Below are 55945 nucleotides of genomic sequence, written 5' to 3' on the forward strand. Positions count from 1 at the left end.
ATCAACATCCGGGGGCTCCACCGCGTTCCCGCCCGGCCCACGCCCGCCCAGCAACTCCGTTACAGCACAACCACAACCAGCCCCGTCAACCCCACCTAACCAGCACCAACAAGATGAAAAATCCCCAATGCGGCATTGGGTGCATGTGACGCACCGAATGCCACATTGGGTGCATGTGACGCACCCAATGTGGCATTGGGGCGATCAGGCTCGGGTCAGCGGTTGGCCCGGTTGACCGCGCTGACCACGGCCCGCAGCGAGGCAGTGACGATCGACGGGTCGACGCCGATGCCCCAGAACACGCGGTCGGAGATCGCGCATTCGATGTAGGACGCGGCGCGCGAGTCGTCGCCAGGGCTCAGCGTGTGCTCGCTGTAGTCCAGGAGCCGCAGGTCGTAGCCCACAGTGGACAGTGCGTCGAAGAACGCGGCGATCGGCCCGTTGCCGCGACCGGTGATCTCGTGCTCGTCGCCCTCGACCTTCACCGTGGCCTCGAGGTCGTACTCGCCGCCGCCGTTGTCGGTGACCCGCTGCTTGATCAGCTCCAGCGGGGTCTTCGACTCCAGGTACTCGGCCGAGAACGCGCGCCACATGGTGGCCGGGTCGACCTCGCCGCCCTCGGTGTCGGTGTAGGCCTGGATGACCTTCGAGAACTCCATCTGCAGCCGGCGCGGCAGGTCCAGCTGGTGCTCGGCCTTCATGATGTAGGCGACGCCACCCTTGCCGGACTGCGAGTTCACCCGGATCACGGCCTCGTAGGTGCGGCCGACGTCCTTCGGGTCGATCGGCAGGTACGGGACCTCCCACGGGTGCTCGTCGACCGGGACGCCCTTCTTGTCGGCGGCGTCCTTCATCGCGTCGAGGCCCTTGTTGATCGCGTCCTGGTGGCTGCCGGAGAAGGCGGTGAACACCAGGTCGCCGCCCCACGGGGAGCGTTCCGGGACCGGCAGCTGGTTGCAGTACTCGACGGTCCGCTTGATCTCGTCCATGTCGGAGAAGTCGATCTGCGGGTCGATGCCCTGGCTGTAGAGGTTCATGCCCAGCGCGACCAGGTCGACGTTGCCGGTGCGCTCGCCGTTGCCGAACAGGCAGCCCTCGATCCGGTCCGCGCCCGCCTGGTAGCCCAGTTCGGCGGCGGCGATGCCGGTGCCGCGGTCGTTGTGCGGGTGCAGCGACAGGATCACCGAATCGCGGCGTTCCAGGTTGCGGCTCATCCACTCGATCGAGTCGGCGTAGACGTTCGGCGTCGCCATCTCGACGGTCGCCGGCAGGTTCAGGATCACCGGCTTCTCCGGCGTCGGCTGCCAGATTTCGGTGACCGCGTTGCACACCTCGAGCGCGTAGGACAGCTCGGTGCCGGTGTAGGACTCGGGCGAGTACTGGAAGCGGAAGTCGGTGTCCGGCTGCTTCGCCGCCAGCTCGACGACCATTTCGGCGGCCTGCGTCGCGATCTTCTTGATGCCCTCGCGCTCCTCGCGGAACACGACGCGGCGCTGCAGGATCGACGTCGAGTTGTAAATGTGGACGATCGCCCTCGGCGCGCCCTCGAGCGCCTGGAAGGTGCGCTCGATCAGCTCGGGGCGGCACTGGGTCAGCACCTGGATGTGCACGTCGTCCGGGATCGCGCCCTCTTCGATGATCTCGCGGACGAAGTCGAAGTCGGTCTGCGACGCGGCCGGGAAGCCGACCTCGATCTCCTTGTAGCCCATGCGGACCAGCAGGTCGAAGAACTTGCGCTTGCGCGCGGGCGACATCGGGTCGATCAGCGCCTGGTTGCCGTCGCGCAGGTCGACCGCACACCACAGCGGCGCGCGGTCGATGCGCTTGTCCGGCCAGGTGCGGTCGGGTACGTCGATGTTCTCGACGACGTCGTACCAGGGGCGGTAACGGTGGACCGGCATGGACGTGCCGCGCTGCGGGTTCCACGAGGGCTGTCCGGCGGGCGCGGGACGAGAGGGCGTGCGCAGACGGGAGTTAGTGGTGCGGGGGTCGGTGCTCATCGCGGGAAAATCTCCTGAAGGGATCGGTGCGGACGACCGGCACCACAAAGCCCCGCGACGAGGAGCCGGTCAGATCAGGCCCCGTCGCGGCAGCGAAGCAGGAGTTCACGCGCCACGGGGTCACTGTAACCACCCGACGCCGCGAAAGGAAAGCCGCCCGTCGCGATCGAACTGTTACGTCGGGTGGCTGATACCTGTTACTAGCGGGTAGCGGGCCGCGAAACGACGTGCCAGACTGCCCGGCATGGGCGAGCACGCGGAAGAAGCGCAGGAAACCGAGGCGAAGGCGCGGCCCCAGCGCACCCCGGTGGACTGGCGGCGCACTCGTGAGCGCGGGGTGTCCTTCCTCGCGTCGCTGGTGCGCTGGGTCGGACTGCTGTTCGCCGCGGTCTTGGTGCTGCACGTGATTTTCGTCATCGGCGAGGCAAACCAGGGCAACGGCATCGTCTCGTTCGTCCGCGGCTGGGCAGACGGACTGTCGCTCGGCTTCAAGGACCTGTTCACGCCGAGCGACGCGAAACTGCGCGTTCTGGTGAACTACGGCATCGCGGCGGTGTTCTGGCTGATCGTGTCGGGAATCCTGGCGAAGATCATCCGGCGCGTCGGGGGCGCGGGCGCCTGACTGGTCAGTTTTCGGCCAGTTCGTCGAACACTCGGTCGCAGATGTACTGGCGTCCGTAGTTCCCGCCGGTGATCTCGCGCAGGAAGCCAGCTTCCTCGAGTTTTTTGATCGCGTTGCTCGCGGTCGGGTAGGACACGCCGAGGTTGTTCTGCACCTCGGGAATCGTCATCATCGGGTACCCGATGATGGTCACCGCGAGATCCTGGACGGCGCCTCGTGCGCCGAGGCCGCGCATCGTGTCGCTCACTTCCTGGGAGAACGCGGTGAGCCTGCCGATCGTGTTTCCCGCGGCCAATGCGCGGGCTTTGACAGCTTCGGCGAAGAACCGCACCCAGGGATCGAAGTCACCTGTCTTGCTGACGTTCAGGAGGTGGTCGATGTAATCCTCCCTGCGCGGTTCCAGCCAGGACGACAAGTTCAGCACCGGGTACTTGAGGATCTTCTCCTCGATCAGCTGCAAGGTGATGATCAGCCGTCCGATCCGGCCGTTTCCGTCGCTGAACGGGTGCAGGGTTTCGAACTGGTAGTGGCCGAGTGCCAGCTTCACTAGTGCTGGCAGCTCCTGCTCGGCGTTGATCCACTTTTCCCATGCGCTCACCCCGTCTCGGAGCATGTCGCCGTTCGGCGGCGGGACGAAACGAGACTGTTCGATTCCGCGGCCGCGGTCGCCGATGCAGACCAGTCGTTCGCGCAGCCGGCCCGCGTCGTAGGAGTCGCCACGCGTGCCGGCGACGAGGATCTGCTGGAGTTTCGAGACCACCTTCAGGCAGATGGGCAGTTTGCTGATGAGGTCCAGACCCTCGAACGCGGCCTTGACGTAGTTCTGGATCTCTCGGATCTCCGCGGTGGCCGGCTCCCTGCTGGTTTGCTGCGCCTGGAGCACATCGGCGTAGGGGGCGAAGGTGCCTTCCAGTGCCGAAGTACTGATCGCTTCCCGGGTAAGCGAGGGGCGGACCAGGAGTCCGGGGTTGGGCAGCTGATCGGTCAGGGCATCCAGCGCGCCAAGCGCCCGGTCGGCTTCGCTGAGCAGCTTGTAGGTTCCGGCGGTGAGCGCGACCTCGGTGGGAAGCGGGTCAGGAACAAACGCGAAGTGGCGGTACGGTTGCTTGGTGCGCCCGTCGGTGCCGGTTATGGGTACGAGGTGCCCGATCGGCGACTGACGGAAGGTCTCTAGCTCCACTTTTAAAGGTTATCAGCAAAGGCTTTAATTCTGCTCGCGACATCTCAAGTTCCTTGAATTTTTTCAAGGAACTTGCAAGGAACCGCCCGATGCCTTGAATTCACCGCGTCGGGGCGCTGGTGCGTCGACCAGCGCCCCGCCTATGGTTCAGGACTGCCAGGTCACGGCGTCCTTGCCGTAGTCAGTGTTCGGCGCCAGGTCCCGGTACGTGCTCGCGGTGTAGCTAGCCCCCTTGACCTCCGCGCCAGCGGGGGCCAGTGCCAGCACGCAGCTGTCGTACGAAGCGCCCTTCGTGGTGAACGCCTTGCCGGAGTTGCCGCGGTCGCACTTCTCGAACTTGCCGATCACCGTCACGTGCGGGCCGTCGGTGCCGTCCGCGAGCAGGCCGTTCATCAGGCCCAGCGAGCTGTACGAGAAGTCCGAGCCGGTCTCGTTCGTGACCTTGACCTGGATGTAGTACGGCGTCATCCCCTTGGCCCGGTCGCCGAGCTTCAGCGGGGCCAGGTCGGCCTCCACGCCCTTGTCGATGCCGGTCACCGTCACGCCGATCGCGCCGGTGATCTTCTGCGACTTGAACGGCACCACGGCCTTCTCGCCGATTTTCAGCTTCGTGCCCTGCTTGGTGTAGTCGGCGGAGGCGGAGTCGCCGGCGGGAGCGGCGGCCGAGGAGGACGGTGCGGCCGCGGAGGACGAAGCGGGCGGAGTGGCGATCGGCGGGGCGGGGGTGTCCTCGGAGGAGCACCCGGACAGCGCGAACGCCATCGCCGTCGCGGAAACCGCCAGTGCAACCGGCATCGCTGTACGCATTTCGTCACTCCTTGAGAAGAATCCCACCGAATCAGCGGCCTGACCGGTTTGGCGTCCATCTGACCTCAACGGCGGGACTCCGGTTCCCCAGATTGCTCACGAAACGGTCACAGTGCCGGAGACCCCCATCGGTCACCGAAGACGAACTCCGCGAGCGGCAGCCGGCGCCGAGGGGCCAGTTCCCGTTCGATCCGGCGCGGGTCGTCCAGTACGGACGGGTCGGCGGGAGATCCGACGGCGATCGCGACCCGGGCCACCGCCTCGTCCGGGAGGCCGAACTCCGCGCGGACCGCGTCCGCCGAGAAGCCCGCCATCTGGTGGGCGATCAGGCCGAGTTCGACCGCTTGCAGGACGAGGTTCTCGGTCGCCAAACCCAGTCCGTAGTCGGCGTAGGGCACCTCGCCCTTCTCATTCGTGGTGACCGTCACGCCGATCAGCAACGCGCTCGCCCGGAACGCCCACGCCTGGTTCCCGGAGTTGAGTGTCGCGAGGATGCGGGGGAACACCGGATCGCCCCGGCGGCCGACGAGGTAGCGGGCCGGCTGGGTGTTGCCGAAAGACGGCGCCCACCTGGCGGCTTCGAGCAATGCGGTCAGCTGGGCGCCGGTGATTTCGGCGGTCTCGTCGTAGGCCCGCGGGCTCCACCGCTCGGCGATGGCCGGCGCGACGGGGACGCTCGTCTCGGCTGGTTTGCGCATGCGGCGAAGGTAGTACGGCCGGGGAGTGCTCTCCGTCACTCCGGAGGAAGGGCTTCGAGCTTTCCCCTGGCGTTAAGGAAAATTTACTTCCAAACCCTCCTGACGGGCCGTGGCGGACCACTCGATGGGGTGGCGAGCGCCGTTCGCGCCGGTAGGCTCTTCTCCAAATGAAGGGCCGTGGGCGCTCCTCGGTGCCCTCCAAGGAGTACGCCCCGGCCCGTCAAGGAGGTTCGGGCGTGGCCCTCGTGGTCCAGAAGTACGGCGGATCGTCGCTGGAAAGTGCCGACCGGATCAAGCGCGTGGCAGAACGGATCGTCGCGACCAAGAAGGCGGGCAACGACGTGGTCGTCGTGTGCTCGGCGATGGGCGACACCACTGATGAGCTGCTCGATCTGGCGCAGCAAGTGAACCCGGCTCCGCCGGAGCGGGAAATGGACATGCTGCTCACCGCCGGTGAGCGCATCTCGAATTCGCTGGTCGCGATGGCCATTTCCGCGCAGGGCGCGCAAGCCTGGTCGTTCACCGGTTCCCAAGCGGGCGTGGTCACCACCTCGGTGCACGGCAACGCGCGCATCATCGACGTCACTCCGAGCCGCGTCACCGAGGCGCTCGAGCAGGGTTACGTCGCGCTGGTGGCCGGTTTCCAAGGCGTGGCACAGGACACCAAGGACATCACGACGCTCGGCCGCGGCGGTTCCGACACCACCGCGGTGGCGCTCGCCGCCGCGCTGAACGCGGACGTGTGCGAGATCTATTCCGATGTGGACGGTGTGTATTCGGCCGACCCGCGGATCGTGCCGGACGCCAAAAAGCTCGACACCATCCCGTACGAGGAGATGCTGGAGCTCGCGGCGAGCGGATCGAAGATCCTGCACCTGCGTTCGGTCGAGTACGCGCGCCGTTACGGCGTGCCGATCCGAGTCCGTTCTTCTTACAGCGACAAGCCGGGCACCACGGTGGCCGGATCGATCGAGGAGATCCCCGTGGAACAAGCGCTGATCACCGGTGTGGCACACGACCGCTCGGAAGCGAAGATCACCGTGACCGGCGTGCCGGACCACGCCGGAGCCGCGGGCAAGATCTTCCGGGTCGTGGCCGACGCCGAGATCGACATCGACATGGTGCTGCAGAACGTGTCCAGCACGTCCTCGGGCCGCACCGACATCACCTTCACGCTGTCGAAGGCCAACGGGGCCAAGGCGGTCAAGGAACTCGAGAAGATCAAGGCGGAGATCGGCTTCGAGTCCGTGCTGTACGACGACCACGTCGGCAAGGTGTCGCTCGTCGGCGCCGGGATGCGTTCGCACCCGGGCGTCACCGCGACGTTCTGCGAGGCGCTGGCCAACGCGGGCGTGAACATCGAAATCATCAACACCTCGGAGATCCGCATTTCGGTGCTGATCCGCGACGCGCAGCTGGACGAGGCCGTGCGCGCGATCCACGAGGCGTTCGAACTGGGCGGCGACGAGGAAGCCGTCGTCTACGCGGGGAGTGGTCGCTGATGGCGCAGGGTCTTCGCGTCGGGGTGGTCGGTGCTACCGGCCAGGTCGGCGCTGTGATGCGCAAGCTGCTCGACGAGCGGAATTTCCCGGTCGAGCAAATCCGCTACTTCGCCTCGGCCCGTTCAGCGGGACGCACGCTGCCGTGGCGCGACGAGGAAATCACCGTCGAGGACACGGCGACCGCTGATCTGTCCGGTTTGGACATCGCGTTGTTCTCCGCGGGCGGTGCGACGTCGCGCGAGCAGGCGCCGCGGTTCGCCGAGGCGGGCGCGATCGTGGTCGACAACTCGTCGGCGTTCCGGCGCGACCCGGACGTGCCGCTGATCGTCAGCGAGGTCAACCCGGAGGCGATCAAGGACGTGCGGAAGGGGATCATCGCGAACCCCAACTGCACCACCATGGCCGCGATGCCGGTCCTCAAGCCGCTGCACGACGAAGCCGGTCTGGTGCGGATCATCGCGAGCACCTACCAGGCGGTGTCCGGCAGCGGTCTGGCCGGCGTCGACGAACTGGCCGCTCAGGTGAACGCTGTCGCCTCGCGCGCGGCCTCGCTCACGCACGACGGTTCGGCGGTCGAATTCCCGGCCCCGGCCAAGTACGTCGCGCCGATCGCGTTCAACGTCCTGCCGATGGCCGGGTCCATTGTGGACGACGGCACGTTCGAGACGGACGAGGAACAGAAGCTGCGCAACGAAAGCCGGAAGATCCTGGGCATCCCGGAGCTGCTGGTGTCCGGCACGTGCGTCCGGGTGCCGGTGTTCACCGGGCACTCGCTGTCGATCAACGTCGAATTCGAACGGCCGCTGTCGGTCGAGCGGGCGACCGAACTGCTGTCGAACGCGCCGGGCGTGCAGTTGGCGGACGTGCCGACGCCGCTGCAGGCCGCGGGAATCGACCCGAGCCTGGTCGGGCGCATCCGGACCGACCCGGGCGTCCCGGACGGCCGCGGCCTCGCGCTGTTCGTCTCCGCCGACAACCTCCGCAAGGGGGCGGCGCTGAACACCGTGCAGATCGCCGAACTGGTGGCGCAGAACCGCTGAGCTTCGCGCTGAAACTGCCCGGCCCCTTGTCCAGGGGCCGGGCAGTTTTCACTTCTTCTTCTGCCGCGGCTTGATCGGTTTCAGTCCGAACGCGACCCGGATCTCCGGCTTCTGCAACGGGCGCAGCACCGCCTGCATCAGGAAACCCCACAGGATCAGCCCGACCGGCGCGCCGCCCCCGGCTCCGGAACTCATGGCCAGCGACAGGATCGCGCCGAGCAGCAGCATCGCCATGAACCCGCACTCCAGCCAGATGAGCGCGAGCATCACCCCGCGCTGCCGCCTGCTCAGCAGGACAGCGCACACCACCAACGCACTGGTCAGCGCCGAGTTGATCACCAGGATCGTCACCGGCAGGGCCACGGCGCCCGACGTGCCGCCAAGCCCGAGCAGGTAACCGACGAACGCCGCGAGCGCCAGGTAGAGCACGGCCTGGCCGCCGATCGCCCATCGCATCGACCGGATTCCTCGCCGCACCTCCTGCTCCGCGTTTTCGCCGGACGCGGGCATCGGCTGGGACGGACTGGACGGGATCACCTCGGACACCACCTCTTGCTCGGGAACCAGGCCAGGAGACCACTGGTCGTCCGGGACCGGTCCCCGCTACTTGGCGCCCCGGCAGGCTTGGTTGCGGCGCGTCCGGAATTCGTGAACGGCTCCGTAACCGCTGTACGACCACACCCGTCCGGACGCATTCCGGCCGAGATGGCGGAATTGCTCCACCGCTTCGGGACCACGCCGGAGTTCGACGAGCGCGGCTTCGACGCGCTTGTCCCCTCCTCGGCGAAGGTCCACATCAGATCGTGGGTGCCGAACCACTTGTCACACCAATACTGCAGGGCGCGCGCTGGAATCCCGTGAATTGCTCCGCGCTGACGTACTTCGCCCCCGCGCGCTGCGGATCTGCCACGCCACGTTCGTGAGCGCGTCGGCGTGCACCGCGGAACGGTGTAGAGCTTGATCAGTCCTAGCAAAGGGTTTTCCCCTCAGGACCGAACCGGGGCGAGCAACGCGCGGAGCGGTGTCCCCGTCGATCGCCGCGTCGACGGCGGGATCCAGTTCGGCGGCGTACGGTTCGGCCAGCACCAGCTGCGCTGGTCCAGACCAAGACAGTTCCCAGTGCGCCGCACCGGCTTTGGCGAGCATTGCGTGCAGCACAATGGACAGTCTCAAGTGGACTTGCGCTCGGTAGAGTTCGCGCTCCGGCCCCCGGGCCTCCGGCGGAGCCGTGGGGTCGGCGAGTTCCTCGAGGCGTCCGGCGTCGAGCAGGTCCAGCAGATCGTCGAGACGGCGGCTGCGGAGGATCCGCAGCGCCTCGGCCTGATTCGAATCGCGCACGCCGATGTCGACCAGGCTGGCCCAGTCGAGCTTCTTCTTCGAGGACACTCCCTCCGTGAAGCCGGTGACCAGTACCGCATCGAGCAGCTCCGGCCCGTTGCGGAGAAGGTCCATCGCCGGTCGCTCGCCGCCGGGCGGAACCGGGACGGCCGGAGCGGCTTCCAGCAGCGCGATCCGTTCTGCCATCGGCGGGTGGCTGTCGTACTTCGAGGCAGGCCGCGACGGCGGATTCTCCCGCAGGGAAGCCATTTCCTCCGCGCGCTGCCCGTCGGAGAGCAGCAGCTGGTAGCCCTCGGTCATCCGCGCCGGCAGATAGCCGGAGGACCACGCGACCGTCGCGTAGTCGTTCAGGAACACCCACCAGGCCGCGTCGAGGACTTCGACCTCGCGCAGCGCGCTGGCCGCGGCCGCGCTGCCGGCGACGCGCGCGGAATCGGTGTCGGCGGCGAGTTCCTGTTGCTGACTCACGCGCGCCGAGACCTGGAAATACACGGCGGCGTACGCGGTGAAGATGGGCCGCACCAGCCGGCCGGACCCAGCCGAGCTGAGTCCGTTCACGACTCGCCCGATCGTCTGCCGTCCGCGATAGGTCGCGCCGGCGAAGCGGGTGTGGCGATTGCTGTAGTGGCCGAGCTCGTGCCCGAGAATGGCCCGGAGCTGGCTGACCCGCATCCCGGCGAAAAGCTGCGCGCCGATGAACATCCGGCGCCGCCGCACGCGCAGCCCCGCCCAGTGCGTCTCCTCGTTCACCGCCGCGTTGACCTGCGGAACGAGGTAGATCTCGTCCGGCGGCCGGGTGCCGACCTCCTGAGCGAGCTCGCGGACGGCCGCCCACAGTTCGGGCTGCTCGCCGGGCGTGACGAGCACACCGTCGACGTCGTCGTGCGACCGCTCGAACGTCAGCAGGGCGGTGACCAGCACGTACAGCACAGGAACGGCGAGGAAGCCGAGCCGTATCGCGGTGAACGGATGACCGTGGAACGCCTCGACCTCGAGCCAGATCAGCGCCCCGGCGACGGCGAGCATCAGCACCGGAAACCCGGCCAGCAACAAGACCGCGAGCGTCGCCCGCAATGAGTACCTCATGGAAAAACGGAATCCTCCCCAAGACCGGCACCCTCGGCGAACCGGTCGTCCGAGCCGTTATCGACGGAAGCGCCGATTTCGTTTCACCGAAGCACCGGTGTTCGAAAACCCGTTGTCGCCAGCGCTCGAGTGCCGGATGCTGAGCGGGCAAACTTCGTTCTGGGAAAGGAAAGTCATGTACACGGCAGTGGACGGCGCGCGGGTTCCGATCCGGATGTGGGCAGATCCCGCGTCGGTCGAAGACCAAGCGATGCGGCAGCTGCGCAACGTCGCGAACCTGCCGTGGGTGCACGGCGTCGCGGTGATGCCGGACGTCCACTACGGCAAGGGTGCCACGGTCGGCAGCGTCATCGCGATGCGCGACGCGGTCTCCCCGGCCGCGGTCGGCGTCGACATCGGCTGCGGGATGAGCGCGGTGCGGACCTCGCTGGCGGCGAGCGACCTGCCCGACGACCTCGGCAAGCTGCGCAAGCGGATCGAATCGGCGGTGCCGGTCGGGTTCGGCCTGCACAAGACGCCGGTCAACACCGCGAAGGTGCACGGCGTCGGCGGCTGGGACACGTTCTGGAAGTCGTTCGGCGACCTGCACGAGGGAGTCCAGGACCTGCGCAAGCGCGCGCATCTGCAGGTAGGCAGCCTCGGCGGCGGCAACCACTTCATCGAGGTCTGCCTCGAACAGGGCGGCTCCGACGAGGGCCGGGTCTGGCTGATGCTGCATTCGGGTTCGCGCAACATCGGCAAGGAACTCGCTGAGCGGCACATGGCGATCGCGCGGAAACTGCCGCACAACCGCGATCTGCCGGACCCCGACCTGTCGGTGTTCGTCGCGGACACGCCGGAAATGCAGGCGTACCGCCGCGACCTTTTCTGGGCACAGGACTACGCGGCACGGAACCGGGCGACGATGGTCGCGCTGGTGAAGCTCGCGGTCGCGGAAGTGATCCCGGGGACGACGTTCGACGACGCAGTTTCGTGTCACCACAACTATGTCGCCGAGGAAACCTACGACGGCGTCGATCTGCTCGTCACCCGCAAGGGCGCGATCCGGGCCGGCTCCGGCGATCTCGGGATCATCCCGGGCAGCATGGGGACGGGCTCGTACATCGTGCGCGGACTTGGCAACACCGCGTCGTTCGAATCCGCGTCCCACGGAGCCGGACGGCGGATGTCGCGGACGAAGGCCCGCAAGACCTTCACCGCCGCCGACCTCGCCGCGCAGACCGCGGGTGTGGAATGCCGGAAGGACACCGGGGTCGTCGACGAGATCCCGGCCGCGTACAAGGACATCGAGACGGTGATCCAGGCGCAGACCGACCTGGTCGAGGTGGTCGCTCACCTCAAGCAGGTCGTGTGCGTGAAGGGATGAGGGGTTCCCGCGGGCGAATCGAGCCGGTGCGCCCGCGGGAGCCGCTACCCTGATGGCATGAAGAGCTGGGGGGTGGCGGTCGCCTTGGTCGCGGCCGGAACGTTGCTGGCCGGATGCGACCAGGTCGATTCGGCGGTCAATCAGACGAATTCAGCGGTGGACAAGGTCTCCACGTGCACCGAAGCTCTGGGCCTCGCGGACCTGAACCCGTTGGTGGACGGCGACAAGCTCAAGGCCCGCGCGCAGGACAAGGAACGGCGGCTGCGCGAGCTGGCGGCCGACGTCAAGGAAGAGGACGTCAAGAACGCCCTGCTCGGCATGGCCGATTCGTACGTCCAGGTGCAGAAGGAACACCTCGAGGACGCCGGGGTGATCGCCCGGTGGACCAAACGGAACCTGGAAAAGCTCGACGGGCTGCGCAAAGCCTGCACCTGACCCTTCGCTCCCGCAGAGATCCGTGAAGGAGCCCTTCACGGACGTCCGCGTCGCGGACCGCGCCCGGCAACAGCTCAGCGGCGAGCCCGCACAGCCGCCGCCAGCGAAGGGGTCCGCACCGAGCTCCGGCGTAGCGACCACACCAGCCCCAGCGCCGCCAGCGCCAGCCCGCCGAATCCGGCCGCTGCGAAACCCCACGCCGGGCTCGAATGGTCGATCGCGAAGCCGACCACCGGGCTCCCCGCGGCCAGCCCGAGCCGCGTCGACGCGTCCTGCAGGCCCATCGCCTCGCCGCGAACGGCGGGCGGCGCGAGTTCGCTGACCGCCTCCGTGGTGGCCGCGAGCGTCGGGGCGCAGACCAGGTTCGTCGGGATCAGCACGAGCATCAGCAGCCACCACGGCTGCGTCACCAGCCCGACCGGGATCACCAGCAGCGCGAGCAGCAGCATCAGCAGCCCCTGCGGCAGCGACTTCCGCACCGCGCCGTGCACGATGCCGCCGATCATCGACGCCGCGCACATCACCGCGATGACCAGGCCGGTCCAGCCGACGTCGCCGTGTGAGCGCAGCGCCGCCAGCGTCGCGACCTCCGTGCCGACCAGGCAGAACAGCGTTCCGGCGGCGATCAGCAGGGTCGCCAGCAGCCGTCCGGTGAGCCAGGACCGCAGCGGCGGCCGCACGATGCCGGCCGGGGCGAGTTCGTCCTCGTTCCGGATCGGCGGGTTGAGCAGGAAGATCAGCAGCGCGGTGACGCCGAAGATGGTGCCGATGCCGCTCAAGGTCAGCGTCGCCGACAGTTGCGAGATCGCCGCGATCCCGGCCGCCGGGCCGATCATGAACGACGCCTCGACCAGGATCGTGTCCAGCGAGTACGCCGCGCGCCGCTGGTCGGCGGGCACGAGCGCGGCGAGGATCTGCCGCGCCAGCGAACCCGCGGGCACCGACAGCACCCCGGCCGGCAGCGCGCACACCACGAGCGCCTCGTACGAAAGGTGCGGAGCCGCGAACCAGAACGCGGTGGACGACAACCCGCACACCGCGACCACCGGACGCAGGCCGTACCGGTCGATGGTGCGCCCGATCACCGGCGCGCCGAGCGCCATGCCCAAGGTGACCGCCGCGCCGACGACGCCCGCCGCGCCGTAGCCCCGGCCGAGGCCGCTGACGACGTACAGCGTCAGCGTCACGCCGGTCATCGTCATGGGCACGCGTGCGAAGAACATCAGCGCCATCGACGGGCGGAGGCCGGGGACGCTCAGGACGCGGCGATAAGGCTGAAAAGGCACGTACCCCATGAGAGCAAGAGTTGGTACGAGCGTGCAACTTCTTTTCGTCACACTCGCTGAGCGGCACCCGCCACCCGTCCGGGTGTCGCGCAGGCGTTCGGCGGACCCGGAAAATGCGAGCGCGACCTGGGTGATAACTTCATCGGCAGCACGGAAAAGCATTCTCGCCGCCCATTCGCGAACAGTTTTTCACATTTCCGCGCCGACCTTGGAGTTTTCCGGTCGAGGCGGCGGAGTTCCCCAGGAAAAAGGGGAGCGGACCCGAATGCGGGCGGCGGTGCGTGCGTGGGGGACCCCCACGGTCGGACGAGCGAGATCGCGCGTCCCGACAGGGTGATGAAGGTAATCGATCACGAACTACGCCTGTGTGAGTGAGCGATGCCGCCGTTCGGGCAATCCGGCTACTATGAGTCAGATTCAGGTCCGCGGTCCGTGATCGTCGGGGGACGCGCAAGCCGTCCACGTTAATCAATTGCGGGCCGGTTCCCGATTCTTGGATTCGGCACGTAAGGGTTAGAAAAACTCCCTATCCGGTGATCGGCTGGTGTTGGGCCGACACGGCGGGTATCGATTTACCCGGCAGGTCCCAGAGGCCAGGGAGGTAAAGAATGAAAGGCAAGATCGGGCGGATCATCGCTGTGGTCGCCGCGGGCAGTCTGCTGGCCGTCGGCACCTCGGGGATGGCCTCCGCGAGCCCGGCGGGCGGCAAGGGGTCCTCGGCCACTCAAGCCGTCGCCGCGCAGGTACTGCAGATGCGGGACGACCTGACCAAGGTCGCGTACGCCGGCGATGTCGCCAAGACGAGGGCGGACCTCACCCGGCTCAGCCCGGTGCTCGCCGACATCGCGGCGGGCAAGCGCTACCAGGTCCAATCCGAAACCCAGCAACTCTCGTCGGCGGCGAAGGTCCGCGCGGACGAGTCCAACCGGCTCCTCGGCGACCCGACTGCGACGCCGCGGCAGATCCCGCCGCTGCCGATCCCGCCGTTGCCGGACCTGCCCGGACCGCTCAAGGCGGTGAGCGACCTGGTCAAGGGCTTGCTCGCCGCGGTCACCAGTCTGCTGGCCGGGCTGCTCGGCGGAGTGCCGGTACCGCCGCTTCCGGTGCCGACGCCACCGCTGCCGGCCCCGCCGGTGCCCGCCCCGGTGCCAGTGCCGGGAACCTGAACGGCCTGACGGGGAGGGGGAAAGGCCCGGAGCCTGGTGCGGTTCGCCGCGCCAGGCTCCGTTCCATGTCCGGGCTCGGATGTTGACCGTGAACGCCGTTCGCGGGCGGTTGTCGAGTCGTGCTCGCGGCGCTTCCGTGTCCGACCCTGGGCGCTGGTGTTGACCGGCGACGCCGTTCACGGATGGTCGGCATGGCCCGCTCGCAGCGAGTCCGTGTCCGGGCCCAAGCCCCGGTGCTAACCGGCAACTCCGCTCACGAGCGCTTGGCGAGCCCCACCCGCAGCGCGCCCGCCATCTCCGCGATTGCCTCTCGGAACCGGGTCCCCACTCCGGCGAAGTTGAGGAATCCGTGGATCAGGTCGGCCTGCCTGCTGACCGCCACCGAAACCCCCGCCGCACGCAGTTTTTCCGCGTACGCCTCGCCTTCGTCGCGCAGCGGGTCGAAGCCCGCGGTGACGATGTAGGCGGGCGGGAGTCCACTGTGGTCAGACGCGAGCAGCGGCGACATCCGCGGGTCGGCCTTGTCGACGCCCTCGGGCGCGTAATGCCCCTCGAACCACACCATCGCCTCGTCGGTGAGGAAGAGGTCTTCGCCGAACAGTTCGCGAGAACGGCGTCGCGTGGTGAAGTCGACCGCCGGGTAGATCAACAGCTGGAACGCGGGGGCCGGTCCGCCCCGCCGGGTCGCTTCCAGTGCGACGACGGCGGACAGGTTGCCGCCCGCGCTGTCGCCGCCCACCGCGATCCGGTCCGGGTCCGCGCCGAGGTCGGCCGCCTTGGCGTGCGCGTAGTCGAACGCGGCCAGCGCGTCTTCGACCGGTCCGGGGAACGGGCATTCCGGCGCGAGCCGGTACTCCACCGACAGCACCCGGACCCCGGCGTGTTTCGCGAGGTAGCGCGCGGCGTTGTCGTGCGTGGCCCGGCTGCCGATGACCCATCCGCCGCCGTGGAAGAACACCAGCAGCGGCGACGGTTCCGGCAGGCCGGCCGGGGTGTAGAGGGTGGCTTCGAGGGACGCGTCGCCGGACGGGATGGCGACGTCGCGGGTCGCGACCGGGTCGATCCGTGTGCCGTTGACCAGGTGCTGGCTCGCTTCCAGCAGCGCCCGTGACCGCTCGACCGACCCGTTGACCAGCGAAGCACCGGAGAGCTTCTGCAACCGCAGCAGCAACTGGGCGTCGAGGGCGAGCTCCTGGCCGTCCAGCCGCAGCGGTGCTCCGGCGATCAGCCTGCGCACCGGCCTGGGCAGCCAAAACAGCAACTGCGCGGCGGCAGCCTGGGCGCGGATCTGCAGCGGAATGGCCATCGTTCCTCCTCGAACGCCGGATGAGCCGAGGTTACTTGCCAGTAGGTACGTTGGTCCAGTCGGTGTGTGACCCAGGCCTCCGTCTCAGATCCTGGTCCTCTACTTAAGTCGAGGGGTTAGCCTCAAAATGAGCCAGCGTGGCGCAGCCACTCCCGTTGAGGGTGGTGGTGGGGAGGAAGGTCGGAAGTGACTTCGGGACAAAAGGTCAAGGTGCTGGGTATCGGCGGCTCGCTGCGCGAGGGCTCGCAATCCGAGCGCGCGTTGCGCATCGCGCTCGCCGCCGCCGAGGAACGCGGCGTCGTGACCGAGTTGATCCCGGGTCCGGAGCTGGTCCTGCCGTTCTACGACACCGCGACCCCGGAGCGGGACGAACGCGCGCGCAAGCTCATCGAGGGCGTGCGCCAGGCGGACGGGCTCATCGTCGTCTCGCCCGGTTACCACGGCGGGCTGTCCGGGCTGGTCAAGAACGCCCTGGACTACATCGAAGACCTCCGCGAGGACACCCGCCCCTACCTCGACGGCCGCGCGGTGGGTCTCGCCGCCGTCGCGTACGGCTGGCAGGCCGCGGTCACCACGCTCGAACAGCTCCGCACGATCACGCACGCGTTGCGCGGCTGGTCCACCCCGCTGGGTGGTTCGATCAACTCCGCCGAGACGAAATTCGACGAGGGCGGCGGCGCGTCCGACGAGAAGAGCGTCCGCACGTTGCGGCTCATCGGGGAGCAGGTCGCGGAGCACGCGTTGCTTCGCTCACGCTGAGGTTTCCCCTCCTCGAATCCCGGTTATTCCCGGGGTGATGACTGCCATGCCGGGGCACGGTTCCGCGGATGCGGAGCGTTGAACTCATTGCGACGCTGACTCCGGAGGCGTCCCGATGAGGAGGTAACACGCATGGCCGAGCCGATTTACACCGCCGTCGCGACCGCGCGAGGAGAAGGCCGCAACGGCGACGTGACGTCCTCGGACGGCGTGCTGGACGAGTCGCTGGCGATCCCCAAGGAAATGGGCGGTCCCGGCGGCGACAAGACCAACCCGGAGCAGCTGTTCGCCGCGGGGTACTCCGCGTGCTTCCTGAGCGCGCTGCAGGCCGTGGCCCGGCAGGCGAAGGTCGCGCTGCCCGCCGCGACGGTGACCGGTTCGGTGAGCGTGTTCAAGAAGGACGTCGGGTTCCAGCTCGGCGTGCGCCTTGACGTTTCGCTGCCCGGTTTGGCGAAGGCCGACGCCGACCAGCTGGTCGAGCAGGCGCACCAGGTCTGCCCGTACTCCAACGCGACCCGCGGCAACATCGAGGTGGAGCTGACCACCACCGTCTGACCCAAGACAGAGGAGGGACACCCGAGATGACCACTTCCCCGATCAAGAGCCCGCTTTCCGAATCCGACAAGGAGATCACCGGCAACGCGCTGCAAGCGACGCTCGCCGACCTGATCGACCTCTCGCTGATCGCGAAGCAGGCGCACTGGAACGTAGTGGGCCAGAACTTCCGCAGCGCGCACCTGCAGCTCGACGAGCTGGTGTCGACCGCGCGGCAGTACGTCGACGAGGTGGCCGAGCGCGCCGCCGCGATCGGGGTTTCGCCCAACGGCAAGGCGAAAACCGTCGTGGCGACCTCCGGTGCGCCGGAGTACCCGGACAACTGGCAGTCCGTCGAATCGACCATCGCGGCGATCGTCGACACGCTCGCGGCGCTGATCGAACGGCTCCGCAAGCGCATCGACGAGACCGACAAGAGCGACCTCGTGACGCAGGATCTGCTCATCGAGATCACCCGCGCGCTGGAAGAGGCGCACTGGATGTGGCAGGCGCAGCAGGCCTGACCCGCGCCGCCTGACGAAAAGCCGTCCGCCTTGTCGCGGACGGCTTTTCGTTCATCCGGTGGTCGTCGCGGGCACCCGGCAGTAGGTTCGCTGACATGGTGCTGCATCAGGGGAAACAAGATCGGGCAGACCGGAAGACCGGCACGAATCCGTTGTACGCGGGGAGCAATCCGGCGCTCGCCGCGGACTTCACGATGCCGCGCGACCGGCTGCGGGACGATTCGCTGCCGCCGGACACCGCGCTGCAGCTGGTGCGCGACGAGCTGATGCTCGACGGCAACGCGCGGCTCAACCTCGCCACGTTCGTCACGACGTGGATGGAGCCACAGGCGCGCGAGCTGATGGCCGAATGCGTCGACAAGAACATGATCGACAAGGACGAGTATCCGCAGACCGCGGAACTCGAGCGGCGCTGCGTCAACATCCTCGCCGACCTGTGGCACGCGCCGGATCCCGCCGACATCATGGGCTGCTCGACCACCGGGTCGTCCGAGGCCTGCATGCTCGCCGGAATGGCGTTGAAGCGCCGCTGGTCGAAGCTGGGCCGCAGCGGGAAGCCGAACCTGGTGATGGGCATCAACGTCCAGGTGTGCTGGGAAAAGTTCTGCGAGTACTGGGAAGTCGAGCCGCGCCTGGTGCCGATGCAGGGCGACCGGTACCACCTGTCCGCGGAAGAAGCGGTGAAGCTCTGCGACGAGAACACCATCGGCGTCGTCGCGATCCTCGGCTCGACCTTCGACGGCAGTTACGAGCCGGTCGCCGAGGTCGCGGCCGCGCTCGACGCGCTGCAGGAGCGAACCGGCTGGGACATTCCGGTGCACGTCGACGGCGCGTCCGGCGCGATGATCGCCCCGTTCCTCGACGAGGACCTGGAGTGGGACTTCCGGCTGCCGCGCGTCGCGTCGATCAACACTTCCGGGCACAAATACGGCCTCGTGTACCCCGGCGTCGGCTGGGTGGTGTGGCGCGACAAGGCGGCGCTGCCCGAGGAACTGGTGTTCAACGTCAATTACCTCGGCGGCGACATGCCGACCTTCGCGCTCAACTTCTCCCGCCCCGGTTCGGAAGTCGCCGCGCAGTACTACACGTTCGTCCGGCTGGGCCGCGAAGGTTTCCGTGTGGTGCAACAAGCTTCCCGCGACGTGGCGACCTACCTGGCCGAGGAGATCTCCAAACTGGGGCCGTTCGAACTGCTCACCCGCGGCGACCAGCTGCCGGTATTCGCCTTCACCACCCGTTCGGACGTCACCTCGTTCGACGTCTTCGACGTGTCCCGCCGCCTCCGCGAACGCGGCTGGCTCGTGCCCGCGTACACGTTCCCGGACAACCGCACCGACCTGGCGGTCCTGCGCGTCGTCGTCCGCAACGGCTTCACCCACGACCTGGCTGACCTGCTGCTCGGCGACCTGAAGCGGATCCTTCCGGAACTGAACCGGCAGCCGTCCCCGCAGCACGATCCAGCCACGTCGACCGGTTTCCACCACTAACTGCTACTAGCGAGTAACCTAGCTGACATGGGCCTTGCCAAAGACGAACGCCAAGCGCTGAGCGACCTCTTCGAGCAGCTCGGCCCGGATGCCCCGACCCTGTGTGAGGGCTGGCAGACGCGGGACCTGGCCGCGCATCTGGTCGTGCGGGAGCACCGGCCGGACGCGATGCCGGGAATCGTCGTGCCCGCGCTGGCCAGGCACACGCAGAAGGTGCAGGACGGCGTCGCGGCGCGCCCGTGGGAAGACCTGGTCACCCAGGTCCGCCGCGGCCCGTCCCGGTTCTGGCCGACGTCCATCGGCCCGGTGGACGAGGCGACGAACAGCGCCGAGTTCCTGGTGCACCACGAGGATGTCCGCCGGGCACAATCGGATTGGACCCCGCGCCCGGCCGATCCGTCGCGGGACGCGGCGGCGTGGCGGTTGGCGACGCGGACGGCGAAGCTGAACCTGCGCAAGTCCCCGGTCGGGGTGGTGCTGCGGACCCCGGACGGCCAGTCAGCTTCGGTGAAGTCGGGCGCCCCGGTGGTCACGGTGGTGGGCGAGCCGGTGGAACTGCTGCTTTTCGTCTTCGGACGGGACGCGGTGCAGGTGACTTACGAGGGTGACGATGCCGCGGTGGCGCAGTTGAAGGGCGCCAAGCGCGGGCTGTGATCCGGGCCGCCCAGGAATGCCCCTGGGCGGCCCGAACCGTCAGCGCATTCCCAATGCCCGCAAGGCGAAGTACACCTCGATGGACGTCTGCTTGATCGTCTCGGCGATCACCAGCGAGCCGTGTCCGGCGTCGTAGCGGTAGAACTCGTGCGGTGCGTCGCGCTTGGCGAGGCGGTCCAGGTAGTTCTCGATCTGCCGGATCGGGCAGCGCGGGTCGTTGTCGCCAGCCAGGATCAGGACCGGGGCGGCGACCGCGTCCACGTACGTCAGCGGCGAGCACTCGCGGTACACCGCGGGCACGTCCGCCGGGGAGCCGCCGAACAGGGCGCGGTCGAACGAGCGCAGCTGCTCCATCTCGTCCTCGTACGCGGCCACGTAGTCGGCCACCGGAACGCCCGCGACGCCGGCGGCCCATCGGGTCGGCTGGGTGCCCAGCGCCAGCAGGGTCAGGTATCCGCCCCACGAAGCGCCGTTCACGACGCACTTGTCCTTATCGGACAGTCCACTTTCGACTGCCCAGTCGTGCACCGCAGCGACGTCTTCCAGTTCGGTCAGGCCAGGGCGGCCTTCGATGGCGTCGCGCCACGCCGAGCCGTAGCCGGTGGAGCCGCGGTAGTTCACCTCGACCACGGCGAATCCGGCGTCCAGCCAGGTCGCGCGGTAGGCGGAGAACCGGTCCTCGTCGGCCGCGTGCGGGCCGCCGTGCAGCGAAAACACCGTCGGCAACGGGCCTTCGGGAGCCTTCGCCGGGCGGGAAACCAGCGCGTGGATCCGGCCGCCGACGCCCTCGACGAACGCGTCGGTGACCGGCGACGAACGCGGCGCGCGCTCGCCCGGCGGCGTCAGCAGGACCGAGTCGGTGCCGTCGGCCGCGCGGGCACGGACCGCTGCGGGCTCCGCGGCGCTGGACCACGAGTACTCGATGGTCCCGTCCGGCCGCACGCCCGCGCCGCCGATCCGTCCCGCCGGAGTGTCCACAGCGGACAGTTCGCCGGTGTCGAGGTCGTAGCGGTACAACGAACTACGCGCCTCGTGGAAGTGCACGACGAGCAACGCGCGCGCGTCCGGATACCAGTCCGCGACGACCTCGCCGGGCAGATCGATCAGCAGTTCGGTTTCGGTGTCCGCCTGCACGTCCCACACCAGCAGTTCTTCGCGGCCGCGGCGTTCGTGCAGGACCAGCACGCGCTGGTCGCCCGGCAGCGGCGAGAACTCCAGTGCCTGCAAGCCTTTTCCTTCGCCGTCCCACTTCTCCGCGACGGTGGCGAACCCGTCGGTGGACAGCACGCGCAACGCCGGGTGCCGGGAATCCCCGTGCTCGGAATGGGAAATGGCGAGCAGGCTTTCGTCGCGCGACATCGACGCGATCCCCGCGTCGTCCGCGTGCTGATAAAACCTCTCGGTTACGCCGTCGATTTTCGCGAAGAGTTCGCTGCCGTCGTCGGTCGAAACGCCGGCCGCGATCACTCGCTGGCCGATTTCCAGACCGGCAGGGTATCCGTCGTGAATATCGGGCAGTGCTTTGACCGCCGCGGAACTGTCGCCGTCGAACGGCTGGGTGCGCCAGGACCCGAACTCGTCGCCGTCGGTGTCGTCGAACCACCAGATGGCTGTTCCGTCGGGCGAGGGCGTCGCGTGCAGGGTGCCGTTGGGCCGGTTGGTGACGCGCCGGTGACTGTCGGTGGCCCGGTCCCACGCGTAAACCTCCCATACGCCACTGGCGTTGGAGACGTACACGTTGGCCTCAGGCGCGTCGCGGGCCCACTCGGGCACCGAGATGCGCGGCGCGTGGAACCGCGCCAGCCAGCGCTTTTCGGCTTCGGGGTCGTCGAACAGGCGGTCCGGGACCACCGCGGGCGGATTTTGGTTGCCTGACTGCGTGCTCACCCCTCGATCCTGCCACCTTCCACCCGTACTCTGTGCGGAGTGCTGGAGGGTTACGCGCCGGGCTATGCCCAAGACGCGCTGTCGACGATGAACACGCGCACAGCGAGTGACCGCGCCGCGTTCGCCCGATCACTCTTCACCCCAGGCGCGAGAGTCCTGGACCTGGGCTGCGGCCAAGGCTCGCTTCTCAGTGCCCTGACCCCGGCCGTGCGGGTGGTCTGCGTCGACGTCTGTCCCCCGGAACCGGCTTTGCCGTCCACAGCGGACTATGTGGCGGGAGCGGTCTACGCACTTCCCTTTGCGGCTTCATCGATCGACGTGGTGTTCTCTCATTCGCTCTTCGAGCATCTGTCCGACCCGCACGCGGCTCTGACCGAAATTCGCCGCATCCTGCGCCCTGGAGGCAGGCTGGCGTTGGCCGCGCCGGACTGGAGCCGCGCGAAAATCCGGCCCAGAACAGCAAACGTGGACGCCGCACTGCGCGGCTACTACCTCGTGCGCCGCCGCGCGGGCGGCGACCCTTTCGCGGGCCGCGCTATCGCCGCCCACGTCGCCGACGCCGGATTCACCGACATCGTCGAACGCGCCCGTTTCCGGGAAGACCTGTCCTACCGATCCTTGGCCGCCTACATGGAATCCCGGCTGGCTGTCGCCCTGTCGGAATCCGGCGCGAACGAGCGCGACCAACTGACCTCCGCGGCTCGTTCCGCCTGGTCCTGGGCAAGAACCGCCGCCGTGGGCGACTTCCAGCAGTGCTGGCAAGAGTTGACCGCTACGTGCTGAACACACCCGCTGCCGCGAGAACGACGGGTACCGCGCCGAGCGCGACGCAAAACAAGCCCGCACACCGCGCCGATTCCCCATGCGATCAGTGCCAGCCCGAGAACCAGGATTACCGTTCTCGCGGTCCGGAATTTCCGGCTGTCGTCTGGCATTTCGGCACGATACCGTGGCCGATAAATTGAGCCGCGCGTTTTCGCGCTGCCTCAGAAAGGCAATTGCTTTCCGAGTACGCCGGATCGTGACGTCGCGATCGGCACGGGGAGCAGGCGATCAAGGACGAACACTGCGCCGGGAGCTCCGGACCGGCCGGGCAAGGCCACTGGCGGCCCTCGGGCGAACCAGGGAAGGCGGCGAAACTATGAAGGCCGGGTAGTCGCGATCTCGTGACTACCCGGCCTTCATGCGTCGGGGTGGCGGGATTTGAACCCACGACCTCCTCGACCCGAACGAGGCACGCTACCAAGCTGCGCCACACCCCGAGGTACTGCTTAGCGGGTCGAGAGTAAGTCTAGCGGACGGGTTTCGCGGCTTTACGCGGGGCTGGTTTGCGGGGGTCGGAGGCCCCGGATCCGCGCGGGACCAGCGTCAACAGGCTCGCTTCGGGCGGGCAGGCGAAGCGGGCGGGGGCGTACGGGGAGGTGCCGAGTCCGGCGGAGACGTGCAGCCACATGCGGGCTCCCCAGCGGGAGGCGCCGCGGGCGCGGCTGCGGTCGAGTTCGCAGTTGGTGATGATCGCGCCGTAGCCGGGGATGCGGAGTTGCCCGCCGTGGGTGTGGCCGGCGAGGACGAGGTCGTAGCCGTCGGTGGCGAAGGTGTCGAGGACGCGCGGCTCCGGGGAGTGCGTGACGCCGATGCGGACGGCCGCGGTGGTGTCGGCGGGTCCGGCGATGTCGGAGTACCGGTCGCGGTGGAGGTGCGGGTCGTCGACGCCGGCGGCGAAGACGGCGCGGCCGCCGACGTCGACCGTGCGGCGGACGTGCGTGAGGTCGACCCAGCCGTGTTCGACGAAGGCGGCGCGGAGGTCGCGCCAGGGCAGCTGGGTGCCGTGAATGCGCTTCTTTTTGCCGCGCGGCATGAGGTAGCGCGCGGGGTTCTTGGGCTTGGGCGCGTAGTAGTCGTTGCTGCCGAAGACGAACAGCCCCGGCCGGTCCAGCAGCGGGCCGAGCGCGCGGAGCACGGAGGGGACCGCCGTGCGGTGGGAGAGGTTGTCGCCGGTGTTGACGACGAGGTCCGGTTCGAGCTCGTCGAGCGCGGCGACCCAGCGCTGCTTGGCCTGGTGACCGGGGAGCATGTGCAGGTCAGAGACGTGCAGGATGGTGAACGGCGGCGTACCGGGCGCGAGCACGGGCAACTCGGCGGTCCGCAGGGTGTAGCGACGGCGTTCGATGCCGACGGCGTAACCGAGAGTGGCGGCCCCGAGGGCGATGGTCCCTACGGCAAACCGCTTCGCGGTGCCCCCGGGCGGACTGGCGTTACCGAGCGTGCTCACATGTTCGAGGATACGTGTTCGGCCATCCGGAGGGGTGGCCCCGGCTCCGTCGTTGAGCTTGACCTCCCGTTTCACCGGGGCGCCGCCGTCCGGCATGAGTTCGTCGACGGGAGCGGCGACCGGGCGTCGTGGGCTCGAGATGGACTGGACCAGCCGGACGACGGCGGTTAAGCCCGGACAAGCGAAACGGGGCGGGAGATCGCGTCTCCCGCCCCGTTTTCACCGGATTCAGTTGGTATACGCCGGATCCTCCGGCGGCAACGGCACGACCGGCTGGCCCTCCATGATGTTCTTCATCGCGCCGAACCACGTCTGCGCGGGAGTCTTGCCACCGAACATGTTGCCCGTGCCGCAAGTGCTCACGTTGCCGACGCCGTTGTAGCAAAGGCCGCCGCTGCCGCCTTCCGGACGGAACACCATCGCCGCACCGGCCATCTGCGGCGTGCCCGCCACGAAGGTCGCCGAGCCGTTGTTCTGGGTCGTCCCCGTCTTGCCGACGAGCGGCCGGTTCCAGCCGACGCCCTCGGCCGCCTTGGCGGACGTGCCACCGGGCTGGTCGTCCTTGCTCATCCCGACCGCCATGGTGTTCGCGAGGCCTTCGGGCACGACCTGCTCGCAGGGAGCTTCCTTGATCGGCACCGGCTTGCCGTCTCGGTCGGTCACCGCCGCCAGCGGGGTCGGCGGGCACCATTTGCCGCCGCTCAGGATGGTCGCGGCGACGTTCGCCATTTCCAGGCCGCTGGTCGGGCTGAAGCCGAGCGTGAACGCACCCGTGCCCGGGTAGTTGCCCTTGGGGCCGTAAGCCTGCGCCTGAGTCTGGTTCTTGCCAGGGTCGTTCGACTTCGGGTCGACCTTTCCGCCGCCGGGGTTGCTCGCCATGGTCTCCCGCATGCCCAGCTTCGTCGCCATGTCGATGGCGGGCCCGGTGCTGCCGAGTTTGTCCTCCAGCGCCACGAACGCGGTGTTCGGAGAAGTCGCGAGCGCGTTCTGCAGCGAAGCCGACTCGGGATAGCCATTGCCGGCGTTGCCCACGCAATACCAGCGCGTGTTGGGCGCGCCGGTCGCCGGACAGTGCGGCTGGCTGCCGGTGAACACGTGCGAGACGTAGCTGTTGCCGACCGGGATGTTGCTGTAGATCCCCGCGATGTGCTGGTTCAGCACGGCCGCGGTGGTGAAGATCTTGTAGCTCGACCCCGCGCCGCCGGTGTTGAACACGCCGGACGGGAGCGCGTAGGTGGTCTGCCCTTGATCCGCGTCGATCCCGTAGTCCCGGTTCGCCGCGAGCGCCACCACTTCGTGCCGGTCCTTGCCGGGACGGATCAGCGAAAGCGTGTTCGCGACGTTCTTCTGGGTTTTGCTCACCTGGGTTTCGGCGGAGACCTTCGCCTCGTGGTTGGCCTTCTCGTCCAGCGTGGTCTTGATCGTGTACCCGCCGGTGTACAGCTGGTCCTCGGTCATCCCGGACTTGAGCAGGTAGTCCTGGACGTACTGGCAGAAGAACCCGTTCTCCGGACCGGCTCCGGTGCAGTTCGACGCGGGCTTCTGCGGGGTGTCGGGCACGATGCCGAGCGGCTCCGCCTTGAACTTGTCCGCGTCCGCCTTCGCCAGTTTCTGGTTGCTGACCATCCGGTCCAGCACCAGGTTGCGCCGCTTGGTCGCCTTGTCCGGGTGGTTCCACGGGTCGAGGACGATCGGGTTGTTCACGATGCCCGCGAGCAGCGCGGCCTGCGGGACGGTCAGGTTCTCCGGCGTGGTGTTGAAGTAGGCGTGCGCTGCCGCTCCGATGCCGTAGATCTGCCGGGAGAACTCGACGATGTTGAGGTAGCCCGCGAGGATCTGGTCCTTCGAGAGCTTGGTCTCGAGGTTGATCGCGATCCGGGCTTCCTTGAGCTTGCGCGAGAGCGTCTGTTCCTGCGCCTTCGCCTGCCCGTTCTTGTCGCCGCGGTAGACGACGTTGATCAGGTAGTTCTTGACGTACTGCTGCGTGATCGTCGAGGCGCCCTGCGTGTCCCCGCCCGCGGTGTTGGAGACGGCGGCGCGCAGCGTCCGTCCCCAGTTCACCCCGTGGTGCTCGTAGAACGCCTTGTCCTCGGCCGACAGCAGCGCCCACTTCAGCGCCGGGTTGATCTGGTCCGGGCGGACCGGGATCCGGTACTGCTTGTACAGCGTCGCGATCGGCTTGCCGCCGGAGTCGGTGATAGTCGTCACCAGCGGCGGCGGGATGTCGGCGAGGTCGGACGACGTCTTGTCGACCGTTTCGCTCGCCTGGTTGGACACGACCCCCGCGGCGCCCACCACCGGGAACATGATCCCGGCGACCAGCACCCCTGCCAGCAGGCACAGGCCGAGGAGCTTGAAAAGACCATCCGTTTTGCGCACGAAAGCCAGGGTACTGAAGCCCCGTGTCGCCTTCGTGACCTCACGCCCGCGCGCCCCCGCCGGCGATCATTAACGGGCCCCCGTGTCGTGACCTTTGGTAACGGAATGCATGCTAGGTCTCGACGGAGGGAACCGAGGGACCCTACAGTCCGTCAACGTCTCACGTAGATGCCGACAGACGGAGCAGCCCGGGTGGGAGCCTGGCTGGTCCGGACGGCGGCAGCGGCACCGGGGAGGTGCCGTCACCGACGTGCGGCGCAGTGGGAAACGCTCGCGGGGGTGGGAGCGGGAGCTTCGCCTTCGCTGGTGCCATACACCAGATGAGGGAGCTGGGGGTATGCAAACCAATCAGGTTGGCTGGCGGGTCGATGCCTCGTGCCGGGACGCTGATCCCGACGGGTTGTTCGTGCGAGGCGCCGAACAGAACAGGGCGAAAGCCGTGTGCATGGGGTGCCCGGTCCGCACCGAATGCCTCGCCGAGGCACTCGACGGCCGGATCAATTTCGGGGTCTGGGGCGGGATGACGGAACGGGAGCGGCGCGCCCTGCTGCGCCGTCGTCCGGACGTGACCAGCTGGACCGACCTGCTCGAAGCGGCCAAGCGGGACGCGCTGGCCGCCGCGGCGGGCTGAACCTGCTCGTGAGCGGCTGTGTTTCGCGCACAGCCGCTCACGACGTCAGTTTTGCTCCGATGTCGCGCAGGCCCTCGAGGTCGTGCACGTCACCGGCGAGCGCGGGCACCCGGGTCAGCGGCACTTCCGGATGCGCGCGGGTGAAGCGCGCCAGCAGCCGGTTCTCACGTTCGGCCAGCGCGACGCGGTCGGCGTGCAGCCGCAGCACGGCCTCGGCGAGCGGTGCGTTCTGCACCGACTCCGCGGCGGTCAGCGCTTCGGTCGCGGACAGCGGCGCGAGCACCGGGTGCGTGCGGTTGGCGACCAGCCCGGCCAGCGGCATCGATTCGCCGGCGAGCCGCTCCACGAAGTAGGACGCCTCGCGCAGCGCGTCCGGCTCCGGCGCGGCCACCACGAGGAACGACGTGCCCGAGGACCGCAGCAGTTCGGCGGTCTTGCGCGCGCGTTCGCGGAATCCGCCGAACATGCTGTCGAAGGCCTGCATGAACGCCGACGCGTCGGCGAGCAACTGGCCGCCGATGATCGTGGACACGGCCTTCGCGAACATCGAGAACCCCGCGCTGACGACCTTGCGCAGACCCCAGCCGCCCGCCTTCGCCGGACCGGTGAGCAGCCGGATCATCCGGCCGTCGAGCGCGGTGGACAGCCGGGTCGGCGCGTCGAGGAAGTCGAGCGCGGACCGGCTCGGCGGCGTGTCGACGATGATCAGATCCCATTCGTCGGTCGCCGCGAGCTGGCCGAGCTTCTCCATCGCCATGTACTCCTGCGTGCCGGAGAACGACGTGGAAATGGTCTGGTAGAAGGGGTTCTGCAGCAGCTGCTCGGCCCGCTCGGGCCCGGCGTGCACGCGCACCATGTCGTCGAACGTGCGGCGCATGTCGAGCATCATCGCCCACAGTTCGCCCTTGGGCTCGAAGCCCTCGACGCGCACCTGCTTCGGGTGATTGCCCAGTTCGCGCAGCCCGAGCGCCTGCGCGAGCCTGCGTGCCGGGTCGATCGTGAGCACCACGGTCTGCCTGCCGCGTTCGGCGGCCCGCAATGCGAGCGCCGCCGCGGTGGTGGTCTTGCCGACGCCGCCGGAACCGCAGCACACGATCACGCGGCTGTCCGGGTCGTCGAGGAGGGCGTCCACGTCGAGCGTCGGGTCGGCGGGCATCAGCGCACCCCCTGTTCCTGCAGCGTTTCGGCGAGTTCGTAGAGCGCGGCGACGTCGACGCCGTCGGTGAGGTCCGGCAGCTCCAGCGTCGGCAGATCGGCCTCGGCGAGCTGTTCGCGGGCCCGTTGCTCGGCGGCGACCCGGACGGCGTGCTCCACGGTTTCCTCCACGAGCGCGTCGAGCGTCGCCTCCGGCAGGTTCAGCCCGGCCGAGGCGAGGCCGGAGCGCACCCGGTCGGCGTCCACCCGGCCGTCGGCGGCCGCGGTCACCGAACGCGCGGGCAGCCGCGGCGGACGGACCCGGTTCACGAGCACGGCACCCGGCCGCAGATCGGCCCCGTCCAGTTCGGCCACCGCTTCGACGGTCTCGCGCACCGGCATCTCCTCCAGCAGCGTGGTGAGGTGCACGGCGGTCTCGCCGGAATGCAGCAGCCGGACGACGCCGTCGGCCTGGCCGCGGATCGGGCCGGTCTTGGCGAGGTCGGTGAGAGCCTTGGTGACGTCGAGGAACTTCACCACGCGCCCGGTCGGCGGCGCGTCGACCACGACCGCGTCGTAGGTGTGGCGCCCGTCGGATTCGGTGCGCCCGACGCATTCCTTGATCTTCCCGGTGAGCAGGACGTCGCGAAGGCCCGGCGCGAGCGTGGTGGCGAACTCGATCGCCCCCATCCGGCGCAGCGTCCGCCCGGCGAAACCGAGGTTGTAGAACATTTCGAAGTACTCGAGCAGCGCCGCTTCGACGTCGATGTGCAGCGCGCGCAGTTCGCCGCCGCCCGGGACCGACGCGATCCGCTGTTCCGCGTACGGCAGCGGTTCGGTGTCGAAAAGCTGGGCGATGCCTTGCCGTCCCTCGACCTCGATCAAGAGCACCCGGCGGCCATTGCGGGCGAGTGCGAGACCCAGCGCCGCGGCGAGCGTGGTCTTGCCGGTTCCGCCCTTGCCGGTGACGAAGTGCAGCCGGGCCCTGGCGAGCTCGTCGGTCCAGCCGGCGGAGGGTGTGGTCACATCCTCAACACTAAACCGGTGCTCAGCTGGCCAGCATCATGACGCTGACCGCAGCGGCGACCGCCGCGACGACGATCCAGGTCACCACGCCGGGCAGCACGGTCAGCGTGAGCACTGCCACCACGATCAGCCCGGTGAGGGTGACCGCGCCTGCGATCGCCACCTGGCCCGAATCGTTCACCCGGTCCCGCGTTTTGGCCATCACGGCCAGCGCGAGCGGCACCCCGGCCACGGCGAGCAGCACGGTCGCGACGATCCGCCAGGTCTCCACGCGCCCACGCTAGCGAGCGACGATCGGATGTGAACTGACCCACACTCACCCGGCCTACCAGGCGCTCCCCTGGACGGGTGACGGGGTTTCGGCGGCGGCGGTCCGGAGGGGCCTTGCCCGCTTGGTTACGCTCCCGAGTCATGAGTGCGACCAAATGGGAGTACGCCACCGTCCCGCTGCTGATCCACGCTACGAAGCAGATCCTCGACCAGTGGGGCGAGGACGGCTGGGAGCTGGTGACCGTGCTGCCCAACCCGAGCGGCGAACAGCACGTCGCGTACCTGAAGCGGCCGAAGAGCTGAGGGGGCGGCGTTGACCTGGAGCGACCGGCTCGCCGAGCTCGGCATCGAACTGCCCGGAGTCGCCGCACCGCTGGCCGCGTATGTGCCGGCCGTGCGCTCCGGCTCGCACGTCTACACCTCCGGCCAGCTGCCCTTCGTCGACGGCGCGCTCGCCGCGACCGGGAAGGTCGGCGGCGAGGTCAGCCCGGAGGAAGCCAAGGGCCACGCCCGCACGGCGACGCTGAACGCGCTCGCCGCGGTGCACGCCCTCGTGGGTATTGACTCTGTTGTCCGGATTGTCAAGGTGGTCGGTTTCGTCGCCTCCGCGGAGGGCTTCACCGGCCAGCCCGCGGTCGTGAACGGGGCGTCCGAACTGCTCGGCGAGATCTTCGGCGACGCCGGGGTGCACGCTCGTTCGGCCGTCGGCGTCGCGGAGCTTCCGATCGCGTCGCCGGTGGAAGTCGAACTGATCGTGGAGGTGAAGTGATGGATCCCGACATCGAACAGTCCCTGCACGAACTGCTGCTGCGGCTCGCCGGCCGCACGCCGGACCAGCTGTTGTGGCGGTTCCGCGACTGGCTCGGCGAAGGCGCGATGGGGACGCTCGCGCGGACCCTGCCGAGGTCTTTGCTCAAGCACAGGATCGATTTGGACCAGGCGGAGTACCGCCTGCTCGTGGCCGGTCTGATCCCGCACGGCGCCGACTGGCACCAGGTGAGTTCCACCCTGGGGGTAGACGACGTCACCGAGACCAGGTACACATTCACGCAGAGTGCGCCCGAATGGGTGAACTCCGTCGACTCTGTGTCCGTCTTGCTCCACGCGACGTTGCGTGGACGCGCGGATGTGGGGGAAGTACGGCAGAGCTGGCGGCGCCTCGGCGCTTCCGGCGAGGGCGGGGCGAAGCGAGTCCTGCTGGTGACGGCGACCGCGGGACAGCCCCGGCTCACCGGTGAACTGCAGCGGGTGCTGCGGGTCATGGGGGACGAGGAACCGAGTGTCGAGGTCATCCCGCCGCGCTTCGACCTTCCCGGGTACCACCGGGCCGCGCTCGCCGAGTCCGAGCTGGTCTGCGTAGGCGCCGCGGGCGCCGGTCATCGACTTGTCGCCGCTTAACGCTCGTTGCCGCCAGGCGAGCTGGGAGGAGCAGAGCCATGGTGGAGGTTCACGACGGCCCGATGGACGGGTTCTCGGTGCCCCTGCGCCTGCATAACTTGTTGCTGGCCCTGGCGGGCCGCATCGACGACAGCGCGCTCACCGAAGCGCGGGAACTGATCGCCCGTGCCCACATCGACGAGGCGGTGGAACTCACCACCGGCACGTTGATCGCGGGCCGGATCGCGGTGAGCGAGGCCGAACAGCGCGAGCTGGCGCTGGTGCTCGAGATGAGCCGGTCGGACGCGACGCTCGCGAACGACCTGCTGGTCACCGACCACGAGCCGATGCACACGCACCGGTTCACGGGCGACAACCAGCCGGAGTTCGGTCTCGCCGAGGCGCTCGACCGGACCTTGCAGGTGCTGCCCGACGTGCGTTCCGTGCACGCGGTGTGGCGCAACACCCCGGCGGGCAGTGTGCCGGGCGCGCTGCCGCAGCGGGTCGTGCTGGTCGAACTCGGCCCCGAGGGCAACCCGCCCGCGGTCGCGTTCCGGGTCGACACCGCGCTGCGCCGGGCGGGCATCCGCTCGGTCGTGGAGGTGAGCGGTCCGGGGATCCCGCAGTCGGATTACCACCAGGCCGCGGGCGCCGTCGCGAGCCCAGTGTGGGTCACCGGCAGCACGCATTCGGCCCCCGACTACCGGCCGGAACCGACGCCGCAGCGCAGCGCCCCGGCGCCCGCTTCGGCCCCGGTCCCCGAACCGGTCTCGGAAGCGCCGAGCTGGCACGGGCACCGTCAGCCCGAACCGGAACCGGTAGCCGCCGCCGAGCCGGTGGTCCCGGTCGCGCCGGTGGTGCCGATCGTGCAGGCCGTGCCCGCACAGCCGGTGTCGATGCCGGAGCCGGCGGCCGAGCCCGCCGCGTCTTCGGAGCGGCCAAGGACGGCCGGGTCGGAAACGCGTGCCGAGCGCACGTCGGACCTGACCCCGTCCGAGGTGGCGCAGCTGCGGCGCGCGCTGGCCGAGGACCCGGAGAAGGGCCGCGAGATCGCCGCGGGCAAGCCGAGCATGCACGAGGTGGTCGAGCTGCCCGCGCTGGATCTGGACGATCCGAGCCTGTCCGAACGCGACCGCGCGCTGCTGCGCGAGCTGCACGAGGAACTGGCTGAGCGCGAGCGTGCCGAGGCTGCCCGATTGCGGCTCAACGGCGCGTCCCGTTCCGGCGGGGACCAGCACTGGTCCTGAGCCCCTTGTTGTTCCGTGAAGGGCTCCTTGAGGGAAGCAGATTCCCGCAAGGAGCCCTTCACGGCTTTCGGCCGACCGGACGCGCGCGACGGCGGTTCTGGGCTGGCTCGGGTTGCGGTTCGGGAAGTCCGCCCTGAGCGACTCCGAGTCCGTGCGGGTTCCTGCCGCGAGGTGACACAAGTAATCCGCGACGCGTACGGATTGCGAGGTATGTTGCCCGGGTGGAACGGCCGCGTGAATTCGTTTTCGACATCCCCGCCCGTCCCGGCATCGCGATCCGGGACAACGCGGATGGCCCGCCGGCGACCCCGAAGGACGCCGCCACGGTGATCCTGCTGCGGGACGTTTCGGACGGCGTGGAGGTCTTCCTCCAGCACCGCGTCATGGGCATGGCGTTCGCCGGCGGGATGACGGTGTTCCCTGGCGGCGGGGTCGATCCGCGCGACGCCGACGCCTCCGTGGCGTGGGCCGGGCCGCCGCCGTCGTGGTGGGCCGAGCAGTTCACCTGCGACGAAAGCCTCGCCCGCGCTCTCGTTTGTGCCGCGGTTCGGGAGACGTTCGAGGAGTCCGGCGTGCTGCTGGCCGGGACCGAGGACTCGGTCGTCGCCGACGTCACGCCGTACCACGAAGCGCGGAAAGCGTTGGAATCACGGGAAATCTCGCTCGCCGGTTTCCTTGCCGACGCCGGTCTCACGTTGCGCGCGGACCTGCTGCACCCGTACGCGCACTGGGTCACACCGCCGCAAGAACAGCGTCGATACGACACCCGCTTCTTCGTGGCGAAGCTGCCTGAAGGCCAACGCGCGGACGGCGCGACCTCGGAAGCCGCTGCCGCCGGTTGGCAACCGCCCGCCGAGGCAGTCGCGGACGCGCGCGAAGGCCGTCGCGCGTTGATGCCGCCGACGTGGCTGACCCTCGTCGAACTCGCCGAGTTCTCGCATGCCGATGCGGTGCTCGCCGAGCCGCGCGAGATCGTGAAGACTGTGCCGACCCTGGTCCGGGACGGCGAGAACATCCGCGTTGTCCTCGATACTTCGGAGTCCTGAGTGACCGCTCCCGCTTATGGCGTGCTGCGCCGTGTTTCCGAAACCGCGTCGGTGCTGCTGGAGAACAATCCTTCGACGATGACCCTGGAGGGCACCAACACGTGGGTGCTGCGCGGTGGCGACGCCGCGGCTGCCGTGGTCGTCGACCCCGGCTACCACGATCTGGAGCACCTGGAAAAGCTCGCCGCCGTCGGTCCGGTCGAGCTGATCCTGCTGACCCACCACCACCCGGATCACGCCGAAGGCGCCCCCTGGTTCGCTTCGAAAACCGGCGCGCCGGTGCGTGCCTTCGACGCTTCCCTCTGCATCGACGCGCCCGCGTTCGCCGACGGCGACTCCTTCTCGGCGGGTGGCCTGGACTTCACCGTCCTGCACACCCCCGGCCACACCGACGATTCGGTGTCGCTGCTGGTCGGAGGCCAGATCCTGACCGGAGACACGATCCTCGGCCGAGGCACGACGGTCCTGCACGACCTGGGCGACTACCTGCGCTCGCTGCGCAAACTGATCGCACTCCCGACCGGCACCCCAGGCCTGCCCGGCCACGGCCCGGAGCTGCCGGACCTGCCCGCCACCGCGCGGGAGTATTTGGAGCACCGGGAACAGCGCCTGGATCAGGTGCGTTCCGCCTTGCGAACGCTCGGCGAAGACGCAACGCCGCGGCAAGTGGTCGAGGTGGTGTACGCCGACGTGGACCGCGCGCTGTGGGCACCAGCCGAGGCGAGCGTGCGCGCACAACTGGAGTATCTACGGGCGTCTTCGGAGGACGGACAATGAGCAACGTCGAGGTCGAGTTCTACTGGCGCCCAGGCTGCGGCTTCTGCTCAGCGCTGCGCCGCCCCCTGCTGGAAAGCGGTTTGCCGGTAAGGGAAATCAACATCTGGGAAGAACCGGGCGCGGCTGAACGAGTGCGCGAGGTAGCGAACGGCAACGAGACGGTGCCCACGGTGATCGTGGGGTCGACCGCGTTGGTGAACCCGACTTTCGACGAGGTCAAGGCTGCGGTGGCCGCGGAGTCGGCTGCCTGAGGGCTGTTTCAGGCGCGCTGAGTGGGGCCTGGGGCTGCTTCGGCGCGCGGCTGGTGGCTGCGCAGGCCCTGGCACACTCCGCGTGCGAGACCGTTTCCTCGGGCGTGTGCCGTGCCGCGGGTGCGCCCTAGTGCCATGGCGTGCCGCACAGGCCCAGCTGCTCTGGGCTCGCTAGGGCGCGCCCCAGCGCCCCGGCGGGTTCCCGGGCACGCCGCACCGGGCCAGCCGCTGCGGGCTCGCTCGGGTGCGTCCTAGCGCCCTGACTGCTTCCCGGGCATGCCGCACCGGCTCAGCGGCTGTGGGCTCGCTCGGGTGCCCCAGAGCAGGGCGGGGTGGCATGGGGGCAGACGGCGGCTGGCCCGTCGCCGCGCACCTCCGCGCACGGCGGACCGCCAGAAGTGCCCACGGCCAACCGACGGCGACATGCCCCGGCCCCGGAGCACGCTCCGCGTGCGAGACGGCTTCTGGCCCACCACGGCCCGCCTGAGCGCGACTTGGCCCGAGGTGGGGCCATGGTGCGGCTGCGCTTTGCGCCGCTCAGCCCAGCCCAGCCCGGCCCGGCTCGGCCCGGCCCGGCTCAGTGCGGCCAGCCCAGCCCAGCCCAGCCCAGCTCAGCCCGGCTCAGCTCAGCTCGGCTCGGCTCGGCCAGCCCAGTCCGGCTCGACTCGTCCCGGCTCAGTGCAGTCCGCCCAGCCTGGCCACTCGCCCCGGCATCGGCCCGCCGTTCGGCCGCCACCACGCGGCCGAATCCGTGACGACTCCGGTTCGCACCCCGCCCGGTGCGAACCAGCCGTAGCCGCGTCAGCAGCCGTCGGTTACCGAGACAGCATTGGCATCAAGTAGTACTTCAATGCCACCTCCCGTCCGTCCTCGTCGGCTGGGGTCAGGACGCACGCTCGCAGCCCTGGCTGGATGGCCAGTCGGACGCGTTCGCCGCTGAACGGGGCTAGGGCGTCCAGCAGGTACCGGGCCTGGAAGGACGGGGACGTTCGGCCGCCGCAAACGTTTGCTTTCAGGTGTTCCTCCGCCTCGCCGGTGTCTTGGCGTGCGCTGGCCAGGCGGAGGTGTGCGTCGCCGACTTCGAGGGTCAGGACTCGGCGGTCTTCGGAGTAGACACCGACTCGGCGGATGGCTGCGGCTAGCTCGTCGGCACCTACCTCGACTTCCGTGTCTACCGCGTCGGACGGGATGGAGTCCGCGGACAGGAAGCCTGCGTCCAGGACCGCTGTGGTGACGGTGCCTCCTGGCCAGCTCAGGGCGAAGTGACTGGGGTCGGCGTGCAGTCCCATGGCACCGGCGCTGTGGCGGGCGGCTTCGGTCAGCAGGGTGGCTGGGACCAGGACGTCGATGGGTTCCCGGACCTCCCGCAGCGGCAGGCGGGCGACGGCCATGCGGTAGCGGTCCGAGGCGGTCAGGCACAGTTCGCCGCCGATTGATTGCACTCGTACGCCGGTGAAGATCGGGAGCGGGTCGTCCTTGGCGGCGGTGCCCGCGACGGTGCGCAAAGCCGTGCCGAGGGCTGCACCGTCTACTTTGGACAGCAGGGGTGGTGGTTCCGGCACGTGGAGCAGGTCGCGGTCCAGCAAAGGCAGGGCGAAGCGGGCACTGTCCGTGCGGATCGCGAGGCGGGTTCCTTCGACGGCTAATCGGACCTGGTCGACATCCAGCATGCGGACCGTTTCGGCGAACGGCGCGGCTGGTACTACGACCTCGCCGTCGAGATGGGTCGTCGCCGGGCAGGACAACTGGACGGCCAAATCACGATCGCTGCCGGACACGACAAGGCCGTCAGCGTTCGCCCGCAAACGCAGGCGGGCTTGCCTCGGCAGGAGTCGGGCCGCAGCGCTCGCGACCGCCGCCAGCGGCCGCACGAAGGATGTGAGATCCATGCCACGCAAAGTAGCGGCGGCCACCGACAAAAACGGCGGGCAAGGTGGTTGAGCTGGGGAAACAGAGAAGATCCGCCAGTGAGCATGGGGGTGCCCGGCCCGGGAAACCACGGAAACGGCTACCCGGCGGCGCTGCTGAGCGGGCGGGCAAGTGGGTTCGGGTGGTTCCTCGACCGTGGCGAGCTGCCGTGGGTAGAGGCGAGTTACCCGGCAGCGCTGGCGAGTGGGGCGGGCAAGTGGGCTCGGGCGGTTCCCCAACAGCGACTAGGCGGGCACCATCCGTGGATAGAAGCGAGTCACGCAGGGGTGGGCAAAAGGGCTCGGCTGGTGCCCCAACAGTGACGAAGCGGCACCAGCCGTAAGGAAGAGCCGAGCTACCCAGCAACCCCGACAAGAGCACCGTCAGCAGGCACCGGCGAAGCAGCCCGCACAGTCCCGCGCAGCAGCCACACCACCACGGCCAACACCACACCCGCCACGCCAGCAGCCAGGAAAGCCGCGGCCGTTCCGGAATGTTCGACCAGGTAGCCGCTCACCGATTGGCCTGCCGCTAGCCCCAGCGTCACTGCTGTGAGGACCCAGCCGAATGCCTCTGCCGCGGTGCCGCGCGGGGCGACGACCTCGATGGCCGCGGAGTGGGTCGTCGACTGGGGCGTGATCATTGCGCCGGCCAGCAGCATCAGCAGTGCCAGCGCCCACAGGCTCGACGGAAGCGCAAGCAGCGCAACGAAAGCACCGAAACCGCCCAGCAGGATCGGCAGGCGCAGGCCCAGGCGGCGCGGCCACGGGTGCAGGCTGTAGGCCACGCCGAACGCCACCGAACTCAACGACCACGCGGACAGCAGCAGGCCGCTGAGCGAGGGGTGGCCGGATTCCGTCGCGGCGGCGGGCACGGCGACCTCCACGAACCCGATCACCATGCCGAAACCGAGCGCGGCCAGCGCGAGCGTCCGCATTCCGGGGCTGGCCAGCGCGCCGAGCAGCGGCGTCTTTGCCTTCGGGGCCGGACCCCATGCGCGCACGGTCGGGTTCAGCGCGAACAGCACCGCGCCGGTGACCATGGTGATCGCGCCGACGACCATGCCGGTACCCGCCCACGGCGCGGTGATCAGCAGGCCCGCGATGCCGGGGCCGAGGATGAAGAAGACCTCCATGCTGATCGCCTCATAGGACAGCGCGGCGTTGCGCGCCGGTCCCTCCGGCAGGATTTTCGTCCACAGCGCCCGCGACGCCGAGCCGACCATCGGCTCCGAAAGGCCGGTCGCGGCGGCCAGCGGGATCAGCACGAACGTCGGCAGGTGCGCCTCGATCGCGATCGCGAGCGACGCCATCGACAGCGCGAACACGGCGGCGACGACCAGCAGCGGACGGCTCGGCCCGAACCGGTCGATCAGCCTGCCCTGCACGACCGCGCCCACCGAGACCCCGGCGAGCGAGCTCGCGGAGACCAGCCCGGCGGCGGCGAACGAACCGGTTTCGCGCTGCACGTACAGCAGCGCGGAAATGCCGATCATCGCGATCGGGAGCCGGGCGAGGATCGACGCGATCACCGGGCCGCGCGAGCCAGGGGCGGTCAGCGCGGCGCGGTAGTCGGCGAGCGTGGTGCGGCCTTCGGAGTGGGCAGACTGGGACACGCGTACTAGTATGGCGAAATTGGTACGGTGGTACCAGTAATTTCCCGGTCATCTTGGTCACGCCCGATCGGGTAAGTCAGTACGCTCGCGCGATGCGGCTGATGTTCTCCTCCGGAGCTGGGTACAGCCATCTCGCGCCGATGCTTCCGCTCGCCGAGGCGGCCCGCGCCGCTGGGGACGAGGTCGCGTTCGTGACCGGTCCGGAAGCCGTTCAGTACTTGGAAAACACCGGTCTGCAGGCGGTGTCGGTGGGGCAGCCGAGCGACCCCGCCGCCGCGGCCTCGATGTGGCAGCGGGCTCGCGAAGAGATGGCCGGGATGACCGCGGACGAGCGGCTCTCCCACCTCGTCGCCGAGTACATGGTCGGGCTCGGCGCGGCCGCGCGGCTCGACGCCATGGTCGAGTTCGTCCGCGACTGGCGGCCGGATCTCGTCATCGCCAACCTCGCCGAACGCGCGGCCGTGATGGCTGCGTGCCTGGTCGGCGTGCCGTACGCGATGCACGCGATCGGTCCGCCGAAGTCCGCCGCGACGATGGAGCGGGCCTGGGAAGTCGCGAACGGTCTGGTCCGGGAACGCGGGCTCGACGAGCTGCCGCCGCGCGACGGCGTGCCGTACCTGGACTTCTGGCCGACGGGATTGATCCCGCCTGATGTCGCCTGGGAGTACCCGACGCGCTGGCCGCTCCAGCCCGCTGGTGTGACGCCGACGCCCGGTCCGCGTCCGGCAGTCCTCGACGGGCTGCCCTACGACCGGACCGTCTACGTCACCCTCGGCACCACCCACAACGCTCGGCCAGGCGTGCTGGAGGGAATGGTGGCCGCGCTGCGCGACGAGCCGGTGAACGTCGTGGCGACGATCGGCCGGGACGGCGACGTCGGCCGGTTCGGACAGCAGCCGGACCACGTGCGGATCGAGCAGTTCGTGCCGCAGACTCAGCTCCTGCCCGCCGTCGACGCGGTGGTCTGCCACGGCGGCTCGGCGACCGTCCTAGGCGCGCTCGCGCACGGGGTGCCGCTGGTGGTCCTGCCGTTGGCGACTGATCATTTCGAAGTCGCCGCACAGATCCAGGCCGCGGAAGCCGGAATCGCGGTCGACTCCGGCGACGGAATCCTCGATGCGGTCCAGACGGTGCTCGCCGGTCCGGCCTACCGGACGTCCGCGGCGGCGCTGGCCGCCCAGATCGCAGAGCAGCCCGCTCCGGCGGCAGTGGCGGCCCGGTTGCGTGACCTAGAGGTCTCGATCCGATAACACCAGCTGGATTCTTCGTGAACTCGTGCAACGAAGACGCGGTCTTGGCGTCCTTGAGGGTGAATGGCCTTGAATTCGTGAGTTTTGGCCGTGATGGTTGAACGACAGCCCATTACGGGCTGGACAGCACTGCAGCACCCAGCTCCCTCCGGCATATGGGTCGGGGCCTGGTCCGGAGGGCGGGGAGCGCGGGTCGTCGGGGGATGATCCGTGCGCAGGCGAGGAGCCGGTGCGCCACGTCGGGGGTGGCGCCCGGCTCCTTGTCATTTTCCCGGCCGGACCGGCCGAAGCCGGCGGCGACACGGGACCGGAGCGGAATGCCGCTCTTGTGGGGGATAGTCCGGTACGCACGCACGAAGGCCACCCCCAGTAGGAGGTGGCCTTCGAAAAACCCGTGCGGATTAACCCACTCGGGGGAAGATCAGCGGGCGCGGCGAGCGAGCCGCTCCGGGTCGAGGATCAGCACGCTCTTGCCCTCGAGCCGCAGCCAGCCGCGGTGCGCGAAGTCGGCGAGCGCCTTGTTGACGGTCTCGCGGGACGCGCCGACGTACTGGGCGATCTCTTCCTGCGTCAGGTCGTGCGTGACCCGCAGCAGGCCCGCCTCCTGGCTGCCGAAGCGCTGCGCCAGCTGCAGCAGCGCACGGGCCACGCGGCCGGGGACGTCGGTGAAGATCAGCTCCGCGACCATGTTGTTCGTGCGGCGCAGGCGGCGCGCGACGACGCGCAGCAGCTGCTCGGCGATCTCCGGGCGGGTGGCGATCCACTGCCGCAGCGCCGGGCGGTCCATGGTGACCGCGCGGACCTCGGTGACCGTCGTGGCGCCGGACGTGCGCGGGCCGGGGTCGAAGATGGACAGTTCGCCGAACATGTCGGACGGACCGGCGATCCACAGCAGGTTCTCGCGGCCGTCCGGGGACTTGCGGCCGATCTTCACCTTGCCGGACTGGATGATGTACAGCCGGTCGCCCGGCTCGCCCTCGTTGAAGATGACATGGCCGCGGGGGAACTCCACGGATTCCAAGGTCTGGGCCAGCGCCTCCGCCGCTGCCGGCTCCACACCCTGGAAAATGCCCGCACGGGCCAGGGTTTCGTCCACCTCGGGTGCCTCCTCGTCGAGAAACGATCACTTCCTTCGCAGGTCGAAGGCAGTGTCGCCGATCACTTTCGCGTCAGTCTAGGGCGTGTCGGGCAGATCGCTCGTCAGCTCGCCGCGCCCGGCGCGGCTGCCTGGAACGATCACGTCCGACTGAGCAGCCTAACTCCGCACCTTGCGCGCGCGTAGCCTGGCTGCCCGTCCGCCGAGCCTGCGGAGCCGGAACAGCTCGAGCGCGCGGCCGATCCCGTGCCCGTACAGGGCCCTGACCTCGTTGGGCTGGGCCTGCTCCAGGAACTCCTCGACCTCGTTCTCCTGAACCGCGACGTGCTTGAGCCTGCTCTCGACCCGTTCCATGAACAACGCGAAGAACATGATCACCAGCGGGACCAAGATCACGAACCACACGGTCATGCCACAGCTCCGCTGTTTTCGGTGACGCACTCGGTCATGGATCTCCAGATCCTCGCTCAGGGCGGACGCGCGGCCCGCAGAGGTGGTGCTCTGGCGGTTCGGCCGTCCACCGGCGGATGCTCCCGACCGGCTCGTCCGACTCGCCCGTAGGCTATCGGGGTGCCCCCTGTTGTCCCGAACGGGCCCCGCGCGGACCGCGAAGAAAGCCGGCTCGCTCTCGTGAGACGCGCCCGGCGGATGAAACGTTGCCTCGACGAGGTTTATCCGGACGCGAAGGCCGAGCTGGACTTCACGAATCCGCTGGAACTGCTGGTCGCGGTGGTGTTGTCGGCGCAGACCACGGACGTGCGGGTGAACCTCGTCACGCCCGCGTTGTTCAAGAAGTACCGCACCGCGGCCGATTACGCCGGAGCGGAGCGCGCCGAACTCGAGGAATACCTGCGCACGACCGGGTTTTTCCGGGCGAAGGCGAATTCGCTGATGGGTCTCGGCGCGGCGCTCGTGGAGCGCTACGGCGGCGAGGTGCCGAAGAAACTGGACGACCTCGTCACGCTGCCCGGCGTCGGCCGCAAGACCGCGAATGTCGTGCTCGGCAACGCTTTCGACGTGCCGGGAATCACAGTGGACACTCACTTCGGCCGCCTCGTGCGGCGCTGGGGCTGGACCGCGGAAGAGGACCCGGTCAAGGTCGAGCACGCGGTCGGCGAGCTGATCCCGCGCAAAGAGTGGACCATGCTGTCCCACCGCGTGATTTTCCACGGCCGCCGCGTGTGCCACGCCCGGAAACCGGCCTGCGGCGCGTGTCCGCTGCGCAAGGACTGCCCGTCGTTCGGCACCGGGCCCACCGAGTTCGAGGTGGCCGCGAAACTGGTCAAGGGCCCGGAGAAGGACCACATTCTCGAGCTGGCGGCGCGCGGGTGACTGCAGTCACCAAATGGGCGCTCGGGGTCGCGGTGCTGGCGGTGGCCGCGTTGGTCGCCGTCCTGACGCTGCGTGGCGGCGATTCCACGGCCGCGCCGCCCGCGTCCGGTGACCTCACCGCGGCGCGCGCGGCGGCGAAGCTCCAGGCTTGCCCGCCCGCCGCGGCGAAGGCGGTCGGCCAGCTGTCCGGGATCGAGGCGGACTGCCTCGGCGACGGGTCCAGGGTGGACGTCGGCAAGGTCCTCGGCGGCGGTCCGGTGCTGGTCAACGTGTGGGCGTCGTGGTGCCAGCCGTGCCGCACGGAACTGCCGGTGCTGCAGCGGTACGCCGCCGAGCCGGGTGCGGTGCGCGTGGTCGGCGTGCAGGTCGCCAGCCCGGCTTCGGACGGGCTCGGCCTGTTCCAGCGACTCGGCGTGCACCTGCCGTCGCTCTACGACGGCGACGGCCAGACCGGTCCGATCCGCACCGCGCTCAAGGTGCCCTCGTCGCTGCCCGCGTCGTACCTGGTCACCGCGGACGGCCAGGTCCGGTTCATCGCGAACCCGCGGGTGTTCGACAACACTGACCAGGTGCGCGCTGCTGTGAAGGACTACTCATGACCACCGGACCGCTCGTCGAACCCGAAGCCGTGCCGGAATGGCTGCGGCCGCTGGTGAAGGTGTCCGGCGAGGTCGACAGCCGCACGTTCACCCGGTTCAGCCCGCCGGAAGACCTGCTCACCCGCGCCGCCGCGGTGCTCATCCTGTTCGGCGAACGGCCCGGCGGAGACGGTCCGGACGTCCTGTTGCAGCGGCGGGCGGACACGCTCGGCTCGCACGCCGGGCAGGTTTCGTTCCCCGGCGGCGGCGCGGAGGACGGCGACGAGGGCCCGGTCGGCACGGCGCTGCGCGAGGCCGAGGAGGAGACCGGCGTCGACCCGTCGGGGATCCTGCCGGTCGCGGTGCTGCCGGAGCTCTTTGTGCCGGTGTCGAGGTTCGCGGTGACGCCGGTGCTGGCGCATTGGCACACCCCGTCGCCAGTGCGCGCGGTCGATCCGGCCGAGACGGCGGCGGTCGCGCGGGTCTCGCTGGCCGACCTCGCCGACCCGGCCAACCGGTTCACCGTGCGCCGCGGCGACGCGTCGTGGCGAGGTCCGGCGTTCACCGTCGACGGCCTGTTCGTCTGGGGTTTCACCGCCGGTCTGCTGTCCGTGCTGCTCTCCCTCGGCGGCTGGGAACGGGAGTGGGACACCGGCGATGTGCGCGAGCTTGACGTAGCGTGGGCCGAACATCAGGGCCGGTCGGCGGCCCGGGACGGTTCTATCGAGGAGTGACGGCGCGGTGAACTGGGTCGATGTCGTCGTCCTGCTGCTCGCGGTCATGGCCGCGGTTTCCGGTGCGTTCCAGGGCGTGATCGTCGCGCTGCCCGCGCTCGTGGGCGTCGCGCTGGGCGCGGTGGCCGGGGTGAAGCTGGCGCCGTTCGTGATCAGCCTTTTCGACAGTCCGGTCGCCAAGGTGGCTTTCGCGTTCGCGGTGGTCGTGTTCCTGATCGTGCTCGGCGAGACGCTCGGCGTGTGGGTCGGGCGGAAGCTGCGGCAGAAGATCAATCCGGACAAGCTTTCCGGGATCGACAAGACGCTCGGTGCGATCTTGCAGGCGGCCGCGGTGTTCGTGGTCGCTTGGCTGGTCGCTAATCCGCTGACTACGGTGTCGGCGATTCCCGGGTTGGCTAAGTCGATCAACTCGTCGGTGGTGCTGGGCGAGGTCAACGACCTCATGCCGGCTGAGGCGCAGGGGCTTCCCAGTGATTTGCGGAAGTTGCTTGACGCGTCTGGGTTTCCGTCTGCGTTGTCGCCGTTTGAGAAGGCGCCTTCGGCGGATACGCCGCCGCCGGATACTTCGCTCAATGTGTCCGCTGTGGCTAAGCGGGTGCATCCCAGTGTGGTGAAGATTCGGGGGAACGCGCCTTCTTGTTCTCGGGCGCTTGAAGGCAGTGGGTTTGTGGTTGCGCCGCAGCGGGTTATGACCAATGCGCACGTGGTGGCCGGGACTGACGAGGTCGGGATTGAGTCGACTTCGGGGGATTACCGGGCTCGGGTTGTTTACTTCAATCCTGAGGTTGATATTGCGGTGTTGGCGGTGCCTGGGTTGAAGGCGCCGGTGTTGCCGTTTGCTCCGCAGACTGCTCGGGCTGGGGATAATGCGGTGGTGTTGGGGTATCCGTTGGATGGGCCTTATACGGCTACTCCGGCTCGGGTTCGGGGGCGGATTAACTTGCGCGGGCCGGATATTTATGACTCTCGTACTGTGCAGCGGGATGTGTTTACGGTGCGGGGGACGGTGCGGAGCGGGAATTCCGGGGGGCCGATGATTACTCCTGATGGGGATGTCATCGGGGTGGTGTTTGGGGCTGCGGTGGAGGATCCGGATACCGGGTTTACGTTGACGGCGGATCAGGTGCGCAGTGAGGTTGATGCTGCTTCGTCGCAGACTGCTCGGGTGGGGACTGGGGCTTGCGCTAGTTGAGTTCTCGTCGCCTGGCGGCGACATCGCTTGTGCGTGCGTGGGGCACCCCGAAGCTTGATTGTGCTGACGGTCGGTGGGTGCCTGTCAAGGCGGGAAAGATGCCTTGACAGGCACCCATCGACCGCAGATGGGCTTCGTATCGGGGTGCGGGGGAGGGGCTGGGTGCCTCGATAGTGGGTGCATCGGCTGCGGGGTGGGGTTGGGTGCCTCGGGTGTTGGGTGCATTGGCTGCGGTTGGGTGGTGGGGGTTGCTGGCGGCGCCGGGGGCAGGTCCGTGAAGGGCTCCTTGAGGGAAATCCAGGTCCGGGAAGGGGTCCCTCACGGGCCGAGGAAGGGGCGTGAGGGGAACCCTGACGGAATCAGAGTCAATGAGGGTGGCCCTCACGTACCTCTGCCCGAGCGTTAGCGGATGAAGTCCACGACGGACTTTGTTACTCGCTCTGGGTCTTCTAGCTGGGGGAAGTGGCCGATGCCTGGCCAGAGTTTTGGTTCGCTGTGCGGGCCTGCCCAGTGGACTGACGCCAGTGCGGTTTCCGGGAGGATGCAGGTGTCGTCCGCGCCGTGCAACTGCAGTACGGGGGCGGTGATGCGGGCGTTGACTGCGTCGGTGAAGCGTCTGCCTTCGCCTCGGAACTGGGCACGGAAGGCCCAGCGGTAGTACTCCAGTGCGGAGTGGGCGACGCCTGGGACCAGCATGGCTTGGCGGAATGGCGGCAGGGTCTCGGTGAAGTCCGAGGAGGAGCGCCAGGTCTCGCCGGACCATTTGCCGAACAGTTCTTCCACTGCCGCCGCGTTGTCGCGGACCAGCCATTTTTCCGGGGCCATCGGTACCTGGAAGCGGAAAAGGTGGCCTGCGGCGCGGATCTGGCTGCTGGTGCGCTTCACCGCCGACTTGAACGCTAGCGGGTGTGCGGCGCCGATGGCGGTCACCGAGGACACCAGGCGGGGGTGCAGTGCCGCGACTGTCCAGGCGAGCATGCCGCCCCAGGCGTGGCCTACCAGGTGTGCCCGGCGGGCGCCCAGGGTCTTGATCAGGCCGCCTACGTCGCCTGCCAGGGTCCACGCGTCATAGCCGCGCGGGGGTTTGTCCGAGTCGCCGTAGCCGCGCAGATCTACCGCTACCGCGCGGAAACCGGCGTCGGCCAGTGCGGGCAGCTGGTGTCGCCAGGTCCACCAGAAACCCGCGAACCCGTGCAGGAGCAGCACTAACGGGCCCTCGCCGCATTCGGCTACGTGCAGGCGGATGCCGTTGGCCGAGACGTCGCGATGCGTCCACGGCCCGTCGACCCGCACGCTCGACGGGTCCGGCGTCAGCTCCACCACCGGCGCGCGGGCTGGCGTCAGCCCTGCGTCGAGGGCAGGTCGTCGTCTTCGACCGGCTTGCGCTTGAAGGCCTCGGCCGTCTCCTTGACGCTGCTGATCGTGCGTTCCGGCGCGCGCAGCTTCTTCACCTTGCGCCAGCCGAGGAACGCGGTCGCGCCCACGGTGATCAGCATCAGGCCGAACACCGTCGCGAACGCGGGCCAGCGGATGCCCCACCAGTCCGACAGACCCTCGGCGATCAGCAGGAACAGGAAGAAGGTGCTGTACAGAAAGACGGTGAGGGCGATCAGGAAGAAGACCGTCCCCTTGAGCGCCTTCTTCGCTTCCTGCGCCAGCTCGGCTTTCGCCAGCTCGATTTCGGCGCGGACCAGCGTCGACAGGTGCTGGGTGGCGTCGCCGACGAGCTTGCCGATGGACTGCTCGCTCGCCGCGGCTTCCTCGTCGCTGGACAGGGGCAGGTACGGCACGGCCCCCACGCCGTCGGGGCTGGTGCGCTCGTGTTTGGGGCTGCTCACTGGGTCATCGTGCCACGTGGCCGTACGCGAGGCGCGACGGACCGGCGGGAGTGTCGGGATCAACCCGCCTTCGCGTGTACCCGGCTGCGCCGCAGGAGCAGCACGGCGGCGGTCAGCGAGGCGATCGCGGAGGCGATCAAGACGGCCGCCTTGGCCACTTCGGCCATGTCCTCGGGCAGGGCGAGTTCGGCGATCAGCAGGCTGACGGTGAACCCGACGCCGCCGAGCACGGACAGCGCGGCCACGTCTCGCCAGCTCATCCCGCTGGGCTTCTCCGCGACGTGCAGCTTCACCGCCAGCAGGCTCGCCCCGAAGATGCCGACGAACTTCCCGACGACCAGTCCGATGAGGACAGCCAGCGGCAACGCGGTGGTGAAAACCGTCGACAGCGCGTCGCCGTTCACCGAAATCCCCGCGGCGAACAAGGCGAACACCGGCACCGCCACCGCCGCTGACCACGGCTGCAAGCGGTGCTCGAGCCGGACCGCGGGTGCTTCCTCCTCGCCCTCGTCCTCGCGGACGCGAGTGAGCAGCCCGAGCGCGACGCCGGCGATCGTCGCGTGGATGCCCGCCGAATGCACCGCGACCCAGGTGATCAGCGCGATCGGCACGTACAGCCATGGCGTCCGGACGCGCTTGTGCTGCAGGAAGGCGTAAAGCCCGAGCGCGACCACCGCGACCGCCGCCGCGATCAGGTTGAAACTGCTGGTGAAGAGGATCGCGATGACGAGAATCGCGCCGAGGTCGTCCACCACGGCAAGGGAAAGCAGGAAGACCCGCGCGCTGCTCGGCAGGTTCGAGGCGGTCAGCGCGAGCACGCCGAGCGCGAACGCGATGTCCGTGGCCACCGGGATCGCCCACGCCCGGTCGACGCCGGGCGTGCCCCAGGCGATCGAGAGCGCGAGCACCGCGGGCACGACCATCCCGCCGACCGCGGCGATCACCGGCAGCACCGCCTGCCGCCACCGGGACAGCTCGCCGACCACCAGTTCTCGTTTGAGCTCAAGCCCCGCGACGAAGAAGAACAGCGCGAGCAGGCCGTCCTTCGCCCAGTCGCCGAGGGTGAGGTTGAGGTGCAGGAACTCCGGGCCGAGCCGGAAGTCGCGCAATGCCTCGTAAGCGGGCGCGAGCGGCGAGTTGGCCCAGACCAGGGCGACCGCGGTGGCGGCGAGCAGGATCAGCCCGCCAGTGGTTTCCGTGCGGAGGAAACGGGCGAATTCGGCGACGGCGCGGGCTGGGGTCACGAAAAACTCCTTGTGGGGACGGCGGCTCTCCCGCCGACCAGACTTCCCGGCACACCGATCTCCAGTTTACCGTCCGCAGTCGCCGATTACCGCCCGTTGTGACGAACGGCAACCCAGAACTGCCCGATGACGCTCGCATCTGGCCGAGCCGTACGCAAACGCAGGTCAGCCCATCGCCGCGGCCAAGTTGTCTAGTCCATACTGACGCCGGTTTTTCGTTCACCTGTTCGCCTTCTAGCATGCCAGGAGAGAACGACAACGATGTTGAATACAGGGACGAGGCAGTAGTGAGCACCCCTATCGACGCCCAGGCCGACACCAGATTTTTCGGGCACCCGAGGGGGTTGGCGAACCTCTTCGGCGTGGAGATGTGGGAGCGCTTCTCCTTCTACGGGATGCAGGGCATCCTCGCCATCTACCTCTACTACCAGGCCGACAAGGGCGGCCTCGGGATCGACCAGAGCGCCGCGCTCGGCATCGTCGGCGCGTACGGCGGCACGGTCTACCTCGCCACGGTCGTCGGCGCGTGGATCGCCGACCGGCTGCTCGGCTCCGAACGCACGCTGTTCTACAGCGCCATCGTGGTGATGATCGGGCACATCGCGCTGGCCGTGCTGCCCGGCCTGACCGGCGTCGGCGTCGGTCTCGCGTGCGTCGCGCTCGGGTCCGGCGGGCTCAAGGGCAACGCGACCTCGGTGGTCGGCACGCTGTACGCCGAAGGCGACGAGCGGCGCGACGCCGGATTCACGATCTTCTACATGGGCGTCAACATCGGCGGGTTCATCGGCCCGCTGCTGACCGGGCTCGCCCAGCAGAACGGCGGCTTCCACCTCGGCTTCGGGCTCGCCGCGATCGGCATGGCGCTCGGGCTGATCCAGTACACGATCGGGCGGAAGAACCTCGGCGCGAAGGCGTCCGAGGTGCCGAACCCGCTGCCGTCCTCGCAGCGCGTGCTCGTGATCGGCGTGGCCGTGGTGATCGTCGCCGCGGTCGTCGCGCTGATCATGTCCGGCGTGGTCACCCCGGACAACCTCGCCGACGTCGTGGTCTACGTGGTCGTCGCGATCTCGGTGGTCTACTTCGTCGCGATCCTGTCCAGCAAGAAGATCACCTCGGACGAGCGCAGCCGGGTGCTGTCGTTCATCCCGATGTACATCGCGAGCGCCGCGTTCTTCTCGCTGTACCAGCAGCAGTCGACGGTCGTCTCGGTCTACAGCGACCAGCGGCTCGACCGCGACCTGTTCGGCTGGACGATGCCGGTGTCCTGGGTCAACTCGATCAACCCGGTGTTCATCATCGTGTTCGCCCCGATCATCGCGGCGGTTTGGACGAAGCTCGGCCCGAAGCAGCCGTCGACGCCGATGAAGTTCGTGCTCGGCACGGTGCTCATGGGCGTGGCGTTCCTGCTGTTCCTGCCGATGGCGCACACCGGGCAGAACGGCAGCCCGCTGCTCGCGCTGGCCGGCATCCTGCTGGTGTTCACGATCGCCGAGCTGATGCTGTCGCCGGTCGGGCTTTCGCTGTCGACGAAGCTCGCGCCGGAGGCGTTCCGGACGCAGATGGTGGCGCTGAACTTCCTGTCGGTTTCGCTGGGCACGGCGATGTCGGGCAAACTCGCGCAGTCCTACGACCCGCACGACGAGGTGCCGTACTTCAGCATCATCGGCGGCGTCGCGATCGTGGTCGGCGTGGTGTTGCTCGCGCTGATCCCCTTCATCCGCAAGTTGATGCGCGGGGTTCACTAACCCACGGTGGTGCCGAAAAGCACTCCGACGAAGTAAGTGACGAGCATGGTGAGGGCGCCGACGCCGACGTTGCGGACGATCGCGCGCCCCGCCTGCGCGTTGCCGAGCCTCGCGCTCACGAACCCGGTGAGCGTGAGGCCGACGACCACCGCCAGCGCGCACGCCCAGACGCGGACGCTGACCGACGTCCAGGCGATCGCCAGCAACGGCAGCAGCGCGCCGACGGAGAACGCCAGCAGCGACGCCCACGCCGCCTGCCACGGGCTGGTGAGGTTGTCCGGGTCGATGCCGAGTTCGGCCTCCGCGTGCGCCTGCAGCGGATCCTTGTCGGTCAGCTCGCGCGCGACCTGCTTCGCCAGCTCCGGCGAGAGGCCCTTGTCCTCGTAGATCTGCGCGAGTTCGCGTTCCTCGGCCTCCGGCATCGTTTTCAGTTCGTGCTTCTCGAGCCGCAGCAGCGCGCGTTCGGTGTCGCGCTGGGTGCTCACGCTCACGTATTCCCCGCCCGCCATGGAAAACGCGCCCGCGACGAGCCCGGCAATTCCGGCGGTGAGGATCGTGGTGCTGTCGGTGGTGGCTCCCGCGACGCCGACGACGATGCCCGCGACGGACACGATCCCGTCGTTCGCGCCGAGAACCCCGGCGCGCAGCCAGTTCAGCTTGCCGCCGAGGTCCTCGTGCGGTTCGTGCGCGTGCACCGCGTCGCCCATCGTTTCGGTCACGGCTTCAGTGAATCACGGAAATTGTTTCCGCGCGACATTTTCCCGGATTGCAGGAATTCGGTTAAGAAAGGCAATCCTCAATGAATTGTGCCTTGCCTGACCGGGCGAATAGGCTGCCGGAGCGCCACCTGGGCCGAGACGCGAGACCAGCGGTCCGTGAGGGGAACCCTCATTGACTCTGATTCCCTCAGGGTGGCCCTCACGGACTTCTGCGGGGGATGAAACGACGAACGCCCGGGTCCGGAGCCACGAGTGGACACCGGACCCGGGCGAACCGGGTCTGACTCAGTTGTCGAGCTCGGCCAGCGCCGCCTTCGCGGCTTCCAGCTCGGCCTCGAGCTGCGCGACCTTCGCGGCCTGCGCCTCGCGGGCGGCGTTGATGACCTCGTCGATCGGGCCGGACAGGTCGTCGTGCAGTTCCTTCGCCGCACGCGAAACCGCCGCGGCCGGAACGGCAAGGCCCTTCGCGACCCACTTGGCGCCGTTCTTCAGCTCGGCCTGCCACTCGCCGTCCGCCGTGCCGGTGACGGTGAGCGTGAGCTCCACGGTGCGGGTCTTCTTCGCCGTCGACGCCGCGGCCTTCGGGCGGCCGCGCTTCGGCTTCGGCGATTCGACCGCCGGGGTCTCCTCAGCCTGCGAAGACTCCGGCTTCGGGGCGTCCGCCGGGGCGCTCGAAGCTTCGGGAGCGGCGGTGGGCTCGGCGACTTCCGGGGCCTCCGGGGTGCCGGCGGCCTGCGGCGATGACTCCGCCGCCGGCCCGGCCGCAGTGTCCTCGTCGTGCGTCAAGGCTTCCACGGACATTCGTGTCGTCTCCTTGCCCGGATCTGGGTTGGGTACGCGGGCATCTTAGAACATGCGTTCGATGCCCGCACTTTCAGGGGATCAATGCAGGAAGGGACCCTCCCAGCCGGGAGGGTCCCTTCCTGACGGTGAAGAACTTACTCCTCCTTGCCGGAGTTCAGCCCGGAGGAGATGAGGTCCATGACCGACGAGTCGGCGAGCGTGGTGACGTCGCCGATCTGCCGGTTCTCCGCGACGTCGCGCAGCAGCCGGCGCATGATCTTGCCGGAGCGGGTCTTCGGCAGCTCGGCCACGACCATGATCTGCCGCGGCTTCGCGATCGGCCCGATCTCCTTCGCGACGTGGTTGCGCAGCTCCTGCACCGCGTCATCCCCGCCGTCGACCGCGTTGCCGCGCAGGATCACGAACGCGACGATGCCCTGTCCAGTGGTCGGGTCCGTCGCGCCGACGACGGCGGCCTCGGCGACCGTCGGATGCGACACGAGCGCGGACTCGACCTCGGTGGTGGAGATCCGGTGCCCGGACACGTTCATCACGTCGTCCACGCGGCCGAGCAGCCAGATGTCGCCGTCCTCGTCGTACTTCGCGCCGTCGCCCGCGAAGTAGTAGCCCTGCTCGGAGAAACGGGACCAGTAGGTGTCGCGGAAGCGCTCGTCGTCGCCCCACACGCCGCGCAGCATCGACGGCCACGGCTTGTCCAGCACCAGGTACCCGCCGCCGCCGTGCGGGACCTCGGTGCCGGTGTCGTCCACGACCTTCGCCGAGATGCCCGGCAGCGCGCGCTGCGCGGAACCCGGCTTGGCGGCGGTGACGCCGGGCAGCGGCGAGATCATGATCGCGCCGGTTTCGGTCTGCCACCACGTGTCGACGACCGGCGTCTTGTTCGCGCCGATCTTGTCGCGGTACCAGATCCAGGCCTCGGGGTTGATCGGCTCGCCCACGCTGCCGAGGACCCGCAGCGAGGACAGGTCGTACTTCGCCGGGATGTCCTCGCCCCACTTCATGAAGGTGCGGATCAGCGTCGGCGCGGTGTAGTAGATCGAGACCTTGTACTTCTGGATGATTTCCCAGTGCCTGCCCTCGTGCGGGGTGTTCGGCGTGCCTTCGTAGACGACCTGGGTCACGCGGTTCGCCAGCGGCCCGTAGACGATGTAGGAGTGTCCGGTGATCCAGCCGATGTCGGCGGTGCACCAATAGACGTCTTCGCCCGGCTTGTGGTCGAACACGACATTGTGGGTGTACGCGGTCTGGGTCAGGTAGCCGCCCGAAGTGTGCAGAATGCCCTTCGGCTTACCGGTGGTGCCCGAGGTGTAGAGAATGAACAGCGGGTGCTCGGAATCGAACGCTTCCGGCTTGTGCTCGGTGGACTGCCCGTCGACCAGTTCGTGCCACCACAGGTCGCGGCCCTCGGTCCACGGCGTCTCGCCCTCGAGGTCGCTGCCGGTGCGCCGCACGACAATGACCTTCTGCACGGTTTCCGCGCCCTGCAAGGCTTCGTCGACGTTCGCCTTCATCGGCGCGGCCTTGCCGCGGCGGTACTGGCCGTCCGACGTGATCACGATCTTCGCCGCCGCGTCGTCCACCCGCGCGCGCAGCGCCGTCGGCGAGAAACCGCCGAACACCACGCTGTGCAGGGCTCCGATGCGCGCGCACGCCAGCATCGCGAAAATCGCCTCGGGCACCATCTGCAGCTGGATCGCCACGACGTCCCCGGCGACGACGCCCAGCGACGACAGCGCGTTCGCGGCCTTCGAGACCTCGTCCTTCAGTTGCGCGTAGGTGATGTCGCGCGTGTCGCCTGGTTCGCCGACCCAGTGGATCGCGACCTGGTCCCCGTGGCCGGACTCGACGTGCCGGTCCACGCAGTTGTACGCGACGTTCAGTTTCCCGCCCACGAACCACTTCGCGAACGGAGCATTGGTCCAGTCCAATACCTGGGACCACTTCGTGTCCCACGACAGCCGCTCCGCCTGCCCGGCCCAGAACTGCTCCCGGTCAGCGTCCGCCGTCGCATACATATCGGCCTTCGCGTTCGCCTGACCAGCGAACTCGTCGCTGGGAGGAAACGTGCGGCTCTCCGTGAGCAGGTTGTCCAACGCTGGGGACTGCTCGGTCATGGTGCAAAGCCTCCTGTAGTGCGAACCCGCGGCTCAGGGAACGCTAGCGACGTTAGTCCGCCTACGACAAGGTTGCAGCCACGTTGCGCGCACAGCGCCAAGCGGAGTGCGGCGAGGCTCAGCCGAGGCGGGCGAGCAGCCGGGCACGGGCGCCCGGCCACTCGGCGTCCGTCATCGAGTAGAGCACCGTGTCGCGGGTCGTGCCGTCCGGACGGATCCGGTGCGCCCGAAGCACCCCTTCGCGCAGCGCGCCGAGCCGTTCGATGGCGCGTTGCGACCGGAGGTTGCGGTTGTCGGTTTCCCACGCGACGCGCTGGGCGCCCCAGTCCTCGAAGGCGTTGCGCAGCAGGAGGAATTTGGACTCGGTGTTGAGCGCCGTGCGCTGGAAATCCGCGCCGATCCAGGTGTGCCCGATCGAGAGGATCCGGTGCTTCGCTACTACCTGGTAATAAGAAGTGGTTCCGGCGACGCGGCCGGACGCGACGTCGATCTGCGCCCACGGGCGGCGGTCCGGGTCGGCGAGCGCGTCCTTCACCATCGTCTCGGCTTCGCCGAGGTCGGCGGGCTGGCGGAGGCTCAGCCAGGCCCAGATGCCCGGGTCGGCTCCGGCTTCGAGCAGGCCGGCGGCGTGCTCGAGGCCGAGGGGTTCGAGCCGTACGTGGCGGCCGGACAGAATGGGGTGCTCGCTCCAGGTCACGGGCTCACGCTACGTCGACGAGTGGCTGTGTCGAAGTGCCATTTCCCAGTCATTTCAGCAGTCCACTTTACGGCCGCTTATGCTCGGCGGACCACCCGAGAAAGAGAGCGCGCATGGCCGAGGAGCGAGAAAACCTCACCTGGGAGTTGTTCGGTTCGGCGAGCCGGGAGCTGGCGGAGGCGGTGGCCGAGGACGGGTTCGCGCCCGACCTCATCCTGTCCATCGCGCGCGGCGGGCTGTTCGTCGCCGGCGCGCTCGGGTACGCGCTCGACGTGAAGAACCTGCACGTGATGAACGTCGAGTTCTACACCGGCGTCGACCAGCGGCTGGACCTTCCGGTCATGCTGCCGCCGGTGCCCAACGTGGTGGATCTCACACACAAGAAGGTGCTGGTCACCGACGACGTCGCGGACACCGGCGCGACGCTCAAGCTGGTCCGCGACTTCTGCGCCGACCACGTCGCGGACGTGCGGTGCGCGGTGGTCTACGAGAAGCCCGCGTCGACGGTGAAGTGCGAATACGTGTGGAAGCGGACTGACCGGTGGATCAACTTCCCCTGGTCGGTGCTGCCTCCGGTGGTGGAGCGCGCGGGGCAGGTGCTCGACGCATGAGTGATCCCCTGAAGCCATTGCTGGAGCTCGACGGCGTCGCCGCGGCAGCCAAGGCCGCGCAGGACGCCGTCTTCGCCGTGCACCGGCTGCCCGCGAACCTGCGGGGCGGCGCGGAGACCGCGGCGGAGGCTTCGGTTCGGGCAGCTCGGGCTTCGGCGGGGATCGACGGGGCCAATCCCGAGCTGCCGGAAGACGGTTCGGTGACCGACCCGCTGCTCGCCGGGGCGCTGCGGGTCGCGGAGAAGCTGGAGTCGTTGCTGCCGACGTGGCGGCGGGCTCCGTTGCAGACGGTGGCCCGGCTGCATTTGCTGGCCGCGTCGGACGTGGTGTCCGATCCGGACCAGCTCGGCCGTCCGCAGCGCGGCGGCGAGCGACTGGAGATGCTGGCTCAGCTCGTCACCGGCGCGACCTCGGTGCCCGGGCCGGTGCTGACCGCGGTGGTGCACGGCGAACTGCTGGCGCTGTCGCCGTTCGGTTCGGCGGACGGGGTGGTCGCCCGGGCGGCGGCTCGCCTGTCGATGGTGGCCACCGGGCTTGACCCGAAGGCGTTGACGGTGCCGGAAGTCGCCTATTTCCGGCGGGTGCCGCGGTATGTCGAGCTGGCGCAAGGGTTCGCTGGCGGGACGGCCGACGGCGTGCGCGAGTGGCTGCTCTTCTGCTGCGAGGCGTTCGAAATCGGGGCGAGCGAGGCGCGGAGCATCTCGTCGGCCGCTGGCTGACCCGGGCCGAGCTGTGTGATGCTGAAGGCATGATCAAGCCTGGAGGACGCGACCTCTGCCGTCGGCGACACGCCGAAACCGGCGCGGAATGCTGCCTGCCGGATACCCATTACCCGCGGCCGCATTGCGACGTCTCGGGAACCAGTTGGCACGACGGCCTTTGCCCGGACTGCCATGGCGGTGGTGCCGTGTTCGACGCGGTGTGTCCCACCTGCAACGGCCACGGGTTCGAGCTGATCGTGATGGACGAAGATTAAGTTTCCAGCGTGGGCTGACCACATAGAGAATCAGCGTTCTGTGGTGGATTGACCCATGGTCGCCCAGGTCGGAGCGACTTACTGTTTCCGGCCATGACCAGTGACAGTTCCCTCGCCGGGCGCACCGCGCTGGTGACCGGCGGCGGCAGTGGCATCGGGCTGGCCTGCGTGCGGGCGTTCGGCGCCGCCGGGGCCAAGGTGCACGTCGTGGACGTCGCCGGGGCGGAGGCGGCTGCCGCTGAGGTCGGCGGGCAGGCGCACGTCGTGGACCTCACCGACCCGGCGGCGCTGGCGAGGCTGCCCGCGGACGTCGATGTGCTCGTCAACAACGCGGGCGTGCAGCACGTCGCCCCGTTGCCGGAATTCCCGCCGGAGCGGTTCGCTTTCATCCAGTCGTTGATGGTGACCGCGCCGTTTCTGTTGATCCGCCAGTGCCTGCCCGCGATGTACGCGCGCGGCTGGGGACGGATCGTCAACATGTCCAGCGTGCACGGCGTGCGGGCGAGTCCGTACAAAGCTGCTTACGTCACGGCGAAACACGCGCTCGAGGGACTGTCCAAAGTGGCCGCTCTCGAAGGCGCCGAGCACGGCGTGACCAGTAATTGCGTGAACCCCGGCTACGTTCGTACGCCGCTCGTCACGGGGCAGATCGAAGCGCAGGCGGCCGAGCACGGGGTGCCGCCGGAAGAAGTGCTGGAACAGGTTTTGCTGCGCCGGGCCGCGATCAAGCGATTGATCGAACCCGAGGACGTCGCCGATCTCGTGGTGTGGCTGTGCGGCGAGTCCGCCGGGCACGTCACCGGCGCGTCGCTTCCCGTTGACGGCGGCTGGACCGCTGGCTGAATCCCCCTTTCCCCACAACGGAGTGGAGTCCATTATGGACAAAAAGCTGCTGCGCGTCGTCGGAGCCGGGCTGATCGGAACCACCATCGAGTGGTACGACTTCTTCCTCTACACCTCGGCCGCCGCGCTGGTCTTCAACAAGCTGTTCTTCCCGACCGCCGACCCGCTCACCGGCACCTTGCTCGCCTTGCTCACCTACGCGGTGGGCTTCCTCGCGCGGCCGATCGGCGGGCTCGTGTTCGGGCACTTCGGCGACCGGATCGGACGCAAGAAACTGCTGGTCGTGAGCCTGCTGATGATGGGCGGCTCGACGTTCGCGATGGGGTTGCTGCCCACCTACAGCGCGGTCGGCGTGCTCGCAGCGGTCCTGCTCACGCTGCTGCGGCTGATCCAGGGCTTCGCCCTCGGCGGCGAGTGGGGCGGCGCGGTGCTGCTGGTGTCCGAGCACGGCGACGACCGGCGGCGCGGGTTCTGGGCGTCGTGGCCGCAGACCGGCGTTCCGGCCGGGAACCTGCTGGCCACCGCGGTGCTCACGATCCTGGCATCGGCGCAGTCGGACGCG

Annotated in this window: 56 protein-coding genes and 1 tRNA gene (1 of these 57 cut by a window edge); 31 read left to right on the forward strand and 26 right to left on the reverse strand. The window is 68.8% G+C overall.

Annotated features, from left to right (window positions below):
* Window positions 1-215: 215 nt before the first annotated feature.
* Entirely contained in the window at window positions 216-2000 is a 1785-nt protein-coding gene (gene leuA, locus PUT80_RS27875; protein ID WP_043827063.1) for a 2-isopropylmalate synthase, read from the reverse strand.
* A 244-nt stretch (window positions 2001-2244) separates the two neighbouring features.
* Between leuA and PUT80_RS27880 the strand changes: the two genes are divergently transcribed.
* Window positions 2245-2622: a hypothetical protein gene (locus tag PUT80_RS27880; RefSeq protein WP_037808446.1), complete on the forward strand. Its 378-nt coding sequence runs from the start codon at window positions 2245-2247 to the stop codon at window positions 2620-2622.
* A 4-nt stretch (window positions 2623-2626) separates the two neighbouring features.
* Here the strand turns inward: PUT80_RS27880 and PUT80_RS27885 are convergent, their stop codons facing one another.
* The 3 genes from PUT80_RS27885 to PUT80_RS27895 all read right to left on the reverse strand — a co-directional run bounded on the left by PUT80_RS27885 (window position 2627) and on the right by PUT80_RS27895 (window position 5307).
* Complete coding sequence (locus PUT80_RS27885) at window positions 2627-3802, reverse strand: Fic/DOC family N-terminal domain-containing protein (RefSeq protein WP_037808443.1); 1176 nt, start codon at window positions 3800-3802, stop codon at window positions 2627-2629.
* A 147-nt stretch (window positions 3803-3949) separates the two neighbouring features.
* Window positions 3950-4609: a hypothetical protein gene (locus PUT80_RS27890; protein WP_037808441.1), complete on the reverse strand. Its 660-nt coding sequence runs from the start codon at window positions 4607-4609 to the stop codon at window positions 3950-3952.
* Between the two features lie 107 nt (window positions 4610-4716).
* A complete protein-coding gene (locus PUT80_RS27895; RefSeq protein WP_037808439.1) occupies window positions 4717-5307 on the reverse strand; it encodes a nitroreductase family protein in 591 nt (196 codons plus the stop codon).
* 236 nt (window positions 5308-5543) lie between these two features.
* On the opposite strand from PUT80_RS27895, the gene PUT80_RS27900 reads away from it, so the two are divergent.
* Together PUT80_RS27900 and PUT80_RS27905 are read left to right on the forward strand one after the other, a co-directional pair.
* Window positions 5544-6809, forward strand: coding sequence for an aspartate kinase (locus PUT80_RS27900; protein WP_037808437.1), 1266 nt, complete (start codon window positions 5544-5546; stop codon window positions 6807-6809).
* Window positions 6809-7849 carry an aspartate-semialdehyde dehydrogenase gene (locus tag PUT80_RS27905; RefSeq protein WP_037808435.1) on the forward strand — a complete coding sequence of 347 codons (1041 nt, stop codon included), beginning with the start codon at window positions 6809-6811 and terminating at the stop codon, window positions 7847-7849. Before PUT80_RS27900 ends, PUT80_RS27905 begins: the two co-directional genes overlap by 1 nt.
* 48 nt (window positions 7850-7897) lie before the next feature.
* Here PUT80_RS27905 and PUT80_RS27910 read toward each other — a convergent pair whose 3' ends face one another.
* Both PUT80_RS27910 and PUT80_RS27915 read right to left on the reverse strand, forming a co-directional pair.
* Window positions 7898-8395 (reverse strand): hypothetical protein, encoded by a 498-nt coding sequence (locus PUT80_RS27910; RefSeq protein ID WP_275294002.1) that lies wholly within the window; start codon window positions 8393-8395, stop codon window positions 7898-7900.
* Between the two features lie 276 nt (window positions 8396-8671).
* A complete protein-coding gene (locus tag PUT80_RS27915) occupies window positions 8672-10273 on the reverse strand; it encodes a M48 family metallopeptidase (RefSeq protein WP_275294003.1) in 1602 nt (533 codons plus the stop codon).
* A gap of 175 nt (window positions 10274-10448) precedes the next feature.
* Between PUT80_RS27915 and PUT80_RS27920 the strand changes: the two genes are divergently transcribed.
* Window positions 10449-11639 carry an RtcB family protein gene (locus PUT80_RS27920; protein ID WP_275294004.1) on the forward strand — a complete coding sequence of 397 codons (1191 nt, stop codon included), beginning with the start codon at window positions 10449-10451 and terminating at the stop codon, window positions 11637-11639.
* A gap of 57 nt (window positions 11640-11696) precedes the next feature.
* The gene (locus tag PUT80_RS27925) at window positions 11697-12074 is read left to right on the forward strand and encodes a hypothetical protein (protein ID WP_037808429.1); all 378 of its coding nucleotides are present in this window, start codon (window positions 11697-11699) and stop codon (window positions 12072-12074) included.
* A gap of 74 nt (window positions 12075-12148) precedes the next feature.
* On the opposite strand, the gene PUT80_RS27930 is transcribed toward PUT80_RS27925, so the two are convergent.
* Window positions 12149-13306 (reverse strand): MFS transporter, encoded by a 1158-nt coding sequence (locus PUT80_RS27930; RefSeq protein WP_051171430.1) that lies wholly within the window; start codon window positions 13304-13306, stop codon window positions 12149-12151.
* Window positions 13307-13968: 662 nt separating this feature from the next.
* Between PUT80_RS27930 and PUT80_RS27935 the strand changes: the two genes are divergently transcribed.
* Complete coding sequence (locus PUT80_RS27935) at window positions 13969-14526, forward strand: hypothetical protein (protein WP_037808428.1); 558 nt, start codon at window positions 13969-13971, stop codon at window positions 14524-14526.
* A gap of 253 nt (window positions 14527-14779) precedes the next feature.
* Here the strand turns inward: PUT80_RS27935 and PUT80_RS27940 are convergent, their stop codons facing one another.
* The gene (locus PUT80_RS27940; RefSeq protein ID WP_275294005.1) at window positions 14780-15832 is read right to left on the reverse strand and encodes an alpha/beta hydrolase; all 1053 of its coding nucleotides are present in this window, start codon (window positions 15830-15832) and stop codon (window positions 14780-14782) included.
* Between the two features lie 186 nt (window positions 15833-16018).
* On the opposite strand from PUT80_RS27940, the gene PUT80_RS27945 reads away from it, so the two are divergent.
* The 5 genes from PUT80_RS27945 (at window position 16019) to PUT80_RS27965 (ending at window position 19790) form a co-directional block, all read left to right on the forward strand.
* On the forward strand, window positions 16019-16591 hold the full coding sequence (locus tag PUT80_RS27945; RefSeq protein WP_205673106.1) for an NADPH-dependent FMN reductase: 573 nt from the start codon (window positions 16019-16021) through the stop codon (window positions 16589-16591).
* A gap of 132 nt (window positions 16592-16723) precedes the next feature.
* The gene (locus PUT80_RS27950) at window positions 16724-17146 is read left to right on the forward strand and encodes an organic hydroperoxide resistance protein (RefSeq protein WP_009084505.1); all 423 of its coding nucleotides are present in this window, start codon (window positions 16724-16726) and stop codon (window positions 17144-17146) included.
* A gap of 26 nt (window positions 17147-17172) precedes the next feature.
* On the forward strand, window positions 17173-17649 hold the full coding sequence (dps, locus tag PUT80_RS27955) for a DNA starvation/stationary phase protection protein Dps (protein ID WP_037808424.1): 477 nt from the start codon (window positions 17173-17175) through the stop codon (window positions 17647-17649).
* 95 nt (window positions 17650-17744) lie between these two features.
* Window positions 17745-19136 (forward strand): glutamate decarboxylase, encoded by a 1392-nt coding sequence (locus PUT80_RS27960; RefSeq protein WP_275294006.1) that lies wholly within the window; start codon window positions 17745-17747, stop codon window positions 19134-19136.
* Window positions 19137-19163: 27 nt separating this feature from the next.
* Window positions 19164-19790, forward strand: coding sequence for a TIGR03085 family metal-binding protein (locus tag PUT80_RS27965; RefSeq protein ID WP_275294007.1), 627 nt, complete (start codon window positions 19164-19166; stop codon window positions 19788-19790).
* A gap of 39 nt (window positions 19791-19829) precedes the next feature.
* On the opposite strand, the gene PUT80_RS27970 is transcribed toward PUT80_RS27965, so the two are convergent.
* On the reverse strand, window positions 19830-21677 hold the full coding sequence (locus tag PUT80_RS27970; RefSeq protein WP_134662052.1) for a prolyl oligopeptidase family serine peptidase: 1848 nt from the start codon (window positions 21675-21677) through the stop codon (window positions 19830-19832).
* A gap of 39 nt (window positions 21678-21716) precedes the next feature.
* Between PUT80_RS27970 and PUT80_RS27975 the strand changes: the two genes are divergently transcribed.
* Window positions 21717-22460, forward strand: coding sequence for a methyltransferase domain-containing protein (locus PUT80_RS27975; protein WP_037808415.1), 744 nt, complete (start codon window positions 21717-21719; stop codon window positions 22458-22460).
* A 405-nt stretch (window positions 22461-22865) separates the two neighbouring features.
* Here PUT80_RS27975 and PUT80_RS27980 read toward each other — a convergent pair.
* From PUT80_RS27980 to PUT80_RS27990, 3 genes are all read right to left on the reverse strand, one after another.
* Window positions 22866-22939, reverse strand: a tRNA-Pro gene (locus PUT80_RS27980).
* A gap of 29 nt (window positions 22940-22968) precedes the next feature.
* Window positions 22969-23949 carry a metallophosphoesterase gene (locus PUT80_RS27985; protein ID WP_051728629.1) on the reverse strand — a complete coding sequence of 327 codons (981 nt, stop codon included), beginning with the start codon at window positions 23947-23949 and terminating at the stop codon, window positions 22969-22971.
* A 228-nt stretch (window positions 23950-24177) separates the two neighbouring features.
* A complete protein-coding gene (locus PUT80_RS27990) occupies window positions 24178-26328 on the reverse strand; it encodes a transglycosylase domain-containing protein (protein ID WP_275294008.1) in 2151 nt (716 codons plus the stop codon).
* A 337-nt stretch (window positions 26329-26665) separates the two neighbouring features.
* Here PUT80_RS27990 and PUT80_RS27995 point away from each other — a divergent pair, with 337 nt between their 5' ends.
* The gene (locus PUT80_RS27995) at window positions 26666-26959 is read left to right on the forward strand and encodes a WhiB family transcriptional regulator (RefSeq protein WP_020664154.1); all 294 of its coding nucleotides are present in this window, start codon (window positions 26666-26668) and stop codon (window positions 26957-26959) included.
* A 37-nt stretch (window positions 26960-26996) separates the two neighbouring features.
* Here the strand turns inward: PUT80_RS27995 and PUT80_RS28000 are convergent, their stop codons facing one another.
* From PUT80_RS28000 to PUT80_RS28010, 3 genes are read right to left on the reverse strand one after another with little or no spacing between them, the layout of a single operon-like run.
* Window positions 26997-28115 carry an ArsA family ATPase gene (locus tag PUT80_RS28000; protein WP_037808406.1) on the reverse strand — a complete coding sequence of 373 codons (1119 nt, stop codon included), beginning with the start codon at window positions 28113-28115 and terminating at the stop codon, window positions 26997-26999.
* The gene (locus PUT80_RS28005) at window positions 28115-29119 is read right to left on the reverse strand and encodes an ArsA-related P-loop ATPase (protein WP_037808405.1); all 1005 of its coding nucleotides are present in this window, start codon (window positions 29117-29119) and stop codon (window positions 28115-28117) included. The genes PUT80_RS28000 and PUT80_RS28005 overlap by 1 nt, the downstream gene beginning before the upstream one ends.
* Window positions 29120-29141: 22 nt before the next feature.
* The gene (locus PUT80_RS28010) at window positions 29142-29390 is read right to left on the reverse strand and encodes a hypothetical protein (RefSeq protein WP_134662049.1); all 249 of its coding nucleotides are present in this window, start codon (window positions 29388-29390) and stop codon (window positions 29142-29144) included.
* Between the two features lie 140 nt (window positions 29391-29530).
* Between PUT80_RS28010 and PUT80_RS28015 the strand changes: the two genes are divergently transcribed.
* From PUT80_RS28015 to PUT80_RS28045, 7 genes are all read left to right on the forward strand, one after another.
* Window positions 29531-29692 (forward strand): DUF4177 domain-containing protein, encoded by a 162-nt coding sequence (locus PUT80_RS28015; protein WP_020664158.1) that lies wholly within the window; start codon window positions 29531-29533, stop codon window positions 29690-29692.
* A 10-nt stretch (window positions 29693-29702) separates the two neighbouring features.
* Window positions 29703-30158, forward strand: a complete 456-nt coding sequence (locus tag PUT80_RS28020) for a RidA family protein (RefSeq protein WP_037808400.1) — start codon at window positions 29703-29705, stop codon at window positions 30156-30158.
* Window positions 30158-30787 carry a hypothetical protein gene (locus tag PUT80_RS28025; protein ID WP_037808399.1) on the forward strand — a complete coding sequence of 210 codons (630 nt, stop codon included), beginning with the start codon at window positions 30158-30160 and terminating at the stop codon, window positions 30785-30787. The genes PUT80_RS28020 and PUT80_RS28025 overlap by 1 nt, the downstream gene beginning before the upstream one ends.
* Before the next feature lie 38 nt (window positions 30788-30825).
* On the forward strand, window positions 30826-32013 hold the full coding sequence (locus PUT80_RS28030; RefSeq protein ID WP_275294009.1) for a hypothetical protein: 1188 nt from the start codon (window positions 30826-30828) through the stop codon (window positions 32011-32013).
* Window positions 32014-32234: 221 nt separating this feature from the next.
* Complete coding sequence (locus PUT80_RS28035; RefSeq protein WP_275294010.1) at window positions 32235-33059, forward strand: NUDIX domain-containing protein; 825 nt, start codon at window positions 32235-32237, stop codon at window positions 33057-33059.
* The gene (locus PUT80_RS28040) at window positions 33060-33836 is read left to right on the forward strand and encodes an MBL fold metallo-hydrolase (RefSeq protein WP_275294011.1); all 777 of its coding nucleotides are present in this window, start codon (window positions 33060-33062) and stop codon (window positions 33834-33836) included.
* Window positions 33833-34087, forward strand: a complete 255-nt coding sequence (locus PUT80_RS28045; RefSeq protein ID WP_037808395.1) for a glutaredoxin domain-containing protein — start codon at window positions 33833-33835, stop codon at window positions 34085-34087. Before PUT80_RS28040 ends, PUT80_RS28045 begins: the two co-directional genes overlap by 4 nt.
* A gap of 815 nt (window positions 34088-34902) precedes the next feature.
* On the opposite strand, the gene dnaN is transcribed toward PUT80_RS28045, so the two are convergent.
* Complete coding sequence (gene dnaN, locus PUT80_RS28050; protein ID WP_275294012.1) at window positions 34903-35976, reverse strand: DNA polymerase III subunit beta; 1074 nt, start codon at window positions 35974-35976, stop codon at window positions 34903-34905.
* Window positions 35977-36350: 374 nt separating this feature from the next.
* The gene (locus tag PUT80_RS28055) at window positions 36351-37610 is read right to left on the reverse strand and encodes an MFS transporter (RefSeq protein ID WP_275294013.1); all 1260 of its coding nucleotides are present in this window, start codon (window positions 37608-37610) and stop codon (window positions 36351-36353) included.
* A 92-nt stretch (window positions 37611-37702) separates the two neighbouring features.
* Here PUT80_RS28055 and PUT80_RS28060 point away from each other — a divergent pair, with 92 nt between their 5' ends.
* The gene (locus PUT80_RS28060) at window positions 37703-38860 is read left to right on the forward strand and encodes a glycosyltransferase (protein WP_275294014.1); all 1158 of its coding nucleotides are present in this window, start codon (window positions 37703-37705) and stop codon (window positions 38858-38860) included.
* A gap of 421 nt (window positions 38861-39281) precedes the next feature.
* Here PUT80_RS28060 and PUT80_RS28065 read toward each other — a convergent pair whose 3' ends face one another.
* Together PUT80_RS28065 and PUT80_RS28070 are read right to left on the reverse strand one after the other, a co-directional pair.
* On the reverse strand, window positions 39282-39956 hold the full coding sequence (locus tag PUT80_RS28065; protein ID WP_009084463.1) for a Crp/Fnr family transcriptional regulator: 675 nt from the start codon (window positions 39954-39956) through the stop codon (window positions 39282-39284).
* A gap of 159 nt (window positions 39957-40115) precedes the next feature.
* Window positions 40116-40367: a hypothetical protein gene (locus tag PUT80_RS28070; RefSeq protein ID WP_037369289.1), complete on the reverse strand. Its 252-nt coding sequence runs from the start codon at window positions 40365-40367 to the stop codon at window positions 40116-40118.
* A 237-nt stretch (window positions 40368-40604) separates the two neighbouring features.
* Between PUT80_RS28070 and nth the strand changes: the two genes are divergently transcribed.
* From nth to PUT80_RS28090, 4 genes are read left to right on the forward strand one after another with little or no spacing between them, the layout of a single operon-like run.
* The gene (gene nth / locus PUT80_RS28075) at window positions 40605-41288 is read left to right on the forward strand and encodes an endonuclease III (RefSeq protein WP_037808387.1); all 684 of its coding nucleotides are present in this window, start codon (window positions 40605-40607) and stop codon (window positions 41286-41288) included.
* Window positions 41285-41887, forward strand: a complete 603-nt coding sequence (locus PUT80_RS28080) for a TlpA disulfide reductase family protein (protein ID WP_037808386.1) — start codon at window positions 41285-41287, stop codon at window positions 41885-41887. Before nth ends, PUT80_RS28080 begins: the two co-directional genes overlap by 4 nt.
* On the forward strand, window positions 41884-42600 hold the full coding sequence (locus PUT80_RS28085) for a CoA pyrophosphatase (protein WP_275294015.1): 717 nt from the start codon (window positions 41884-41886) through the stop codon (window positions 42598-42600). Before PUT80_RS28080 ends, PUT80_RS28085 begins: the two co-directional genes overlap by 4 nt.
* Before the next feature lie 7 nt (window positions 42601-42607).
* Window positions 42608-43792, forward strand: a complete 1185-nt coding sequence (locus PUT80_RS28090) for a MarP family serine protease (protein WP_037808384.1) — start codon at window positions 42608-42610, stop codon at window positions 43790-43792.
* A 402-nt stretch (window positions 43793-44194) separates the two neighbouring features.
* On the opposite strand, the gene PUT80_RS28095 is transcribed toward PUT80_RS28090, so the two are convergent.
* Genes PUT80_RS28095 through nhaA form a run of 3 tightly spaced genes read right to left on the reverse strand, consistent with a single transcriptional unit; the run spans window position 44195 to window position 46874 of the window.
* Window positions 44195-45112: an alpha/beta hydrolase gene (locus tag PUT80_RS28095; RefSeq protein WP_275294028.1), complete on the reverse strand. Its 918-nt coding sequence runs from the start codon at window positions 45110-45112 to the stop codon at window positions 44195-44197.
* Between the two features lie 20 nt (window positions 45113-45132).
* Window positions 45133-45630, reverse strand: coding sequence for a phage holin family protein (locus tag PUT80_RS28100; RefSeq protein WP_134728516.1), 498 nt, complete (start codon window positions 45628-45630; stop codon window positions 45133-45135).
* Between the two features lie 59 nt (window positions 45631-45689).
* Complete coding sequence (gene nhaA / locus PUT80_RS28105; RefSeq protein WP_134728515.1) at window positions 45690-46874, reverse strand: Na+/H+ antiporter NhaA; 1185 nt, start codon at window positions 46872-46874, stop codon at window positions 45690-45692.
* 287 nt (window positions 46875-47161) lie between these two features.
* On the opposite strand from nhaA, the gene PUT80_RS28110 reads away from it, so the two are divergent.
* A complete protein-coding gene (locus PUT80_RS28110) occupies window positions 47162-48619 on the forward strand; it encodes a peptide MFS transporter (protein WP_043827093.1) in 1458 nt (485 codons plus the stop codon).
* Here the strand turns inward: PUT80_RS28110 and PUT80_RS28115 are convergent.
* The 4 genes from PUT80_RS28115 to PUT80_RS28130 form a co-directional block, all read right to left on the reverse strand.
* Entirely contained in the window at window positions 48616-49338 is a 723-nt protein-coding gene (locus tag PUT80_RS28115) for a VIT family protein (protein ID WP_037808379.1), read from the reverse strand. The two genes, PUT80_RS28110 and PUT80_RS28115, sit on opposite strands and share 4 nt — an antisense overlap.
* Window positions 49339-49623: 285 nt before the next feature.
* Window positions 49624-50139, reverse strand: a complete 516-nt coding sequence (locus PUT80_RS28120; RefSeq protein ID WP_043827095.1) for a DUF6319 family protein — start codon at window positions 50137-50139, stop codon at window positions 49624-49626.
* 137 nt (window positions 50140-50276) lie between these two features.
* Window positions 50277-52256 carry an acetate--CoA ligase gene (gene acs, locus PUT80_RS28125; protein ID WP_037808375.1) on the reverse strand — a complete coding sequence of 660 codons (1980 nt, stop codon included), beginning with the start codon at window positions 52254-52256 and terminating at the stop codon, window positions 50277-50279.
* 118 nt (window positions 52257-52374) lie between these two features.
* A complete protein-coding gene (locus tag PUT80_RS28130) occupies window positions 52375-52953 on the reverse strand; it encodes a GNAT family protein (RefSeq protein WP_037808374.1) in 579 nt (192 codons plus the stop codon).
* Window positions 52954-53066: 113 nt separating this feature from the next.
* Here PUT80_RS28130 and PUT80_RS28135 point away from each other — a divergent pair, with 113 nt between their 5' ends.
* The 5 genes from PUT80_RS28135 to PUT80_RS28155 form a co-directional block, all read left to right on the forward strand.
* Window positions 53067-53564, forward strand: coding sequence for a phosphoribosyltransferase (locus tag PUT80_RS28135; protein WP_037808373.1), 498 nt, complete (start codon window positions 53067-53069; stop codon window positions 53562-53564).
* On the forward strand, window positions 53561-54283 hold the full coding sequence (locus tag PUT80_RS28140; RefSeq protein ID WP_134728512.1) for an oxidoreductase: 723 nt from the start codon (window positions 53561-53563) through the stop codon (window positions 54281-54283). Before PUT80_RS28135 ends, PUT80_RS28140 begins: the two co-directional genes overlap by 4 nt.
* Window positions 54284-54312: 29 nt before the next feature.
* Window positions 54313-54540, forward strand: coding sequence for a hypothetical protein (locus PUT80_RS28145; protein WP_134662040.1), 228 nt, complete (start codon window positions 54313-54315; stop codon window positions 54538-54540).
* Window positions 54541-54633: 93 nt separating this feature from the next.
* A complete protein-coding gene (locus tag PUT80_RS28150; protein WP_134728511.1) occupies window positions 54634-55383 on the forward strand; it encodes a 3-hydroxybutyrate dehydrogenase in 750 nt (249 codons plus the stop codon).
* 34 nt (window positions 55384-55417) lie between these two features.
* Window positions 55418-55945 carry the beginning of an MFS transporter gene (locus tag PUT80_RS28155; protein WP_134728510.1) on the forward strand. The gene runs 780 nt beyond the window's last position, so 528 of the gene's 1308 nt are visible here — the first part of the coding sequence; the start codon lies at window positions 55418-55420; its stop codon lies beyond the right edge, outside the window.

It is taken from the genome of Amycolatopsis sp. La24, assembly GCF_029087445.1.
Classification (GTDB): Bacteria; Actinomycetota; Actinomycetes; order Mycobacteriales; family Pseudonocardiaceae; genus Amycolatopsis; species Amycolatopsis nivea.

What these genes read in the sequence shown, in the direction of transcription:
- PUT80_RS28070 (WP_037369289.1), bottom strand. Translation starts at nt 40,367, where the DNA reads ATGACCGTGTGGTTCGTGATCTTGGTCCCGCTGGTGATCATGTTCTTC.
- PUT80_RS28145 (WP_134662040.1), top strand. Translation starts at nt 54,313, where the DNA reads ATGATCAAGCCTGGAGGACGCGACCTCTGCCGTCGGCGACACGCCGAA.
- PUT80_RS27905 (WP_037808435.1), top strand. Translation starts at nt 6,809, where the DNA reads ATGGCGCAGGGTCTTCGCGTCGGGGTGGTCGGTGCTACCGGCCAGGTC.
- dnaN (WP_275294012.1), bottom strand. Translation starts at nt 35,976, where the DNA reads ATGGATCTCACATCCTTCGTGCGGCCGCTGGCGGCGGTCGCGAGCGCT.
- PUT80_RS27920 (WP_275294004.1), top strand. Translation starts at nt 10,449, where the DNA reads ATGTACACGGCAGTGGACGGCGCGCGGGTTCCGATCCGGATGTGGGCA.
- PUT80_RS27965 (WP_275294007.1), top strand. Translation starts at nt 19,164, where the DNA reads ATGGGCCTTGCCAAAGACGAACGCCAAGCGCTGAGCGACCTCTTCGAG.
- nth (WP_037808387.1), top strand. Translation starts at nt 40,605, where the DNA reads ATGAAACGTTGCCTCGACGAGGTTTATCCGGACGCGAAGGCCGAGCTG.
- PUT80_RS28120 (WP_043827095.1), bottom strand. Translation starts at nt 50,139, where the DNA reads ATGTCCGTGGAAGCCTTGACGCACGACGAGGACACTGCGGCCGGGCCG.
- PUT80_RS28060 (WP_275294014.1), top strand. Translation starts at nt 37,703, where the DNA reads ATGCGGCTGATGTTCTCCTCCGGAGCTGGGTACAGCCATCTCGCGCCG.
- PUT80_RS28045 (WP_037808395.1), top strand. Translation starts at nt 33,833, where the DNA reads ATGAGCAACGTCGAGGTCGAGTTCTACTGGCGCCCAGGCTGCGGCTTC.
- PUT80_RS27935 (WP_037808428.1), top strand. Translation starts at nt 13,969, where the DNA reads ATGAAAGGCAAGATCGGGCGGATCATCGCTGTGGTCGCCGCGGGCAGT.
- PUT80_RS27895 (WP_037808439.1), bottom strand. Translation starts at nt 5,307, where the DNA reads ATGCGCAAACCAGCCGAGACGAGCGTCCCCGTCGCGCCGGCCATCGCC.
- leuA (WP_043827063.1), bottom strand. Translation starts at nt 2,000, where the DNA reads ATGAGCACCGACCCCCGCACCACTAACTCCCGTCTGCGCACGCCCTCT.
- PUT80_RS27915 (WP_275294003.1), bottom strand. Translation starts at nt 10,273, where the DNA reads ATGAGGTACTCATTGCGGGCGACGCTCGCGGTCTTGTTGCTGGCCGGG.
- PUT80_RS27950 (WP_009084505.1), top strand. Translation starts at nt 16,724, where the DNA reads ATGGCCGAGCCGATTTACACCGCCGTCGCGACCGCGCGAGGAGAAGGC.
- PUT80_RS27930 (WP_051171430.1), bottom strand. Translation starts at nt 13,306, where the DNA reads ATGGCGCTGATGTTCTTCGCACGCGTGCCCATGACGATGACCGGCGTG.
- PUT80_RS27995 (WP_020664154.1), top strand. Translation starts at nt 26,666, where the DNA reads ATGCAAACCAATCAGGTTGGCTGGCGGGTCGATGCCTCGTGCCGGGAC.
- PUT80_RS27940 (WP_275294005.1), bottom strand. Translation starts at nt 15,832, where the DNA reads ATGGCCATTCCGCTGCAGATCCGCGCCCAGGCTGCCGCCGCGCAGTTG.
- PUT80_RS28025 (WP_037808399.1), top strand. Translation starts at nt 30,158, where the DNA reads ATGGATCCCGACATCGAACAGTCCCTGCACGAACTGCTGCTGCGGCTC.
- PUT80_RS28135 (WP_037808373.1), top strand. Translation starts at nt 53,067, where the DNA reads ATGGCCGAGGAGCGAGAAAACCTCACCTGGGAGTTGTTCGGTTCGGCG.
- PUT80_RS28150 (WP_134728511.1), top strand. Translation starts at nt 54,634, where the DNA reads ATGACCAGTGACAGTTCCCTCGCCGGGCGCACCGCGCTGGTGACCGGC.
- PUT80_RS27925 (WP_037808429.1), top strand. Translation starts at nt 11,697, where the DNA reads ATGAAGAGCTGGGGGGTGGCGGTCGCCTTGGTCGCGGCCGGAACGTTG.
- PUT80_RS28085 (WP_275294015.1), top strand. Translation starts at nt 41,884, where the DNA reads ATGACCACCGGACCGCTCGTCGAACCCGAAGCCGTGCCGGAATGGCTG.
- PUT80_RS27890 (WP_037808441.1), bottom strand. Translation starts at nt 4,609, where the DNA reads ATGCGTACAGCGATGCCGGTTGCACTGGCGGTTTCCGCGACGGCGATG.
- acs (WP_037808375.1), bottom strand. Translation starts at nt 52,256, where the DNA reads ATGACCGAGCAGTCCCCAGCGTTGGACAACCTGCTCACGGAGAGCCGC.
- PUT80_RS28140 (WP_134728512.1), top strand. Translation starts at nt 53,561, where the DNA reads ATGAGTGATCCCCTGAAGCCATTGCTGGAGCTCGACGGCGTCGCCGCG.
- PUT80_RS27960 (WP_275294006.1), top strand. Translation starts at nt 17,745, where the DNA reads ATGGTGCTGCATCAGGGGAAACAAGATCGGGCAGACCGGAAGACCGGC.
- dps (WP_037808424.1), top strand. Translation starts at nt 17,173, where the DNA reads ATGACCACTTCCCCGATCAAGAGCCCGCTTTCCGAATCCGACAAGGAG.
- PUT80_RS27880 (WP_037808446.1), top strand. Translation starts at nt 2,245, where the DNA reads ATGGGCGAGCACGCGGAAGAAGCGCAGGAAACCGAGGCGAAGGCGCGG.
- PUT80_RS28000 (WP_037808406.1), bottom strand. Translation starts at nt 28,115, where the DNA reads ATGCCCGCCGACCCGACGCTCGACGTGGACGCCCTCCTCGACGACCCG.
- PUT80_RS28030 (WP_275294009.1), top strand. Translation starts at nt 30,826, where the DNA reads ATGGTGGAGGTTCACGACGGCCCGATGGACGGGTTCTCGGTGCCCCTG.
- PUT80_RS28015 (WP_020664158.1), top strand. Translation starts at nt 29,531, where the DNA reads ATGAGTGCGACCAAATGGGAGTACGCCACCGTCCCGCTGCTGATCCAC.